The sequence below is a fragment of the Streptomyces sp. NPDC003393 genome (assembly GCF_053589015.1).
In genome coordinates this window covers 391,620-436,434 of the sequence record NZ_JBSFRB010000001.1, presented here as the reverse complement: position 1 = coordinate 436,434, position 44,815 = coordinate 391,620, and the positions used below count along the sequence as shown (strand labels likewise).

Annotated in this window: 39 protein-coding genes and 3 pseudogenes; 20 read left to right on the top strand and 22 right to left on the bottom strand. The window is 72.8% G+C overall.

Annotated elements, in window-relative coordinates; all coding sequences use genetic code 11:
* Both ACWDUZ_RS02015 and egtA read right to left on the bottom strand, forming a co-directional pair.
* Positions 1 to 192, bottom strand: a pseudogene (locus tag ACWDUZ_RS02015) (ergothioneine biosynthesis protein EgtB); the annotation flags it as partial.
* The gene (gene egtA, locus ACWDUZ_RS02010) at positions 189 to 1,505 is read right to left on the bottom strand and encodes an ergothioneine biosynthesis glutamate--cysteine ligase EgtA (RefSeq protein WP_451629797.1); all 1,317 of its coding nucleotides are present in this window, start codon (positions 1,503 to 1,505) and stop codon (positions 189 to 191) included. The gene egtA and the pseudogene ACWDUZ_RS02015, both read right to left, overlap by 4 nt.
* A gap of 296 nt (positions 1,506 to 1,801) precedes the next feature.
* Here egtA and ACWDUZ_RS02005 point away from each other — a divergent pair, with 296 nt between their 5' ends.
* Positions 1,802 to 2,611, top strand: a complete 810-nt coding sequence (locus ACWDUZ_RS02005; protein ID WP_451629796.1) for a TIGR02452 family protein — start codon at positions 1,802 to 1,804, stop codon at positions 2,609 to 2,611.
* An 80-nt stretch (positions 2,612 to 2,691) separates the two neighbouring features.
* Here ACWDUZ_RS02005 and ACWDUZ_RS02000 read toward each other — a convergent pair whose 3' ends face one another.
* Positions 2,692 to 3,180 carry a type II toxin-antitoxin system PemK/MazF family toxin gene (locus ACWDUZ_RS02000; protein ID WP_451629795.1) on the bottom strand — a complete coding sequence of 163 codons (489 nt, stop codon included), beginning with the start codon at positions 3,178 to 3,180 and terminating at the stop codon, positions 2,692 to 2,694.
* A gap of 349 nt (positions 3,181 to 3,529) precedes the next feature.
* On the opposite strand from ACWDUZ_RS02000, the gene ACWDUZ_RS01995 reads away from it, so the two are divergent.
* From ACWDUZ_RS01995 to ACWDUZ_RS01985, 3 genes are all read left to right on the top strand, one after another.
* Complete coding sequence (locus ACWDUZ_RS01995) at positions 3,530 to 4,198, top strand: helix-turn-helix transcriptional regulator (RefSeq protein WP_451629794.1); 669 nt, start codon at positions 3,530 to 3,532, stop codon at positions 4,196 to 4,198.
* Positions 4,199 to 4,316: 118 nt separating this feature from the next.
* Complete coding sequence (locus tag ACWDUZ_RS01990) at positions 4,317 to 4,748, top strand: hypothetical protein (RefSeq protein WP_451629793.1); 432 nt, start codon at positions 4,317 to 4,319, stop codon at positions 4,746 to 4,748.
* A 138-nt stretch (positions 4,749 to 4,886) separates the two neighbouring features.
* Entirely contained in the window at positions 4,887 to 5,321 is a 435-nt protein-coding gene (locus ACWDUZ_RS01985; protein ID WP_451629792.1) for a CU044_2847 family protein, read from the top strand.
* A 15-nt stretch (positions 5,322 to 5,336) separates the two neighbouring features.
* Here the strand turns inward: ACWDUZ_RS01985 and ACWDUZ_RS01980 are convergent, their stop codons facing one another.
* On the bottom strand, positions 5,337 to 6,803 hold the full coding sequence (locus ACWDUZ_RS01980) for a chloride channel protein (RefSeq protein ID WP_451629791.1): 1,467 nt from the start codon (positions 6,801 to 6,803) through the stop codon (positions 5,337 to 5,339).
* A 367-nt stretch (positions 6,804 to 7,170) separates the two neighbouring features.
* Between ACWDUZ_RS01980 and fxsA the strand changes: the two genes are divergently transcribed.
* Genes fxsA through ACWDUZ_RS01965 form a run of 3 tightly spaced genes read left to right on the top strand, consistent with a single transcriptional unit; the run spans position 7,171 to position 9,961 of the window.
* Positions 7,171 to 7,350 carry an FxSxx-COOH cyclophane-containing RiPP peptide gene (gene fxsA, locus ACWDUZ_RS01975; protein WP_451629790.1) on the top strand — a complete coding sequence of 60 codons (180 nt, stop codon included), beginning with the start codon at positions 7,171 to 7,173 and terminating at the stop codon, positions 7,348 to 7,350.
* A complete protein-coding gene (locus ACWDUZ_RS01970) occupies positions 7,347 to 8,612 on the top strand; it encodes an FxsB family cyclophane-forming radical SAM/SPASM peptide maturase (RefSeq protein ID WP_451629789.1) in 1,266 nt (421 codons plus the stop codon). The genes fxsA and ACWDUZ_RS01970 overlap by 4 nt, the downstream gene beginning before the upstream one ends.
* Entirely contained in the window at positions 8,609 to 9,961 is a 1,353-nt protein-coding gene (locus ACWDUZ_RS01965; RefSeq protein WP_451629788.1) for an aKG-HExxH-type peptide beta-hydroxylase, read from the top strand. Before ACWDUZ_RS01970 ends, ACWDUZ_RS01965 begins: the two co-directional genes overlap by 4 nt.
* A gap of 208 nt (positions 9,962 to 10,169) precedes the next feature.
* Here ACWDUZ_RS01965 and fxsT read toward each other — a convergent pair whose 3' ends face one another.
* The 6 genes and pseudogenes from fxsT to ACWDUZ_RS01935 all read right to left on the bottom strand — a co-directional run bounded on the left by fxsT (position 10,170) and on the right by ACWDUZ_RS01935 (position 20,066).
* The gene (gene fxsT, locus ACWDUZ_RS01960; protein ID WP_451629787.1) at positions 10,170 to 14,618 is read right to left on the bottom strand and encodes an FxSxx-COOH system tetratricopeptide repeat protein; all 4,449 of its coding nucleotides are present in this window, start codon (positions 14,616 to 14,618) and stop codon (positions 10,170 to 10,172) included.
* The gene (locus tag ACWDUZ_RS01955) at positions 14,615 to 15,691 is read right to left on the bottom strand and encodes an AAA family ATPase (protein WP_451629786.1); all 1,077 of its coding nucleotides are present in this window, start codon (positions 15,689 to 15,691) and stop codon (positions 14,615 to 14,617) included. Before ACWDUZ_RS01955 ends, fxsT begins: the two co-directional genes overlap by 4 nt.
* On the bottom strand, positions 15,688 to 17,187 hold the full coding sequence (locus ACWDUZ_RS01950; protein ID WP_451629785.1) for a VMAP-C domain-containing protein: 1,500 nt from the start codon (positions 17,185 to 17,187) through the stop codon (positions 15,688 to 15,690). Before ACWDUZ_RS01950 ends, ACWDUZ_RS01955 begins: the two co-directional genes overlap by 4 nt.
* Positions 17,184 to 18,086, bottom strand: a complete 903-nt coding sequence (locus tag ACWDUZ_RS01945; RefSeq protein WP_451629784.1) for an effector-associated domain 2-containing protein — start codon at positions 18,084 to 18,086, stop codon at positions 17,184 to 17,186. Before ACWDUZ_RS01945 ends, ACWDUZ_RS01950 begins: the two co-directional genes overlap by 4 nt.
* Positions 18,087 to 18,385: 299 nt before the next feature.
* Positions 18,386 to 19,173 (bottom strand): annotated as a pseudogene (locus ACWDUZ_RS01940) (alpha/beta hydrolase fold domain-containing protein).
* Between the two features lie 329 nt (positions 19,174 to 19,502).
* Positions 19,503 to 20,066 (bottom strand): NAD(P)H-dependent oxidoreductase, encoded by a 564-nt coding sequence (locus tag ACWDUZ_RS01935; protein WP_451629783.1) that lies wholly within the window; start codon positions 20,064 to 20,066, stop codon positions 19,503 to 19,505.
* Positions 20,067 to 20,186: 120 nt separating this feature from the next.
* Between ACWDUZ_RS01935 and ACWDUZ_RS01930 the strand changes: the two genes are divergently transcribed.
* The gene (locus ACWDUZ_RS01930) at positions 20,187 to 20,852 is read left to right on the top strand and encodes a TetR/AcrR family transcriptional regulator (RefSeq protein ID WP_451629782.1); all 666 of its coding nucleotides are present in this window, start codon (positions 20,187 to 20,189) and stop codon (positions 20,850 to 20,852) included.
* Between the two features lie 221 nt (positions 20,853 to 21,073).
* A complete protein-coding gene (locus ACWDUZ_RS01925) occupies positions 21,074 to 22,108 on the top strand; it encodes a LacI family DNA-binding transcriptional regulator (RefSeq protein WP_451629781.1) in 1,035 nt (344 codons plus the stop codon).
* Between the two features lie 95 nt (positions 22,109 to 22,203).
* Here ACWDUZ_RS01925 and trxA read toward each other — a convergent pair whose 3' ends face one another.
* The gene (gene trxA / locus ACWDUZ_RS01920) at positions 22,204 to 22,596 is read right to left on the bottom strand and encodes a thioredoxin (protein WP_451629780.1); all 393 of its coding nucleotides are present in this window, start codon (positions 22,594 to 22,596) and stop codon (positions 22,204 to 22,206) included.
* Positions 22,597 to 22,735: 139 nt separating this feature from the next.
* Between trxA and ACWDUZ_RS01915 the strand changes: the two genes are divergently transcribed.
* Positions 22,736 to 24,166, top strand: a complete 1,431-nt coding sequence (locus ACWDUZ_RS01915; RefSeq protein WP_451629779.1) for a dihydrolipoyl dehydrogenase family protein — start codon at positions 22,736 to 22,738, stop codon at positions 24,164 to 24,166.
* Positions 24,167 to 24,208: 42 nt separating this feature from the next.
* On the opposite strand, the gene ACWDUZ_RS01910 is transcribed toward ACWDUZ_RS01915, so the two are convergent.
* The 4 genes from ACWDUZ_RS01910 to ACWDUZ_RS01895 all read right to left on the bottom strand — a co-directional run bounded on the left by ACWDUZ_RS01910 (position 24,209) and on the right by ACWDUZ_RS01895 (position 26,303).
* A complete protein-coding gene (locus ACWDUZ_RS01910) occupies positions 24,209 to 24,853 on the bottom strand; it encodes a peptide deformylase (protein WP_451629778.1) in 645 nt (214 codons plus the stop codon).
* A gap of 53 nt (positions 24,854 to 24,906) precedes the next feature.
* On the bottom strand, positions 24,907 to 25,254 hold the full coding sequence (locus ACWDUZ_RS01905; RefSeq protein WP_451629777.1) for a tetratricopeptide repeat protein: 348 nt from the start codon (positions 25,252 to 25,254) through the stop codon (positions 24,907 to 24,909).
* A gap of 93 nt (positions 25,255 to 25,347) precedes the next feature.
* Complete coding sequence (locus tag ACWDUZ_RS01900; RefSeq protein ID WP_451629776.1) at positions 25,348 to 25,815, bottom strand: MarR family transcriptional regulator; 468 nt, start codon at positions 25,813 to 25,815, stop codon at positions 25,348 to 25,350.
* Positions 25,812 to 26,303: a MarR family winged helix-turn-helix transcriptional regulator gene (locus tag ACWDUZ_RS01895; protein WP_451629775.1), complete on the bottom strand. Its 492-nt coding sequence runs from the start codon at positions 26,301 to 26,303 to the stop codon at positions 25,812 to 25,814. The genes ACWDUZ_RS01900 and ACWDUZ_RS01895 overlap by 4 nt, the downstream gene beginning before the upstream one ends.
* Before the next feature lie 174 nt (positions 26,304 to 26,477).
* Here ACWDUZ_RS01895 and ACWDUZ_RS01890 point away from each other — a divergent pair, with 174 nt between their 5' ends.
* From ACWDUZ_RS01890 to ACWDUZ_RS01875, 4 genes are all read left to right on the top strand, one after another.
* Positions 26,478 to 27,443 carry a pirin family protein gene (locus ACWDUZ_RS01890; protein WP_451629774.1) on the top strand — a complete coding sequence of 322 codons (966 nt, stop codon included), beginning with the start codon at positions 26,478 to 26,480 and terminating at the stop codon, positions 27,441 to 27,443.
* A 556-nt stretch (positions 27,444 to 27,999) separates the two neighbouring features.
* A complete protein-coding gene (locus ACWDUZ_RS01885; RefSeq protein ID WP_451629773.1) occupies positions 28,000 to 28,683 on the top strand; it encodes a CBS domain-containing protein in 684 nt (227 codons plus the stop codon).
* A gap of 278 nt (positions 28,684 to 28,961) precedes the next feature.
* The gene (locus tag ACWDUZ_RS01880) at positions 28,962 to 29,402 is read left to right on the top strand and encodes a pyridoxamine 5'-phosphate oxidase family protein (protein WP_451629772.1); all 441 of its coding nucleotides are present in this window, start codon (positions 28,962 to 28,964) and stop codon (positions 29,400 to 29,402) included.
* A gap of 203 nt (positions 29,403 to 29,605) precedes the next feature.
* Positions 29,606 to 30,298, top strand: a complete 693-nt coding sequence (locus tag ACWDUZ_RS01875; RefSeq protein WP_451629771.1) for a response regulator — start codon at positions 29,606 to 29,608, stop codon at positions 30,296 to 30,298.
* A gap of 163 nt (positions 30,299 to 30,461) precedes the next feature.
* Here the strand turns inward: ACWDUZ_RS01875 and ACWDUZ_RS01870 are convergent, their stop codons facing one another.
* The 3 genes and pseudogenes from ACWDUZ_RS01870 to ACWDUZ_RS01860 form a co-directional block, all read right to left on the bottom strand.
* A complete protein-coding gene (locus ACWDUZ_RS01870; protein WP_451629770.1) occupies positions 30,462 to 31,463 on the bottom strand; it encodes a ferritin family protein in 1,002 nt (333 codons plus the stop codon).
* 438 nt (positions 31,464 to 31,901) lie between these two features.
* Positions 31,902 to 32,612: a PP2C family protein-serine/threonine phosphatase gene (locus tag ACWDUZ_RS01865; RefSeq protein WP_451629769.1), complete on the bottom strand. Its 711-nt coding sequence runs from the start codon at positions 32,610 to 32,612 to the stop codon at positions 31,902 to 31,904.
* A gap of 34 nt (positions 32,613 to 32,646) precedes the next feature.
* Positions 32,647 to 32,931 (bottom strand): annotated as a pseudogene (locus tag ACWDUZ_RS01860) (PAS domain S-box protein); the annotation flags it as partial.
* Between the two features lie 520 nt (positions 32,932 to 33,451).
* Here ACWDUZ_RS01860 and ACWDUZ_RS01855 point away from each other — a divergent pair.
* The 4 genes from ACWDUZ_RS01855 (at position 33,452) to ACWDUZ_RS01840 (ending at position 38,471) form a co-directional block, all read left to right on the top strand.
* Positions 33,452 to 34,354 carry a universal stress protein gene (locus ACWDUZ_RS01855; RefSeq protein WP_451629768.1) on the top strand — a complete coding sequence of 301 codons (903 nt, stop codon included), beginning with the start codon at positions 33,452 to 33,454 and terminating at the stop codon, positions 34,352 to 34,354.
* 14 nt (positions 34,355 to 34,368) lie between these two features.
* Positions 34,369 to 37,053 carry a pyruvate, phosphate dikinase gene (gene ppdK, locus ACWDUZ_RS01850; RefSeq protein ID WP_451629767.1) on the top strand — a complete coding sequence of 895 codons (2,685 nt, stop codon included), beginning with the start codon at positions 34,369 to 34,371 and terminating at the stop codon, positions 37,051 to 37,053.
* Positions 37,050 to 37,256 carry a hypothetical protein gene (locus tag ACWDUZ_RS01845; RefSeq protein ID WP_451629766.1) on the top strand — a complete coding sequence of 69 codons (207 nt, stop codon included), beginning with the start codon at positions 37,050 to 37,052 and terminating at the stop codon, positions 37,254 to 37,256. Before ppdK ends, ACWDUZ_RS01845 begins: the two co-directional genes overlap by 4 nt.
* A gap of 198 nt (positions 37,257 to 37,454) precedes the next feature.
* Positions 37,455 to 38,471, top strand: coding sequence for an Acg family FMN-binding oxidoreductase (locus ACWDUZ_RS01840; RefSeq protein WP_451629765.1), 1,017 nt, complete (start codon positions 37,455 to 37,457; stop codon positions 38,469 to 38,471).
* A gap of 109 nt (positions 38,472 to 38,580) precedes the next feature.
* On the opposite strand, the gene ACWDUZ_RS01835 is transcribed toward ACWDUZ_RS01840, so the two are convergent.
* Together ACWDUZ_RS01835 and ACWDUZ_RS01830 are read right to left on the bottom strand one after the other, a co-directional pair.
* The gene (locus tag ACWDUZ_RS01835) at positions 38,581 to 38,919 is read right to left on the bottom strand and encodes a cupin domain-containing protein (RefSeq protein ID WP_451629764.1); all 339 of its coding nucleotides are present in this window, start codon (positions 38,917 to 38,919) and stop codon (positions 38,581 to 38,583) included.
* Positions 38,920 to 39,564: 645 nt separating this feature from the next.
* Entirely contained in the window at positions 39,565 to 39,891 is a 327-nt protein-coding gene (locus ACWDUZ_RS01830; protein ID WP_451629763.1) for a hypothetical protein, read from the bottom strand.
* 373 nt (positions 39,892 to 40,264) lie between these two features.
* On the opposite strand from ACWDUZ_RS01830, the gene ACWDUZ_RS01825 reads away from it, so the two are divergent.
* Positions 40,265 to 41,023, top strand: a complete 759-nt coding sequence (locus ACWDUZ_RS01825; RefSeq protein ID WP_451629762.1) for a CBS domain-containing protein — start codon at positions 40,265 to 40,267, stop codon at positions 41,021 to 41,023.
* An 82-nt stretch (positions 41,024 to 41,105) separates the two neighbouring features.
* Here ACWDUZ_RS01825 and ACWDUZ_RS01820 read toward each other — a convergent pair whose 3' ends face one another.
* Both ACWDUZ_RS01820 and ACWDUZ_RS01815 read right to left on the bottom strand, forming a co-directional pair.
* Positions 41,106 to 42,158: a class I fructose-bisphosphate aldolase gene (locus ACWDUZ_RS01820; RefSeq protein ID WP_451629761.1), complete on the bottom strand. Its 1,053-nt coding sequence runs from the start codon at positions 42,156 to 42,158 to the stop codon at positions 41,106 to 41,108.
* A 334-nt stretch (positions 42,159 to 42,492) separates the two neighbouring features.
* On the bottom strand, positions 42,493 to 43,389 hold the full coding sequence (locus ACWDUZ_RS01815) for a universal stress protein (protein WP_451629760.1): 897 nt from the start codon (positions 43,387 to 43,389) through the stop codon (positions 42,493 to 42,495).
* Positions 43,390 to 44,007: 618 nt separating this feature from the next.
* On the opposite strand from ACWDUZ_RS01815, the gene ACWDUZ_RS01810 reads away from it, so the two are divergent.
* Entirely contained in the window at positions 44,008 to 44,682 is a 675-nt protein-coding gene (locus ACWDUZ_RS01810) for a CBS domain-containing protein (protein ID WP_451629759.1), read from the top strand.
* Positions 44,683 to 44,815: the final 133 nt, after the last annotated feature.

The window sequence follows — 44,815 nt, the reverse complement described above, 5'->3', positions numbered from 1 at the left end:
CGACATCAACGGCGAGTGCTGCGCGGTGAGATCGGGCTCCTCGACGCAACTGGTCAGCAGCGTCGTACGCTCCCGGGCGGTGATCAGCGAGGCGAGCACCCGCTCACGCAGCATCTCGGGGTCGGGCGACAGTGTCTCGGGGTCGGGCGCGGAGCCGGGGGTGACGTCGGACGCGGTGTCGGGGCCGGTCATGGGCGGATGTCCTTCCCGTGGGCGCGACGGCGGTCCGGGCCGCGCAGTCGGTCGAGCAGGTCGTCGGCGGGGCAGCGGCCCTTGAGGACGTAGCGGTCCAGGTAGGTTCCGACGGCGTCGGTGACCTCGGTGGTGGCGCCGATCCGGGGCAGGGCGTCCAGGGCGGCGACGAAGCAGGCGATCGCCGCCTCGTGCAGCTCCGGGTCGGCGAGCCCGATGCGGGCGGCGTCGGTCCACAGCGGATTGTGCGGCGCCGGCAGGGCGAGGGTCCGTTCGGCGAGCGGCTTCACCGCCCGGTACGCGGTCTCGGCCGCCTCCGGGTCGTCGAAGAGCGCCGTCGCCACCGCGAGCGGCACGATCCACCCGTCGTCGCCGGGCTGGGCGTCGATCATGCGCAGTTCCAGGTGGCCGCGCGGTCTGACCGGGGGGAACAGCGTGGTCATGTGGTACTCGAGGTCGTCTCTGGTGGGCGGTCTCGGCCGGCCCGAGCGGATCCACTCCCGGAACGTCAGCGCCTCGGGCACCTCCCACGGCCCGCTGTCGTCGCGTACGCACATCACCGGTGCGTCCAGCACATGCCGCCCCCAGGCGGTGCGCGGGGCGCCGTCCAGCGGGGGTGCGCCCGCCCGGCCCGGGCCGATCTCCGTCCACATCAGCTGCCGGGTGGAGAGCCAGCCGGTGGGCACGCGCCCGAGCAGCGGGGAGTTGGCGAACGCGGCCACCAGGACGGGGCCCAGCTGGTGCGCGAGCCACCATCGCCGCACGTGGCCCAGCGGTCCCGGCTCCTCGTGGCCGGCGTCCAGGCACACCTGCACGGACGCCGTGGTGCACATCATGTGCCGGCCGGCCGGGCCGCCGCGGTCCAGACAGGCCTCGAGGGCGTCGTAGCGTCTCTCGCGCAGGAACCTGCGAGGCGTGTGCCAGGGGTCGTGGCCGATGCCGACGAGGTGGAGGCCGTCCTCGGCCAGTACGGCACGGACGGCGTCGAGGTCGGCGGAGACGGTACCGATGCACTCCATCAGGGAGGCGGCGGGCGGCGAGCTCAGCTCCAGCTGACCGCCGGGTTCGACGGTGAGCGCCGACCTCAGGGGCACGGTCCGCAGTGCGGCGTAGGCCGCTTCCAGACGTTCGGGTGTCACGGGGGTGTGCGGAGTACGCAGCTCGTGGACGAGCCACTCCACCTCGACGCCGACGGTACGCGGTGGTCCGGTCTTGAAACAGATGCCGCTGACCAGTGCCTCGACCTCGGCCGCGCTGAGGGCCGTACGGCCCTGCACACGGCCGCTCGCCGAGGCGGCGGGCGAATCTGACATGTCGGGATCCTCCTGAGATTCCACCATGCCACCGGCCCGGGATCGGTGGGCCGGGACCAAGTCATACCGTCCCAGCCAAGACCCTGCGGCCGATTCGCACAAGGGTGCAGATCGTGACCATCCTGCCCTGAAATCTCCGTTTCCGCGATGTTTGCCGGTGCCTCATGGGGCCCGCCGGTGACTTCCGTCCCGGAAACCCGTTTGCACCGCGCGTCCAGCATCGCTCACGATGCGTGCATGGGCACGACGGGGGAGGCCGCGCGGCGCGCGGTCATGGCGCGCACGGGGGTCGCGCTATGAGCGCGCGTCTGCGCGGGATCGCGCAGCAGACGGAGCAGATCGTGATGGCGGGCGCCTACCGCGCCGCCGACGGACACGAGGTGCGGATCGCGGCGGCCGTCGAGGCCGCTCGGGACGGCACCCGTGTCCACGGGCCGGAGCCGGTGCCCGTACCGGGCTGGACCCCGGTCGAGACGCGCGTCGAGGTCACGGGCGAGAGCAGCCTGGCGGCGGCCCGACGGCTCGCCGGCCCCCCGGTGGCCGTCCTGAACTTCGCCTCGGCCCGCAACCCCGGCGGCGGCTACCTCAACGGCGCCCAGGCCCAGGAGGAGGCCCTGTGCCGCGCCTCCGCCCTGCACACCTGTCTGCTCGCGGGCAAAGAGTTCTACGACCACCACCGGGCCCACCGTGACCCGCTCTACTCCGATCGGGTGATCCACTCGCCGGCGGTGCCCGTCCTCCGTGACGACCGGCACCGGCTGCTGGACGAGCCGTACACCGCCGGCTTCCTGACCGCCGCCGCGCCGAACGCGGGCGTCGTGCTGCGCGACGCCCCGGAGCGCGCCGGGGAACTTCCGCGCGCTCTGGCCGTCCGCGCCGAGCGGGTGCTGGAGACGGCCGCCGCGCACGGCTACCGGCGACTGGTGCTGGGCGCGTGGGGCTGCGGGGTGTTCCGCAACGACCCGGTCCAGGTGGCGAACGCCTTCCGCGCGCTGCTCGCGCCCGGTGGGCGGTTCGGGGACGCCTTCGAGCACGTGGTGTTCGGGGTGCTGGACCGCAGCCGGGGCGGCGTGGTCCGCGCGGTGTTCGCACAGGCGTTCGCCTGACTGTTGCGCGCCTGCACCCCGGGCGCGTACCTCCGAGCCCGATCCCGACGTCGATCAGAGCCCGGACGTGAGCCCGACGCTCAGCTCCAGCCGTACCGCTCCCGCAGCCGGTGCACCACCGAGTTGAAGCGCATCCGGTCCAGCGCGCACGCCTCGCGCCGCATGCCGTCCTCGTGCAGCCGCAGCACCCGGTCGACGTCCACCCAGGAGTCGCGCCCCGACCGGTCCCAAGGCCCGTTCCCGATCGGCACCCACCGGGGCAAGCCCCGGCTCCGCTGGAGCGGCTGCACCGCGCCCCCTGCTGCGCCGTCGTGCGCCTTGCTCGAGAGCTGGACGGCGAGCAGGGTTCCCGCCGCCTCCCGGGCCACCACCAGCACCGGACGGTCCTTGCCCCGCCCGTCGTTCTCCTCGAAGGGCACCCAGGTCCAGACGATCTCCCCGGGGTCCGGGTCGCCGTCGTGCGCGGGCGCGTACTCGGTGCGCACCCGACCGACCGTGCGCGGGTCGGCCTCGGTGGTGGCGGTGGGGCCGTAGCGGCCCGGGACGGCGTCATCGGTGAAGGCAGTCACGGGGGCACCCTAGAGCGTGCCCGGATGCGCCGGATCACCGGGCCCTCGTCGCCGAGTGCCCGTCAGGAACCTTCGCCAGGCCGCCGGACGCGCATGCCGGGTGCTGCCGGTGCGCGGTCGGACGTCGGACGGACGGGGCCGTCCACGCCCGCGGTGAGGCCGCGGGCGGAGCCGTGCGGGAGCCGGACTGTGGGGCCATCGGCCGACGGCCGGGGCTCGTCCCCGGTACGCGCGCCGCGACGACGACGTCTTACCGCACCCCTCTCGCCGCCCGCTCCTTGGCGTGGCCTACGATTGTTCCAAGTAGGTTTCGTAGAAAATCCCCGCAGCTGAGAAGGGGTGAGCAGGCGTGGCCACCACACGGCGGAGTCCTCGGCGACGCGAGGTGCTGGATGTGCTGCGCGCGGCCACCGCGCCGCTGGGGGTCACGGAGACGGCCGAGCGGATCGGGGTGCACCCCAACACCGTGCGGTTCCATCTGGACGCCCTGGTGACCGAGGGGCTGGTGGAGCGGCGGCTCGAGGAGCCCTCGGGGCCCGGCCGTCCCCGGACCGTCTATGTCCCGCGGCCCGGCATGGACCGCGGGGGACCGCGCGGCTACCGCCTGCTGGCGCAGATCCTGCTCAGCCAGTTGGCGTCCCGGGGCCCCGAGGCCCGGTCGGCCGCGACGGAGGCGGGCCGTGCGTGGGGGCAGTACCTGGTCGATCCGCTGCCGCCCTTCCGGGAGCCGACGGCCGAGGAGGCGACGGGGCGTCTGGTCGCCCTGCTGGACGACCTGGGCTTCGACCCGGTGCCCGAGAGCAGCGGTGCCGGGGAGCCGCCGGAGCGGATCCGGCTGCGGCACTGCCCGTTCCTCGAACTGGCCGAGGAGTACGGCTCGTTGGTGTGCCCGGTCCATCTGGGCCTGATGCAGGGGGCGCTGGACGGACTCCGGGCCCCGCTGACCGCGACCGGGCTGGAACCCTTCGCCGAACCCGACTCATGTCTGGCCCACATGCAGCCTGTCGAGGTCCCTTGAGCCCTCGGAACCGCTGAACCCTTCCGAACCCCCGAGCTTCCGAGCCCCCACAACCTCCGGAAGTCCCCGTGAAACGAGCAGGCCGTGGACCCGCGCCCCGGCAGAGAGGCACACATCGATGAACACCACGTCGGCCGCCACGGCGAGCGCGGTCACCTTCGTCTGGCTCGGCATGGTGCTGGCCATCTCCTTCCTCGAGGCACCGCTGAAGTTCCGCGCACCCGGGGTGACCATCCCCATCGGCCTGGGCATCGGCCGACTGGTGTTCCGGGCGCTGAACCTGGTGGAAGCCGCCCTGGCCGTCGTCGTGATCGTCGCGACGGCCGTCGGCGACGCCCCGACACACGTCATCGCGCTGACCGCGGCGGTGGCCGTCCTGCTGCTGGTCCAGCTGGTCTTCGTCCGGCCCCGCCTCAACCGCCGGTCCGACCGCGTCCTGGCGGGCGAGGACCACGGCACCCGCTCCCGGGGCCACCTGGCCTATGTGGGCCTGGAGATCGCCAAGGTCGCCGTGCTGATCGCCCTGGGGATCGGCCTGCTGACGGCGTGAGCGACCCGCGAGCACGCCCGATCTTCGCGGACACCTACGTGCTCCCGGCATCAGGCAGGAGGGCGGAGGGTAGATGCTCGTACTGGTGCCCCCGGCCGACTCGGGGGCACCTGACACGGCGAAACGCGGGGGGAGTTCATGTCCGACGAGCTGGTGCGGTTCGAGTTGGGGGAGGGCTCGGCCGGGGTGTACGTCGAGGTGGCCGAGGACGACTCCGGAGTGGAGCGGGTGCGGCGGCGCGGCGGCGCCCCGCCTCAGGCGGTGGACGGATTCGAGCACGGCCTCGACCAGATTCGCGACGTGGCGGCGCGCACCCTGGGACGGATCACCTCGATGCCGTCGGCGCCGTCCACGGTGGAGCTGGAGTTCGGGGTCAAGTTCAGTGTGGAGGCGGGCGCGGTCATCGCGCGGACCGGCGTCGAAGGGCACCTGAAGGTGAAGGTGGTCTGGGAGAACGCCGCCGCGGACCGGCGGGTGAACCAGGACGAGGACGAGGACGAGGAGACGACGGACACGCCCGACGCGGCCGGAGACACCGCTCGTAACGCGTCCGGAGCCGCGGACGACGCCTGAGCTCCGGTGCCCGGATCACTTGGGCATCGCATCCGTCGACTTGATCACCACAGGGTCCGCGTCCGCCGGCTCCCGACGCATGGGCGCCACCCGCGTGGGCTGCGTCGGCGGCACGGCATCCTCCGGTGGTCCCGCGATCTTCACCAGGTTCGGCATGGCCCCGACCCGGTCCAACTGGCTCCGGTACAGCGTCGTCCGCCCGGTGACCGCCTGGGCGCACAACACGGCCAGGATGCCCGGCCCGAGGAGAGACGCGTCGCCCAGCATCTCCGCCACCATCACCAGCACCCCGAGCGGGGCGTGGGCCACGGACCCCAGACAGGCGGCCATCCCGACCGCCACCGGGACCAGCGGGCTGTGGGGAGCGATACCGAGCGGCTCCGCAAGTCGCCACAGCGCCGCGCCCACACCGGCGCCCACCACCATGCCCGGCCCGAAGATGCCGCCCGAACCGCCCGAGCCGACCGTCAGCGCCGTACCCACGATCTTCGCCAGCGGCAGGGCCAGGACCACGGCCAGCGGCAGGTCCAGCAGCAGCTGACGCTGGGTCACCGCCTCCATCAGGCCGTACCCGGTGCCCAGCACGCCCGGCACCAGCAACCCCAGCCCCCCGACGAGCAGCGCGGCGGACGTCGGCGCGGCGAGACGCGCAAGCGGCCCGCGCGCCCGCTCCTCCACCTGTGTGTGCACCGCGTAGAAACACCCCGTGTACAGTCGGCCCGCGCCGCCCGCGACCAGCCCGACGACGGCCACCAGGGCGAACTCGCCCACGCCGCTCACCGTCTGGCCGGGGTGCGCGCCCAGCACCGGTGTGAACCCGAAGCACGCGCCGAAGGCCAGCCAGCCCGCGACGGAGGCGATCAGGGCATGTGGCAGCACCCTGGCGTCCATGCCCCTGCGATACAGCATCTCCGCCCCGAGCAGTGCCCCGCCGAGCGGTGCCCGGAAGATCGCGCCCACTCCCGAGGCCAGCCCGATCACCAGGGCCGTACGTGCCTGCTCCCGTGTCATGCCGGTGCGCCGGGCGATGACCGAACCGAACGCCGCCGAGATCTGCGCGGCCGGTCCTTCCGTGCCCCCCGAGCCGCCGGACCCGAGCGTCAGGGCGGACGCCACCAGCTTCACCACCGTCACCCGGCCGCGCATGCCCGTCGGGTCCTGGTGCGCGGCGGCGATGGCGGCGTCCGTGCCGTGACCGCGCGCCTCCGGCGCCAGCCAGAGCGCGAACACCGTGGCCACCAATGCGCCGCCCGCCGCCACCAGCGGCACCAGCCACGGCCGATCGGAATCCGCGAGCGCACGGAATCCGCCCTCCGCCGACGTCCGGTAGGGCCGGTAACCGGCCACCGATTCAAGCAACCAGCCGGTGCACAGGTGCAGGAGACCGAACAGTGCCGCCGCGCCCAGCCCCGCCACGGCGCCGATCAGTACCGCCGGCACCACCCAGCGCGCCGGCGAGTCGCCCGCGCCGTCGGCAGGCATCAGCCGCGCGCCCCAGGACCGTAACGACTGGCGCCCCGGCCGCACTGCCGTACCACGCGCCCCCGTGTCCACTTGTGCTCTCCCGCCACCCGACTACTCCACCAAGTCAGCCTGACGGTTTCCCGGCGTCAAGGTCAACCTCGCACCCCCAGACGGAGGATGACGGTGGGTCAGAAGAGTGACACCGCATCGCACAACCGTCCAATCCACCACAGCGGAACCGGTGCCTCGCGCCCGAATCGCGGGCTGACCTGCCCACGTTCCTGTGGTTATCCTCAAAGTCGGTGCAAAGGACAGTCATGGTGTGGCGGCAACAGGTGGGGGGCGGAGACCGATGCCGAGCGGGGCCGGTGAGCGCACGGCGGACATGCCGGATCTGACAGGGTTGCCACTGGAGGAGATTCTGGAAGGCACCGACTCCGTGCTGTCCGAGGCGTTGCGCCGCGTGCTGCGGCAACTGGCCGGGGAGGAGGCGCCGGTGGCCGCCTACGACTCCGGCGGCGACACCTCCGAGGGCCCCCGCCGGGCCACCACCCCCGCTCCGTGAAGCCGACGGACCGCGCGGAGCCCGGCCGCTGGCCCGACGACCTCCTCGACGTCGCCGCCCTGCGGACGGCCGGCACGCGCCCGCTGCCCTTCCGGGAGTTCGTCCTCAAGGTGCACAGCCGCTGCAACCTCGCCTGCACCTACTGCTATGTCTATGAGGCCGCCGACCGGCTCTGGCGGACCCAGCCGCACACCATGACGGCGCACACGGCCGAACAGGTGTGCCGGCGCATCGCCGAACACGCCGAACGCCATCGGCCTGCCTCGGTGCGCGTCATCCTCCACGGCGGCGAACCACTGCTGGCAGGCGTCCCCCTGCTGCGCGGCCTGGCCCGCACCCTGCGCGCGTTCATGCCCGAGTCCACCACCGCGGAAGTGATCATCCAGACCAACGGCACCCTCCTCGACGAGGACGTACTGCGGCTGTGCCACGAGGAGGACATCCGGATCGCGGTCAGCATCGACGGCACCGCGGAGGTCCACGACCGCACCCGCCGCGACCACGCCGGACACGGCAGCCACATCCGGGTCGCGGGCGCGCTGCGGCGTCTGGCCGCGCCCGAGCACCGCGGCGTGTGGGCCGGCCTGCTGTGCACCGTGGACGTCACCGCCGACCCGATGGCCACCTACGAGCACCTGCTGTCGTACGACCCGCCGTCGATCCGCCTCCTGCTTCCCCTCGGCAACTGGACGCACCGGCCGCCGGGCCGCACCGACGACCCCTCCGAGACCCCCTATGGCCAGTGGCTGGCCACGGTCTTCGACCGCTGGTACGCCACTCCCGGACCGCCGGTGCGCATCGCGTTCTTCGAGTCGCTCCTCGACCTGCTGCTCGGCGGAGTCACCCGCACCGAGACCATCGGCGGTGCCCCCTCCCAGCTCGCCGTGGTCGACACTGACGGCGCGCTCACCCTCTCCGACCAGCTGAAGTCGGCGTACGAAGGAGCCGACCGCACCGGCCTGGACGTTCACCGCCATCCGTTCGACGCGCTGCTGGACCACCCCGGGGTCGCGGCCCGCCAACTTGCCTCCGGCGCCCTGGCCGCCCAGTGCCGCACCTGCCCGGTCGGCGCGGTCTGCGGCGGCGGTCACTACCCGCACCGCTACCGCGCCGACAACGGCTATCTCAACCCGTCCGTGTACTGCCCCGACCTGATGGCGCTGATCCGGCACGTGGCCGACGTCGTCCGCGCCGACCTCGCCCGGACCACCGGGGACGCCGCGATCACCGGGGTCACCCGAACCACCGGGGTCCGCCGTTGACGCACGAGCGCCCGGCCGCCGCGGCGGCCGCACCCCCGCTGACGCTGCCCCCCGACCTGTGGCGGCAGATCGCCCGCGGGACACCGGACGCCGGCACCCTGAGCGTGCTGCGCACCGCCCGCGCCGGCCGCAACCTCCTGCTGCTGCGCGCCGCGCACCAGGCGTCCCGGACCACGCCCGAAGACGGCGGCCGGGACTGCGGCACCGGCATCTCCGCCCCCAGCGCCCTGCTCGCCGCCGTGCGTCAGCGGGCACCCGCCGTCTTCGAGGCGCTCGTCACGGATCCCGCCGCAGGAGTCCTCCTCGCCGATGCCGTACGCGGCGGCCGCCGTGACCCGGTGGCCGTGCTCGCCGCAGTCGCCGCGCACCGGGCGGGCATGTCCTTCCGGCTGGAGCTGCCGGTGCGCCACGGCGCCGTAGACCTGCCCGGCCTGGGCCGCGCCACTCTGGAGCCGGCCGCGGCCACCGCGTACGTGACTCGTGACTCGCACGGCACCACCACGGTCACCGTCCCGGGCACACCCACCGCCGTCCGGATACCCGACTCACCGAACCTCTCGCACCCGCGGGACCCGCAGGACATGCAGGACGTGCTGCTCCCGTCGGACCCGGCGGCGGAGCCCGCGCCCGGTTGGGAGCCGGCGCCACACATCCTGCTCCCGGCGCGTCGCCCCGGCCCAACCCCCGTGATACGCCTGGACGCTCACGGCCCTCTGGACGTCGACACCCCGCGCCCCCTTCGCGCGCACGAAGTCGCGCGCTGGCGGGACCGGCTCGGCGCCGCCTGGGAACTGCTGGCCGCCCGCCATCCCGACCGCGCGGACGCCGTACGCGGCACCGTACGCGCCGTCGTCCCTCTCGGCCCGCTGCCGCCCGGCCCGCCCGGCGGCACCCGCGGGGCCTGGCTGAGCGCCTCCTTCAGCGACGCCTACGGGCTCGTGGCCCTCGCCCCGCTGGACGACCCGGCCGATCTCGCCGCCGCCCTCGTCCACGAGACCCAGCACTCCCTGCTGTACGCCCTCCAGGACCTCACCCGGCTGCTCGACGCCCCGCCCGGCGCTCGGGGGTACGCGCCCTGGAGTGACGGGCCCCGTCCGCCGTCGGCGCTGTTCCAGGGCGCGGCGGCCTTCCTGGCGACCGCCGGGTTCTGGCGCCGGGAGGCCGTCCTCGGTCACCCGGTAGCGCGGGCGCCGTACCAGCGGTGGCGGCGCACCGCCCGGGTGGCCTGCGACGAACTGGAGCGCGGCGGCTGGCTGACCGACACCGGCCACCGGCTCCTTCACGCCCTGCGGGACGTCCTCGCCGAGTGGGACGACGGCCCCGGAACGGGCATGTGGGACAACGCCTGAACGCCTGAGGCGGACGGGGGAACAGACGGCGTGCCAGGGATTGTGGTGAAAGTCCCGCCTGCCCCGCGACGCCCGGCACGCGCGCGCCGCGTTGTCGGGATCGCCCACGTACGCCCGGTACGAAGGCGACCCTCCGCCTTGCGATCGCACGCACCGGACGCCGGGGGGCCCGCCCTCCGGGCGGACGACGGGGCCTTCACAGCAAGCCCTAGATCGGCGGCGGCTCGATGTCGCACTCGATGCGCACACCGGCCGCGGCCGCCCGGCTCTCCGGATGGTCCGGGCCGAGTGTCGCGAGGTAGCGCCGACGCACCGAGGCCAGCAGCTCCTCACTGGCCTCCGCGTCGCCCGCAGCGGTCATGTCCAGGGCGGCGTTGGTCAGGGCGGCCAGCGTCGCCGGGTGCCGGTCGCCGTAGCGCGCCCGGAGTCTGCCGGCGCACTCCTCGCCCAGCGTCCGCGCCGCCTCCGGGTCGCCGGCCAGGGCCAGGTCGGTGGCCAGGTTGACTCGCGCGAGCAGCAGCCAGGGGTGGTCGTCGGACAGCGCCGCGGCGAGGGCGGCCACCGTCTCCTCGTCGACCCGGCGCGCCTCGGCGTGCTGCCCGGCGGCGCGCAGGGCCGCCCCGTGGTCGACGCCGGCCACGCCCGTCAACGGGTGCCGCGGGCCGAGCACCGCCCTGTAGCGGTGCAGGGCCTCGGCGCTGTGCTCGCGCGCCCCCTCCGGATCCCCGGTCACGCGAAGGTCGTTGGAGATGTTCGTCAGCGCCGCCAGGGTGTCGATGTGGTCCGGGCCGAAGTGCACCCGGTACAGCTCCAGCGCCTCCCGTGCCAGGGCCAGTCCCTGTTCCAGCTCGCCCGCCTTGCGGCAGGTCACCGACATGTTCTTGATGGCTCGCAGCGTGTGCGGGTGCTGGTCGCCGTACTGCTGGCGGTAGCGGGCCAGGGTGCTCGTCTGGAGGATCAGCGCGTCCGCGTAGCGGCCGCACTCGCGCATGTCACGGGCGACGTTGTTGATGGAGAACAGCGTCGAGCGGGCCGTCGGACCGAGGAGTTCCAGGCGGGCGTCGTGGATACGCTCGTCCAGCGCGAGCGCCTCCTCGTACAGGCCGTTGACGCGCAGACTCACGCTGTAGTTGTGGCCCACGGTCAGCACGTGCGGGTTACCCTCGCCGTGGCGCCCGACGCTGCGGTCGTAGGCGTCGCGGTCGAGGGCCAGCGCCTCACTGAAGCGGCCCGCCGCACGCAGGTCGGCGGCGGTGGCGCCGGCCACGGTCAGGGTGAACTCGTCGTCGTCGCCCAGCGTGGCACGCAGCCGCCGGAGCACGTCCTCGTTGATCCGCCGCGACTCGTCGAACTCGGCCAGCTGCCAGTGGGCGCTCGCCTGCTGACGGCGCGCCCACAGCGTCTGGACGTGGTCCGGGCCCAGCTCCGTGTGCCACACGTCGGCGACCTGGCGGGCCAGCTGGGCCGCGCCGCGGAAGTCGCCGCGGGCGATCACGTAGCCGAGGATGTTGAGCGCCGTGTCGCGGGTGTCGGCGTCCCCGCAGTGCAGCAGGCCGGACGGTTCCAGGTGGGGCAGGATGTCCGCGTAGTTGCGCCAGTTCTCCGGCCTTTGGGAGTCACCGGGATCGTGCGCACCGATGATCTGGTGGACCAGGTGGCGCAGCCGGGTGGCCTCGTCGGCGGACAGCTCGTCCCGCAGGACGCCGCCGAGCAGCCGGTGCACCTGGATCGTGCCGGTGGCCGGGTTGACCGTCAGCAGCGAGTACTGGTTGATGGCCCGGATCGCCCTGCCCCGGGCCAACTCGTCACGGGCGACGGGGGCGAGGTCGTCGGGCAGGTTCAGCAGCCGGGCGTCGCGCAGGAAGGACTGCGCGATGGGCTCGGGCCCGAAGAAGGCCAGCAACCGCAGCAGTTCCAGCGCCTGCGGGTGCTGCTCGCGCAGCAGGTCCACCGAGGTGCGCCAGGTCGCCGCGACGGGCCGGACGCCGGAGGCGGTGGGCTCCTCCAGCACCTCCCGGCGGCGGTTCTCCAGCAGGTCCAGATAGGTGCCGGTGTCGATCCCGGACTGGGTCAGGGCCGCGACCGAGTGCTCGAGCGCCAGCGGCAGGTCGCCCAGCGACTCGGCGAGCCGCTCCGCCTCCTGCGGACTGGTCCACGGAGTGCGTCGGCGCAGGAAGCCGATGCTCTCCTCCCGGGTGAACACATCCACCTGAAGGGCGTGGACCCGCTCCGCCCACCCGGAGTGCCGGGACGTCACCAGGACATGGCCCGCCCCGTCCGGAACGCCCAGCAGCGAGGGGATGTACGGCACGATGTCCTCGGGCGCCCCCGCGTTGTCCATCACCAGCAGCCAGCGTCGGAACGGGGTCCCGGTGGACATCGCCGCCAGCACCCGGTCCACGGGGTCGCCGGGACCGTCGGCCGCCGTGCCGAAGTCCGGGACCAGCGAGGCGAGTTGTTGCCGGATGACGGCCGGCTGCTCGGCGTCGATCCACCAGATCCGCTCGTACTCGGTGTGGTGGCGGTGCACGTACTCCACGGCCAGCCGGGTCTTGCCCACCCCGCCCATGCCGTACAGGGCGTACGGCAGGACGGCCGCCCGGTCGCCCGAGTTCAGCATGGCCCGCAGCCGGTCCAGCTCCTCCTCCCGGCCGGTGAAGTACGAGGCCTGGGGCAGCGGCATGGTCCGCGGCAGCCGGGCGGGCATCGGCGGCCGTGTGGCGCCGGCGCCGCCCTGCGGGTCCGGCCGATCGACGCCCGGAGCGGGGTGCGTCGTACGGGACGAGGCGGGATCCATCGACACGACCTCCATGCGCTGAGCCGGTTCCCTGGGGGGAGGAGTGGTGGGCGCTTCCTCTGCGCCGGGCGCGGCGGACCGACGCCCGCTGTCCTCCCCCTCGGCGGCCGTCCCCAAAGACGAGTGCGCCCGTGCGCGGGCCAGCGCGCCTCTGTAGGCCGGTCCGAGCGCCGCCAGGGCGGGCTCCGCCGCCGACAGCAGCTCGTGGTCGGCGTCGCCCAGCCCCGCCTCGTCCAGTTCGGCGGGCGCGGCCACCAGGGTGCCCAGGAGCCCGATGCGCGCGCCCATCACCCGCCCGGCGACCGCCGTCACCTCCTGGAGCGTGCGCAGGGTCTCGGTCCGTCCGAGGCCGCGCAGCAGCCGCTCGCGCACGCCGTCCAGAAACTCGTAGCGCGGCCCGTCGGCGCCCGTGCCGCCGTGCGCCGCCAGCAGCCCGCCGAGCAGGATCTCCGCGAACGGCAGCGGTCCGGTCGCCCGGCCCAGCAGCCGCTGCACCGCATCGACCACGTCCGGCCGCAGCGGGACCATCGCGAGCTGTGCGGCCAGCTTGCGCGCCTGCGGGGAGGCGTTGCGCAGGAAGCGGCGCACCGCCTGTTCGGCGGAGACGGGCCGCGGCCGGTGGTCCGGGGAGAGCGGCGGCAGGGACTCCGGCGCCAGGCCCTGCTCGTCCACGAGCAGGGCCGTCACATCGCTGTGCGCCGGCGCCTCGCCCGTCACCATGCGCGCCCAGCCCCCGAACCAGGCGCTCTCCAGTTCGAGCACCGGGACCGGCAGCGCGCGCGGGCGCACCCAGCGCCGGTTGCGGCGCAGCAGCAGGAGTGCGTTGGGCAGCCCGGCCGCCACGGCCCGCACCCGCAGATCGCGGGGGACCGCCTCGCACAGGTCCCACAGCCGGCTGGGCAGCGGCTGGAGCACCGCGACCGGCGCCTGCCGGGCCCACCGGTGCAGCAGCCGGGGCACGCTGCCCGAAGCCCAGGCGTCGCCCACGCAGTCGCTCATCAGCAGCACCAGCCGGCGCCCCTGCGGATGGAGCAGCTCCCCCGGGTCGCGCGCGGGGCCGCCCCGCTCCGAGCGCAACCGCGCCGACTTGCCGCCGCGGGTGTCCAGCCACCAGATCCGTACGTCGGCGAACGCGCCCTGACGGCGCAGGAGTTCGGCGAGCTCGTGCGCGACGCCGCGCCACAGGGCCATGGACACGCTCTGCTCGACGACGAGGGCGACCTCGAACCACCGGTCCGGCACGTCCACCAGCACCGGGGTCCACCGGCCCAGCTCGGCCGACCGCACCGCGGTCTGCTCGTCGTCCAGGGTGGAGCGGTGGCGGGAGGGGATCCGGCGGTTGAAGGGACGCAGGGTCCGGGCGAAGCGCAGGGGGTCGCGCAGGACGCCGGGGCGTGTGTCGATGTCGAACAGCAGCGGGGCACCGGCCGGGGAGCCGACCGGGGAACCCATGTCGTGCAGCGGGCCGCGGGCCAGTCGCCCCGAGGCCGTCCCGAGCAAGGGCACGGCGGCGGGCGTGTCCCCCGTGTCAACCGTGTCACGCCGGGGCCGCGCCGGCTCCGTGGCCGGCGCGCCGGAACCACCCGGACCGCCCGGCCGGGGTGCGCCGGGCAGGTCGAGCTCCGGGGCGGCCTCGGTCCCGGCGGTGAGCGGAGGCCGCGAGGCCGCCTCCGGCGGGGAGCCGTCGGCGCCCCGGGCGTTCGGGAGGTGCTCGGGGGTGTAGACGGCGCTCGTCGCCGGCGCGTCCGCCTGCGCGGCCCGTTCCGACAGTGCGCCGTCGGCCGCCCCGATGCGCTCGGTCAGCCAGAGCGCCTCCGCCCACTCGCGTGCCGTCGGCGCCGAACCCGCACGGCCGGTCATGGCGAGGAGTCCGTCGCCAGGCTGCGCCACAACGCGGCCCGCAACTGCGTCCAGGACGCCTCGTCGGCGTCGGCGGCGCCGTTCGTCAGCATGTGCACGGTGTTCAGGAGCTGGTCGGCGGCGAGCGAACCGTCGCCGCGCTCCTTCAGGAACGAACGGACCAGCTGCCGTGTGCGCGCATCCGTCTGGGGGCCGAAGTGCGCCTCCACCATCGCGGCCAGCCGCTCCTCGTCCGGGGCGGCGAGTTCGACCTCCAGACACCGGCGGCGGAAGGCGGGGGAGAAGGCTCGCTCCCCGTTGCTGGTGATCACTACGATCGGGAACTCCGAGCAGCGCACCCGGCCGTCGCGCACCACCACGGGTAATCCGTGGTCGGCGGTGCCCACGCTCGCCTCGCGGCGGGACTGACCGAGCCGCTCCAGTTCCCGGATCCGGTACTCGCCCTCCTCGAAGATGTGCAGCAGGTCATTGGGCAGGTCGATGTCGCTCTTGTCCAGCTCGTCGACGAGCAGCACCCGCGGGCGCTTCCACGGCAGCAGCGCGGTGCCGAGCGGACCGAGCGTCAGATAGCGTCCCACGTCGGGCAGCGGCCCGCGCTCCGCGCCGGGGGCCGCCGCCGTCGGCGTGTCCTGCACCCGGCCGATCGCGTCGTAGTCGTACAGCCCGTCACGCAGGGTGGTGCGGCTGACGACGGGCCACCACAGCACCCGGCCCAGGCCCAGTTCGGCGGCGATCTGGTGGGCGAGGCTGGACTTCCCGGTGCCCGGCTGCCCGGTGACCAGCAGCGGACGGCGCAGCAGGATCGCCGCGTTGACGACGTCGACGACGGCGTGGTCCAGGGTGCCGGGCCGGCGCGAGCCCAGCTTGCGTTCGACGTCCGTGTGGTCGCCCGGGTCGGGGATGTCGAGCGGTGGGCTGTCGGTGGCCGGCCTGAAGCGCCGCCACGGCGGCGGGACGGGCAGCGGAGGCAGCGGGTCGGACGGCGCGTGCTGCGCGCCGTTGTCCCGGAACACCCACCACGCGGGAGGACGGGGATGCCGCGCCTCCTGCTGGTCGGTCGACTCCCCGCTCATGGATGGCCACCCCCGGTCCGCGGATGCCCGAGCGCGGCCTCCGCCCCCTCCAGTCCGTCTTGGCTGTCCCACACTAGGGTGACGTGGCGATGCAGGTCCAGCTTCACCGCTGCGCCGCCGCCCGGACCGACGCCCCGCAGATGTCGTACCCGGTCGGGCAGCGCATCCAACCTCCCGGCCAGCACTTTCCACAACTGCGGCCGGGCCTCGGCGTGGTGGCCCTGGCGGCGCAGCGCGACGATGGCCGGGATGCCGACCTCCAGCAGAACGTACACCGGGTCCGCCGCCGGGTCGCCGTCCCACGGCGGGGGTTCCAGCAGCACGAAGCAGAACGGGGTCTCACCGTCTCGCAGCTCGGTGAGCAGCTCGTACGGGGCGGGGACACCGCCCGGCGCGACGTAGCGCACGGCGGGCGCCTCGAAACCGCCGTCCGGGTTCGAGTGCAGCCAGGCCAGGCGGCGGTGCAGGGCGGGCCACCAGTACCGCTTGTGGAACCGGTCTCTACTGCGCACCAGCACAGTGTGATCGGCTCCGATCGGCCGCGCCACCGAACCCGCCGGTCGCACCGGGAACTGGTCCACATCCAGCCACAGCAGCGGTCTGGGCAGCAGGAACTCCACCCGCAGCCCGGCGCTCAGCTCACCCAGCCGCTCCAGCACTGTCTGGTGCAGTGCGGCGACGGTCTCCTCCAGCGCGCCGCGCGAGGTCACCCGGCAGTCGGCGAGCAGCGAGGCCGGCCCCTCCCGCGTGGCCAGCAGCCAGCCCCGTACGTGGTACTCCTCGGGGGCGGCCGGATGCGCCACGATCTCCACCAGCAGACGGGACGGGTCGAAGGGCCGCCCCACGCGTGCCGCCTCCCGGGCCCGGGCCCACTGGAGGACCTCCTGAGGGCAGCCGATGCGGTGCGCGACCTTGTCGCTCCAGTCCCGCAACTCCGCATCGAGCGGCGGCGGCTGGCTGACCGCCACGGCCTCGACGAACGACAGCAGCGGGTGCGCCTCGTCCTCCAGTACGAGCGTGTCCTCCAGCGCGTCGAGCAGCGCCCCCGGCGCCTCCGACCCGCCGGCGTCGCCGTCGCCCGGCGGCAGGAACGGCAGGAACCGCAGGGCGGCCGGCCCGAGCCGCGTACCCGGCGCGCACGTCGCCAGCAGGGCGCACAGCTCCTCGCGCTCGGTGTGCGTGAGCAGCCGCTCCGGGTACAGCCGCAGGTACATCTGCTCCACCGCCGCCCACGCCAGGGTGCCGGTACGCCCGCTGCCCAGCGTGTCGAGGTAGAAACGCAGCCCGTCGGGGTAGCCGTCGCACTCCCGCAGCGTCGCGTAGAGGTCCTCCCGGAGGATTCCCGACGGCTCCCCGCCCTCCAGCGGTCCGAAGTGCTCGGCGAACGCCTCCGCGGCCCGCCGCAGCGGACGCTGGTGGCCGAGCCCCGGGATCCGCGCGATCAGACCCGCCAGCTCCCAGAACAGGTCCGTGCGCGGCGTGGCGGCACCCGTCATGACGCCGGCCCCGGCACGCCGCGCAGCCGCAGGACGACCCGTTCGAACTCGCGCATCGGCAGCGAGCCCCGTTCGTACCAGCGCAGCGCGGCGGCGAGCCGGTCGATGCCGTCCGCGTACTGGAGGCACAGTTCGACGACCCCGCGCACGTCCTCGATCAGCACCGGCGACCGCTCGGCGAGGCCGAAGATCTCCTCGCCGGTGTCGCGCAGCACGCTCTCCCGGCGCCGCGGGTCGCGCATGCTCGGCACCTTCACCAGAGCGGTCGTCAGTTCACGGTCGGCGCCCGGCGGCCAGGCGGGCGCGGGCACGGGGGCCTGCGCGCCGTCCAGCGCGTCGCCCAGCAGCGGGCAGTAGCGCACGACGGCCTCGACCGGGATCATCCAGGCGACGCGCGAGCCGGCGGGGCGCCGGGCGGCCACGACGATGCCGATGACGTCCCCGCTGTCGTCGACGACACCGGCCCCGCTGTATCCGCCCCGCACCCGCTCGTCGGCCGGGTCCGGGCTGTCCAACTGCACCCAGTCCGGGCTCAGCCCGCCCGCTCCCCGCAGCCGGGCCGTCACCCAGACGCCGGGACCGGCCGCCGAGGCCTGCCCGAACACCCGTACCTCGCGACGTCGTACGGGGCCGCAGGGGCGCAGCCGCGCCGGGACGCAGTCGGACGGCGCCGGGCCGCTCAGCGTGAGCACCGCGACGTCCGCGCGTTCCCGGTCGGGCGGGGCCCAGCCCTGCGGCAGTACCCAGCCGTGCGACGGGTCAGCGGTCACGGACCCCGGATGGTCCAGGGCGACACGTCGTTCCCCGGGACTTTCTCCCTCGCCCAACTCCAGTGCGGCCTGCACGACATGAGCACATGTCAGCACCCGCCCCCCGTCCACCAGAACACCCGATCCCACCGGTGTGTTGTCCGCGCCGAGAATCCGAACACGCCATGAGTCCTCGATCGACTGCGACACCCCGCGCCCCGTTCGCTCCGCCTTTGCACGATGTTGTCAGACAACCGCTCCTGGTAACAGTTGTGCGCCGGAATCCGGTTTCCGACCCCGGGCACGCCCGGGAGGCGCCGTCGCGTGCGACGTGCACCGTTCCGCCCCCGGTGTCGTGCCCGGTGACGGGGTGATCCACGCGCGCCGGCGGGGTGTTCGTCCGGCCGTTCCCCTGACGCCGCCGGCAGCGGCCGGCGGCGCCGGTGTCGTCAGAGGGCCGGCAGCCTGCGCAGCCAGTCCGCGCGGGCGGCCCGCGCGGCCCGGGACAGGGCGGCCTGCGGGGCGATGCCGTCGAAGCCGTGGAAACCGCCGGGCCAGACGTGGAGTTCGGCGACGCCCCCGGCCCGCCAGATGCGGGAGGCGTAGGTCACCACCTCGTCGCGGAAGGTCTCGGCGGAGCCGACGTCGAGGAAGGCCGGGGGCAGGCCGGAGAGGTCCTCGGCGCGGGCCGGCGCGGCGTACGGCGACACGTTCGGTCCGCCGCGGCGGTCGCCGAGCAGCGCCGTCCACGCGGTCTCGTTGGCCGTGCGGTCCCAGACGCCGGCGCCCGCCATCTGGTGCGCCGACGGCGTGTCGTTGCGGTCGTCGAGCATCGGGGACATCAGCATCTGGTCCATCGGCCGCGGTCCTCCGGTGTCCCTCAGCAGCAGCGCCAGCGCGGCGGCGAGTCCGCCGCCGGCGCTCCCGCCGACGAGCACGATGCGGTCCGGGTCGCAGCCGAGTTCCCGCGCGTGTTCCGCTGCCCACAGCAGGCCCGCGTGCACGTCGCGGACCGGCGCGGGGTGCGGGTGCTCCGGCGCCAGCCGGTACTCCACCGACACCACGGCCGCGCCCACCTCCTGCGCCCACTCCAAAGCAGCTCGTCCAGGAGTTCCACGGCGGCACTCCGCCGGGCGGTCGCGGTGTCCTCCGGCGCGAACCCGGGCCCCACCAGGCCATCGGTCTCCTCAAGGGCGGCGGCGAGTTCGTGGTCGAACGGGGGCGGGACCGGCGGCATGGCGCCTCCTCGGGCGGATCGCGGTGCGCGGCGGCTCGTACGGCCGTCGGGTGGGCGCACACGCGCCGTCGGCTCCACGGACGTACACGTGCCGTCGCGCGGCGGACGTGCCTTGTCCCTGTACCCGCCCACGAGGCGCGGACGCCGCCGCGCGGCGGACATGTCCCGCCGACCGGCGGGCGGCCACCGGCCCTTCCGGATGGTCCTGCCGGCCGCTTCGCCCGCCGGGCCGTCCGGCGTGTCGTGATGCGGGGCCGAGAGCGTGCTTGAACGCGGTGAGGGGCCTGAGCGTTCGGCTCAGGCCCCTCACCGCGTTCGTCTCCGTCGGGTCAGGCGGCGACGGTCTCGCCGGCGTGGCCGTGCAGGCGGGCGACGACCTCGGTCAGCTGGGCGGCGACCTCGGCGTCGTCGACCGGGTGGGTCTCGGCGAAGCGGGTCACGGAGCCGGGGATGGACAGCTTGATGTCCTCGATGACCTTGCCGCCGGCGATGCCCACGGCCTTGCGGGCCTCGTCCTGGGCCCAGACGCCGCCGTACTGGCCGAAGGCGGTGCCCACCACGGCGACGGGCTTGCCGCCGAAGGCGCCGGCGCCGTGCGGGCGGGACAGCCAGTCGATGGCGTTCTTCAGCACGGCCGGGATGGTGCCGTTGTACTCGGGGGAGAAGAGCAGGAAGGCGTCGGCGGCCTGCGCCGCGGCGCGCAGCCTGGCGGCGGGGGCCGGCACGTTGCCCTCGACGTCGATGTCCTCGTTGTAGAACGGGATCTCGGCCAGGCCCTCGAACAGCTCGACCTCGGCGCCCGTGGGGGCGAGCTTGACCGCCGCCTCGGCGAGCTGGCGGTTGTGCGAACCGGCACGAAGGCTACCGACGAGCGCGAGGATGCGAACAGACATGCGAACTCCAAATGGGGGCTGAAACACTGCCGTGACGATCCGGACCGGGGTCCGTTTAATTTTCTACCAGACTAACCGGACCACGGTCCAGTTTCATTCCCGATGCTTTACCCTGACTCCATGTCCAGCGCCCTCCCGCCCTTCCCCACGCCTCCGGAGCCCGTGGAGAACACACCGGTACTGCTGGAGCTCGGCACCGGTATGGCCGAGCCCTGCCTGCGCGCCGACGCCGCGCGCAACCGTGCCCGGCTGCTGGACGCGGCCGCCCGCCTGGTCGCGGAGCACGGCGCGGGCGGCGTCACGATGGAGGCGGTCGCCGCGGCCGCACAGGTGGGCAAGGGTACGGTCTTCCGCCGCTTCGGCGACCGAAACGGCCTGCTCACGGCGCTGCTGGACCACTCCGAGCGGAAGTTCCAGGCGTCCTTCCTCAGCGGCCCGGCCCCGCTGGGTCCCGGCGCGCCGCCGGTGGAGCGGCTGCGCGCGTTCGGCTGCGCCGCGCTGCGCCGCGCCGCCGACGACCTGGAGCTGCAACTGGCGGCCGAGCCCGGCCCCGGCCGCCGCTTCCTCCTCCCGCCCCGCCAGGTGCGCTACGGCCACGTGCTCATGCTGCTGCGGCAGGTGGTCCCGGAGGCGGACTGCGAACTGCTCGCGCAGACGCTGATGGGCTACCTCGAACCCGCCCTGATCCATCACCTGACCCGGCAGTGCCAGATGCCGATGGACCGGTTGCAGGCGGGCTGGTTCGACCTCGTCGAACGCGTGACCGGCAGCGGGGGCGCCCGCTGAGAGCGTGGGGTCCACCGGGAGCCTGAGAGCGCTCGCCGGCGCCGCGACCATGCGCCGTCGGCGCCGGCCGGCGCAGCCGTGGTGAGCACGGAACCGTCCGCGAGACTCATCTCGTGCCGGCCCCGCCCAGCGGCCCCGCGCCCCTGCCCGGCCCTCTTCCAGCGGCCGCGCGCCCCCTGCCCGGGCCGCGCTCCGTGCCTTCTGCCAAGATGCGGTACGTCATGGTGCAGATACCAGAACCCGCCGCGTCCTCGTCACCCGCACCGCACTCCGTCCCCACGAGTGCCGATGTGGCCCGCCTGGCGGGCGTCTCGCGCGCGACCGTCTCCTACGTCCTGAACAACACCGGCGCCGTACGCATCAGCGAACCCACCCGCCGCCGGGTCCACGAGGCCGCCAGGGAACTCGGGTACGTCCCCCACGCCGCCGCGCGCAGCCTGCGCGCCGGGCACACCCGGATCGTGCTGATGCCCGCCCCCGCCTTCGCGCCCGGCCCGCTCTACAGCAGGTACCTCAACGAACTCCAGTGGGCGCTCGGCCGCCTGGACTACACCGTGGTGCAGCACGGGCGCGTCGGCCTGGACGGCGACGAGGCCGTTCGCGCCTGGGCCGAGTTACGGCCGGTCGCCGTCCTGGTCCCCGGGGCCGGGATAGGCCCGGTCGGCGTCGCCGTGCTCAAGCGCTCCGGTGCCCGCGCCGTCGTCACCCTCGGACCCGAACCCGTGGACGGCGCCCACGCCCTGCTGATGGACAACGAGAGCGTCGGTCACCGCGCGGGCGCCCACCTCCACGCCCGCGGCCGACGCCGGATCGGTGTGGTCGTGCCCGAGGAAAGCGGCCTCGACATCTTCTCCCGACCCCGGCTGGCCGGCGTACGGCACGCCCTGCGCGGCACCGACGGGACCGTGACCGAACTGCCCCTCGGCTACGACGAGGAGTCCGCGGCCCGCCTCGCCACCCGCTGGCCCGGGCTGGGTCTGGACGCGGTGTTCGCCTACAACGACGAGTACGCGATGCTGCTGATGCGCGCTCTGCAGGACCACGGCGTGCGCATCCCCGAGGACACGGCCGTGCTCGGCGCCGACGACCTGATGCTCGGCCGGCTGCTGCGGCCCCGCCTGAGCACCGTGCACATAGACCTGCCCTCCGGCCGCTACGTCGCCGACCTCGTCGACCGGGCCGTACACCACCCGGGCGCGGGACTCGAACGGCGGACGGTGCTCGGCGCGACGGTGGTGCAGCGCGAGTCCACCTGACCCCCGGCGCCGGGGGACGGACCCGCCGACGGGCAACCGGTCAGGTCATGAAAGACGGGCCCGTCACGAGGACGGGCCCGTCACGAGGAAAGGCTCTACTTCCCGTCAGAGCCGGTCTGCTCCTGCCCCTGCTGCTCGGCGACGGCCTTGCGGACCTCGTCCATGTCCAGCTTGCGGGCCTGGCCGATCACGTCCGCCAGGGCGGCCTCGGGCAGCGCTCCCGGCTGCGCGAACACGGCCACCTGGTCGCGGACGATCATCAGCGTGGGGATGGACTGGATACCGAAGGCTGCCGCCAGCTCCGGCTGCGCCTCGGTGTCGACCTTGCCGAACACCAGGTCCGGGTTGTCCTCGGCCGCCTTCTCGTAGACCGGGGCGAACGAACGGCACGGCCCGCACCAGGACGCCCAGAAGTCGATGAGAACGAACTCGTTCTCGGTGACCGTCTGGTCGAAGTTCTCCTTGGTCAGCTCCACGGTGCTGCTCATGGCGTATTCCCTCTTCCTGGTGTGGGGACGTACTCCCTGGTTCGAAGACCAGGGCGTCGGCACAACACGGCCGACCCTACGGGTATTCCGCGCGCGTACCCGTGTGGCCACGGCGCACACCACCCACCAGACTGACGTCATGACGGAAACGGAAACCATCGCGTACGACGTCGTGGTGCTGGGCGGCGGACCCGTGGGGGAGAACGTGGCCGACCGCACCCGCGCGGCCGGCCTGTCCACCGCGGTCGTGGAGAGCGAGCTGGTCGGCGGCGAGTGCTCCTACTGGGCGTGCATGCCCAGCAAGGCCCTGCTGCGCCCGGTCATCGCACGTGCCGACGCCCGCCGCCTGCCCGGTCTGAGCCAGGCGGTGCAAGGCCCCCTCGACGTGGCCGCGGTCCTCGCCCGCCGCGACGAATACACCTCCCATTGGCACGACGACGGCCAGGTGAGGTGGCTGGAGGGCGTCGGCGCCGACCTGTACCGCGGCCACGGCCGCCTCGCCGGCCCGCGCACGGTCACGGTGACCGGCCCGGACGGCGGGCAGGTGACGCTGACCGCCCGGCACGCCGTCGCCGTGTGCACCGGCACCGGCGCCAAACTGCCCGACCTGCCCGGTCTCGCCGAGGTCCGGCCGTGGACCAGCCGCGAGGCCACCTCCGCCAAGGAGGTGCCCGAGCGGCTGATCGTGGTCGGCGGAGGCGTGGTCGCCACCGAGATGGCCACCGTGTACCAGGCGCTGGGCTCCCAGGTCACCGTCCTGGTCCGCGGCAAGGGGCTGCTGCCCCGGATGGAGCCCTTCGCCGGTGAGCTGGTCGCCGAGGCGCTCGCGGAGGCGGGTGCCGACATCCGCACCGGCACCTCGGTGGAGTCGGTGACCCGGGAGAACGGCACCGTCGTGGCCGTCACCGGTGCGGGCGACCGGATCGAGGCCGACGAGATCCTCTTCGGCACCGGACGGGCCCCGCGCACCGAGGACATAGGGCTGAAGACCATCGGCCTCCAGCCGGGATCCTGGCTCACGGTCGACGACACGCTGCGGGTCGAGGGCAGCGACTGGCTCTACGCCTGCGGCGACGTCAACCACCGTGCCCTCCTCACCCACCAGGGCAAGTACCAGGCCCGGATCGCCGGCGACGCCATCGGCGCCCGAGCCGCCGGTAAGGCGCTGAGCGAGCCCGCCCCGTGGGGCCCGCACGCGGCCACGGCGGACCACCACGCCGTACCGCAGGTCGTCTTCACCGACCCGGAGGCCGCCGCCGTGGGCCTGTCGCTGGCGGAGGCCGAACAGGCCGGCCACCGGGTCCGCGCCGTCGACGTGGACCTCTCCTCGGTCGCCGGGGCCGGGCTCTACGGGGAGGGCTACCGTGGCCGCGCGCGCATGGTGGTCGACCTGGACGAGGGAATCCTGCTTGGCGTCACCTTCGTCGGCGCCGGCATCGGTGAGCTGCTCCACTCGGCGACCGTCGTCGTCGCCGGACAGGTCCCGGTCGACCGGCTCTGGCACGCGGTCCCGTCCTATCCGACGATCAGCGAGGTGTGGCTGCGCCTGCTGGAGGCGTACCGGGGCTGACGGCAGCGGCGGCGAGGCCCGTCACCGCGGCTCGAGCCTCCCTCACGGCAGCTCGAACCCGAGGGCCCGCGCCGCCTTATCGGGGGTCGGCTGCGCCCAGCGCGCGCCCAGCGTCTCGTTCGAGGACAGGGAGCGCAGCTCGGCGCGGTCGAGGTAGAGGATGCCGTCGAGATGATCGGTCTCGTGCTGCACGATACGGGCGGGCCAGCCGGTGAACACCTCGTCCACCGGCCGGCCCTGCTCGTCCTGCGCGCGCAGCCGCACCTCGGCGTGGCGGGCCACCACCGCCTGCCAGCCCGGCACGCTGAGGCAGCCCTCGTAGAACGCGGCCCGTGCCGCGCCGACCGGCTCGTACGACGGGTTGACCAGCACGCGGAACGGTTGGGGCACCCGCCGCCGGGCCCGTCGCACCTCCTCTTCAACCGGCGCCGGATCCTCCAGGACGGCGATCCGCAGCGGAACACCCACCTGGGGTGCGGCCAGTCCCACGCCGGGCGCCGCGTGCATGGTGACGCGCAGCGCCTCGACGAACCTGGCCAGCAGCGCCGGCTCCAGTTGGCCGTCGAACGGCTCGGCGCCGCGCCGCAGCACCGGATGACCGGCCGTCACCACGGGCAACGGCCCGCCCGCCGCGAGAAGTTCCTCGACCCGCTCGGCGACGGGCGCGGGCGCATGGGGACGTTCCATCGCGCCAGCATGCCACGGCCCCTACCGGACCCGTCGCACCGTCACCTTCCTGCTCACACGTCCGTGAACTCACCCGCGAATGCCGAGGCGATGCGCAGGTGCGGCGCGGCCTCCTCGTGGCGTCCCTGCCGTTGGAGGGTGCGCCCGAGCATCAGCCGTGCGTAGTGCTCCACCGGGTCACGCTCCACGATGACCCGCAGCTCGGTCTCGGCGCGGCGCAACTGGGCCGAGTGGTAGTAGGCGCGAGCCAGCAGCAGCCGCGGTCCGGTCTGCTCCGGCACCTCCTCGACCAGTCCGTCCAGGACGCGGGCCGCTCCGGCGTAGTCCCTGGCGTCGAAGAACAGCTGCGCGCGCTCCCAGCGCTCGGCCGGTGTTCCGTGGTCGTAGTACGTCGTGTTCACGCATGACCTCCTTCGGTGTACCGGAACCGAGGCGGGTAGTTGAATATTCCACCATGCGGGAAGGGGGGCTGTCCGGAGGACCGGAGCCGGAGGTCAGGCGGTGAGTGCGGCGAGCTCCGCGTCGGCCCGCTCGGTGACCGTGGTCAGGACGCGGGCAGCGGCCGCCAGGTCCTCGGCGGGGATGCCGGTGTAGATGCGGGCGGAGATCTCGGCCGTCTCGGCGCTCGCCCCGGCGTAGAACGTCCGCCCGGCGTCGGTGATCCGCAGCCGCGGACCCTCGGCCGCCAGCAGCCCCTTGGCGATCAGCCGCCCGACGACCTCGCGCACTTCGGCCTCGTCGGCCTTGAGGGCGGCGGCGGTACGGCCCACCAGTCGGTCGTGCTCGACGGGGCCGTCGGCGACGGCGACCGGCCGCAGGGTCACCATCTCCTGGAAGGTGACCTGGTGGCGGGAGAGCACCTTCTCCAGCACAGCTCGCGCGGCGTAGTGGGCCACGCCGATGAGGCGGCTGTCCATGGCCGGGGAGGCGGCGGGTGTGGAGGCGGGGGAGGTGGTGGTCATGACTGCTCCTTCTCGGGCTCGTTGTTCTGGCCGAACGGGTCAAGAGGTGCGTCGAGCAGGGTCGCCAGCTCGCGGGAGAACGCCTGTGCGCGTGGGCTGCCGGGGCCGCCGAGGGGCGCCAGCAGCTGCCGCAGGAGCCCCTGGACGACCTCGATCGCCCGACCGGTGACATCCCGGCCGCGCTCGGTGAGTGCGAGCTGGACGGCGCGCGGGTCCTTCGGGTCCCGGGTGCGCTCGATCAGCCCCGCGGACTCCAGGCCGCGCGCCAGCTTGGACACGTAGAGGGGCTCCAGCCCGGTGTGGTCCGCCAGGCGCCGCTGGCTGGGGCGCAGCCCGGAGCGCTGCATGCCGTACAGCGATGCCACCAGCGAGTACTGGGCGTGGGTCAGCCCCAGTGGGGCGACGGCGCGGTCGACCGCCACGCGCCACTTCATGGACAGACGCCAGACCAGAAATCCGGGCGTCGCGCTCTCGGATGTCGTACCCATGGAAGATACCGTACATGGCTACTATGTACATGGCTACTATCTGTCTCGGTCGCTGTCTCTTCCGGGGGCGCGCGGGCGCGGTGGCGGCTCGCCGAGGGCGGAGACCGGCCCGCGCCTCACGGGGCCCCGCGTGACGGCCTGACGGAACCGCTGCGCCGGGACTAGGTTGTGGCCATGAGCAATCTCGACCGCGAAGCGGTCCCCGCCGTGTGCGGCGGCCGTGGTTTCGTGGTGGCGGAGCCGGTGCGCGAACTTCTCAGCCCGCGCCATGTCACGCTCGGCGAGTCCACGGAGGTCCGACGGCTGCTGCCCAACCTGGGCCGTCGCATGGTCGGCGCCTGGTGCTTCGTCGATCACTACGGCCCGGACGACATCGCCGACGAGCCCGGCATGCAGGTGCCCCCGCACCCGCACATGGGCCTGCAGACGGTGAGTTGGCTGCACGAGGGAGAGGTGCTGCACCGCGACTCGACCGGCAGCCTCCAGCTGATCCGCCCCGGCGAACTGGGTCTGATGACCTCCGGCCGGGCCATCAGCCACTCGGAGGAGAGCCCCCGGTCGCACGCCCGCTTCCTGTACGGCGCACAACTCTGGGTCGCGCTCCCGGACGCCCACCGCCGGACCGACCCGCACTTCGAGCACCACGCCGACCTGCCCACCGTCACGGCACCCGGCCTGGCCGCCCGGCTGATCCTCGGCGACCTCGACGGCGCCACCTCACCCGGCACCACCTACACCCCGATCATCGGCGCCGACCTGGCCCTCACCCGCGGTGCGGACGTACGCCTCCCGCTGGAGCCCGACTTCGAGTACGCCGTGCTGTCCATGTCCGGCGAGGCCCACGTCGACGAGGTGCCACTGCTGCCCGGCTCGATGCTCTACCTGGGCTGCGGCCGCGGCGAACTCCCTCTGCGCGCCGAGTCCGACGCGGGCCTCATGCTCCTGGGCGGCGAGCCCTTCGAGGAGGAGCTGATCATGTTCTGGAACTGGATCGGACGGTCGCAGGAGGAGATCGTAGAGGCCCGCAGGGACTGGATGGACGGGACGCGGTTCGGGGAGGTGAAGGGGTACGACGGGGATCCGCTGCGTGCACCTGAACTGCCGGCGACGACGCTGAAGCCGCGGGGAAGGGTGCGCTGACCTGCGGAAACCGCTGAAGGACAGGTGAGCGCAGTCGATCTGCCGTCGTGCGTCGTCTCCCGTGGTCCCCTCGTGTGCGCGAGGGTGGCTGGGTATGCGGCACACTCGATGCCGGTGCCGCGCCATACCACGGTGTGTCCGTCCGTGGGGGCAGTGGCGGGACTCCCGCCGACCCTTCGCTCACTCCACTGACAGGACATCAGATCGAGGTGAGTGGTTCGTCTCCCACCTCCGCGGCGGTGGGGATGGTCTCGCAGGCCGGGTGGCCACCGGACGGATTCCGGCCCGGCGGGCGACCGAGTCCACTCCGGCAGGGCGATTCGGCACTCAACCTGTCGATTGCCGGAGTTCCACACGATGTGACGGGCCAACCGGCGCGCATGGCAGCCGTGGTCCTACGCGGCCGACCTCCGGTCGCCCATGTCACGGGACCGCAGGCCCGTCCGCCAGGTTGCGGGACGCCGGATTGTGGCGAAGGTGGAGTCATACGGCCGAGGAGAGCTGAAGGACGCGCGGCTCGTCCGTCGCCCGCACGGCCGGGGAGGAGACGCTGGGCATGCCTGACACTCCGCACATCGTGAGCGATGTGATGACTCAGGCGGTGGTGGCCGTCGGGCGCGACGCGTCCTTCAAGGAGATCGTCCAGACCATGGAGCAGTGGAAGGTCAGCGCGCTGCCGGTCCTGGAGGGTGACGGCCGCGTCATCGGTGTGGTGTCCGAAGCCGACCTGCTGCCCAAGGAGGAGTTCCGTGAAGGCGTCACAAGCCTCTTCGAGCAGCGTCAGCGCCTGTCCGACCTCGCCAAAGCAGGAGCTGTGACCGCCGGGGAACTCATGAGCACGCCCGCCGTCACGGTGCACCACGACGCCACCCTGGCCCAGGCGGCCAGGACCATGGCCGTCAGGCGCGTCAAACGGCTCCCGGTGGTCGACGGCGAGGGCATGCTGCGGGGCATCGTCAGCCGCGCCGATCTGCTGAAGGTGTTCCTGCGGTCCGACGAGGACATCGAGGAGGAGGTGCGCCGCACCGTTGTCTCCTGCCTGTTCCCTGCCCTCAGCCACACCATCCATGTCACGGTGCACGAGGGAGTCGTCACCCTCCGCGGGCAGGTCCGCGACACCTCGCTCGTCTCGGTCGCGGCGCGCCTCGCCCGCGCCGTGGAGGGTGTGGTGGACGTCGAGCCCCGGCTCACGGGCGGGCCCCGGTCCGACGCGCCGGCCGCACCGGAAGGCGGGGCCTGACCGGTCCGTCGTGGAGGGGCCGGGTCGCAGTTCGACGGCGGCGGCTGCGCCGATGGCACGTTCGGTGTGAGAGGGCGCGAACCCGATGAGGGTGTCCGCCATGGTCGAAGGGGAGCCGGGACGATGGGCGCGGCGGAAGGGCCGGTCGGCCCGCATCGGCTGCCACGCTGCCTCGGCCGGTCTCCGGTGAGGGTGGGACCGGTGGTCCCTCACGCCCGGCCGACGCCGTGCTCACCATGGAACGCAGATCCTCCACCGGGCGAAAGACGGGTTGACTCATGTACCCCAACGATGGTTTCCGGGAACTCGGCCGCCAGGAGTGCCTGGGCCTGCTGGCCACGGTCCCTGTGGGCCGAATCGTCTACACGTGCCGGGCCCTGCCCGCGGTCGTGCCGGTCAACTTCGTAGTGGACGGTGACGGGGCGGTGCTGCTGCGCACCTCAGCGAGCTCGCGGCTGGCCCGTGCGGTCGACGGCGCTGTCGTCGCCTTCGAGGCGGACGTGGTGGACGCGGTCGCCTGCTCGGGCTGGAGCGTCGTCGTCACCGGTCGGGCCGTGATCCCGACCGATACGGCCGAGCTGGAGCGACTGGAACGGATCGGTCCGCGTTCCTGGGTTCCCTCACCCCAGGAGGTCTTCGTACGTATCGAGCCGGAACTGGTCACCGGGCGGGAACTCGTCCGCGGTCGCACGATGTACGGCTTGCACCTCTCCGCCTGAGCGCCGGTGCCAGGTCGGGTACCCGCCAAAGGGCCTCTGCCGCCGACGACCATCAGGATGCGCGACCCTCGACTGCGGATCTCCGGGGAAACAGGGCCGACCGGCCCTCGCCCTTCGGCCGGGATCCGACCAGGATCTCCCTACGAACACCGATACGGTTGACAAGTGGACACCGACGAGACTCGCGGAACCAGGGAGCAGTGATGGCGGACAGCAAGCAGCCCGGCCCCGACAACCCGATCCGGGTCTTCCTGCTGGACGACCACGAGGTGGTACGGCGTGGAGTGCGCGACCTGCTCAACGACGAGTCGGACATCGAGGTGATCGGCGAGGCCGGCACGGTGGAGCGGGCCCTGGTGCGTGTCCCCGCGTTGCGCCCGCAGGTGGCGGTGCTGGACGTCCGCCTGCCCGACGGCGACGGTGTGACCGTGTGCCGGGAACTGCGCTCGAAGATGCCCGAGCTCGCCTGTCTGATGCTGACCTCCTTCGATGATGAGGAGGCTCTGCTGGACTCGATCATGGCGGGCGCCTCCGGGTACGTCCTCAAGCAGATCCAGGGCTCGGACCTGGTGTCCGCCGTACGCACCGTCGCCGCCGGCCAGTCCCTGCTGGACCCCAGCGCCACCACCAAGCTGATGGCCCGGCTGCGTGGCGGCCGGCAGCACGAAGAGGAGCCGGACGGGCTGGGTGGTCTGACCGAGCGGGAGAGGGAGATCCTCGCGCTGATCGGCGAGGGCCTCACCAACCGCCAGATCGGCCAGCGGCTGTACCTCGCCGAGAAGACGGTGAAGAACCACATCTCCCGCCTGCTCGCCAAGCTCGGTGTGGAGCGCCGTATCCAGGCCGCGGTCATCGCCACGCAGGTCCAGGACCGGCAGAGGCAGGAAGGGCACTGAGGTCCCGGACCGGCGATGAACTCCCACGCCGGCTGCCCGCATCGCCTGGCCCGTCCTCGTTCCGGAGGCAATGCGGCAGGCAGTGCCACGTCGGCTCGTGGGGAGCACCGACCGGCCGGACGTCCTTGCCGACTGTCCGGCCGGTCTCGCGGCTCAGCCGGCGTCACTTCAGCTGGTCGAGCGCCCGCTGGAACGCGGCCGCGTGTTTGGCCTCGTCGGCGGCCGTGTCGCGGAAGAAGCGGGCGGCGGCGGTGTCGCCGACGGCGTCGGCCTGCTTGGCGAACCCCGGATACAGGGTGGTCGCTTCGGTGCGCTCCCCGGTGATAGCCGTGCGCAGGTTCGTCCTGGTCGGGTGGACCAGGCCGGCCTGGACCGCCTCCTCGGCGAAGTGCTCGTGCAGCTCGACCCCGGCGGTGCCCTGGAACAGCCGGGCCAGCGCGGCGTTGCCGGTCTGCCTGGCCTTGGCGGCGTAGAGCATGTACTTGGCGTGGGCGAGTGCCTCGCCGTGCAGGGCGGTGTCGAGGTTGGCCTTGGTGCGGGCGGCTTTCACCTTCGGCATACCGGCGGGCACCGACACCGTGGAGGCTGTCTGCGGTGCCGGGATGGTGCCGCGGCCGGTGGTCACGACCGTCAGCGCGGTGCGGTAGGCGTCGCGGTGGCGGCCCTCGTCCGAGGCGATCTCGCTGAACAGATCGGCGGCCTCGAGGTCTCCGTCCTTGCGGGCCTGCTCGGCGAAGCCCCGGTACATGACCTGGTGCTCGTAGGTCTCGCCGTTGATGGCCTGGCGCAGGTTGGCCGCGTTCGTGCCGACGACATCGGCCAGGGCGGCCGCTTCGTGCAGGTGCTCGTTCAGCTCGGTCTGCGCCGTGGTGCTGAACAGCTGGCCGACAGCCGTCTGAGCCTGGCGGGCGAGCTTGCCGTCGGCCGGCCCGTTCTGGGCGTCGGCTTGGGCCGCGTAGAGGCTGTAGGAGGCGTACGCGTACGCCTCACCCTTCATCGCGGTGGTCAGATCGGCAAGAGTCTGAGCGTGGGGAGCCCGCGCGGCGGCGCGGGACGTCGGGAGTTGATCGGCCGGAACGGCAAGAGCCACGGCTGTGGCCGCCTGGGACGCGGCGGTCAGTGCGCACAGGCTGACCAGGATCGTGCGCATCGAGTGGCGGAACATGTGTCCTCCTTTCGGGGCACCCGTGCGTACGAGCGCCCCTCCCCATGCCACCCGCCCACCTGCGCTCCTGCCGCTTCACGTAAACCGGTCGAGTGAATTCGGACAGTGACGAGACCGCGCTACAACTGTCCACGACGACTGGCGTGAGGTGGCACTTTCCACGCATGCGGGACCTCAGAAGCGCGCAGAACGGCCCGAGAAGATCCGGAGATGTGCCGCCACCGCGCCCGGAGACCGGAGAAGCCGGACACAGTGCGGTCGGTGACGGAACTCGCCGCACCGCCAACGGCCTGGCCGGGCCTGTGCTCACCCTGAGACGGCCGAGCCGCCCGGCACTCGAGCGCGCGACGTCGCTCGGGGTGCGTGGGCGCCGCCGCGTGTGCGTGCCTCGCTCACGCCGGTCGGCCGGCCGGCCGGCTTCGTTCGGCCGACGGGTGCCTATACGGACGGCGAGGACGGCGATGTCGTCCTGGGCAGGATGGGGGCGAGGTCGGCGAGGAGCAGATCGCACAGTCCGTTGAGAGAGTGCCGGCTGCCGGAGAGGAGGTGGGTGAGTCGGGCCAGGCGCTGGTCCAGGTCGCAGCCGCGGGCTTCGATCAGCCCGTCGGTGTAGAGGACGAGAATGCTGCCGGGGGCGAGCGCGTACTCGCTGGTGGTGTAGGTGATGCCGCCGATCCCCAGCGGTGCGCCGGAGGGCATCTCGAGCAGCCGACTGGTGCCGTCGGGGGTGATGACGGCGGGCGGAGGGTGACCGGCACGGGCGAAGGAGCAGGTGCCGGTGGTGGCGTCGCACACGCCATACAGGCAGGTGGCCAGGACCGGGTCGTCGAGTTCCTGCAGGGCGTGGTCGAGGTGGTGCAGGAGCTGAGCGGGGGGCGGGTCCAGGCGGGTGAGGGCACGCACGGTGGTGCGCCTCTGTCCCATGACGGCGGCGGCCGTGATGCCGTGGCCCATGACGTCGCCGATGACCAGGGCCGGCGCCGGGTTGATCTGCTGAAACCGCAGGTGGGTGTCGAAGACGGCCAGGCCCACCGGGGAGCGGACGAAGAGACCGTCCAGCAAGGCGCCGGTCCCCCGGGCCCGCCGGGCAGCGCGGGCGTCGGCGGCCAGACTCAGCATCCCCCAGGCCTCGCCCGGACGACTGGTCACCGGGCAGCCCCACACCTCCAGTTCGACGGCGGGATCCGTTCTTGTGCCGGAAGGGCAGCGCCCCCGTCACGCTCCGGCCCTCCGCCACCGCCCTGCGCAGCAGACGGGCCGCCGGGCGGCTGTCGGCCACGACAAGGTCGATCGCGTCACGGCCCAGGACGTCCTCGGCGCTGTACCCGAGCAGCTCCGAGGCGGCCATCGCCCACGGCACGATCCGCCCCGTGCCGTCGGAGACGATCAGCGCCACGGGGAGAACGTCCCACCAGGTCCCTGGCCGTTCGTCCCCGCCTGCGCCTGCCTTCGTCTGAACATCGGGCATCATGACCGCTTCGCACGTCACACTGAAGTACTTGCAGCTCTTGTCCTAGTATGGGCCGATTACGGGCATCCGGCACATACGTCCCAAGGCCGTGCGATGGAGAGCCTTCCCTGGGCGAAACCGACGGCCGCGTTCGCTGGACGATGTGCGTCCACGCCGAGCAGGACCCAGGGGAACGCGGCGCATGGGCTGCGGCGCGTGCGGGATCGGCGGGTACGGGTACCCCGGGGCAGGCAGAGGTGGCGGCGAGGGCGGGCACGGTCGACGTCGTGCGGCCGATGGCTTCGTCGCCCATCGAGGGCACGCCGGGCACACCCGTCGCCGTACGAATGAATGACACGGTCCACGGCGATCCGCCTTCGCTGACCAGCAGGAACCACCCCTGCACCACCGTGTCGGCCGCCCGCCCGGGCGCTGGGGCCGAATGGGCCTGGGGGAGACCGTGCGGCCCATATCCACCACGTGTCTGCGGTAAGACGCTGGCAGTGACGAGCAGACCGAAGCGCAGGAGGTGCGCACCATGCTTTCGCCCGTCATCGCCGGAGTGGACGGATCGGCCGAGAGTCTTGCCGCTGTCGAGTGGGCAGCCCGCGAGGCCGTGCGTCGTGACCGTCCGTTGCGACTGGTGCACGCCTGGAACTGGCATCCCCGTCAGACGGACGGCCAGCCGACGAACGCCGGGCAGAGGCATCTGGCGCGGCGGGTCCTGCGGGAGGCGGAGGAGCACATCCGCGCCACCGCCCCCGGGGTGCGCCTCACCGACGAGCAGGTCGAGGGTCCGGCGGCCGCGGCTTTGCTGAAGGCCGCCGAGGGGGCGGAGTTGCTGGTGCTGGGTTCGCGTGGCCTGAGTGGCATCACCGGACTTCTGGTCGGTTCGGTCGCTCTGGAAGTGGCAGCGAGGGCGACGCGTCCCGTCGTTCTCGTACGCACGGGGGAGGAGGCCGAGGACGAACACTTCCCGGCGGACGACGAGAGCCCGTCCACCCGGACCGGCTATCGCGATGTCGTCCTTGGAATCGACGTCGCCGATGCCTGCGACGAGGTGATCGAGTCCGCGTTCGAGGCGGCCCGGCTACGGCAGGCCCGGCTGCGTGTCGTGCACGCCTGGCAGTCACCGTCCGCGATCGGCCTCGGCCCCGGCGAGATCGGTCTGGTCAGCGATCCCGAGCGGGCCGAGGAGTGGCAGCAGTTCCTGTCCGCCGTACTGAAGGCGTGGCGCGAGAAATACCCCGAGACCGAGGTGCTGGAGACCGTCGTGGAGGGCAAGGCCTCCACCGCTCTGGTCCGCGCCGCCTCCGCCGCGAGCCTGCTCGTCGTGGGCCGCCGCCTGTCCGAGCGACCGACACTCCCACGCATCGGTCCCGTCACCCGTGCCGCCATCCACCACGTCGGCTGCCCGCTGGCCGTCGTCCCCCACGAATGAGAGGCCCGAGTGCGATGAGCACACCGACGAAGTACGTGTACGAATTCGCCGAAGGCAGCCGGGAGATGGCCGACCTGCTCGGTGGCAAGGGAGCCGGCCTGGCCGAGATGACCGGGCTCGGCCTGCCCGTGCCGCCGGGCTTCACCATCACCACCGAGGCGTGCAAGGTCTACCTCGCGACGGGGCAGGAGCCACCGGAACTCGGCATCGAACAGGCCCGTGCCCTCGCCGGGCTCGAACGCACCATGGGCCGCACCCTCGGCGCGGCCGACGACCCCCTGCTGGTGTCCGTACGATCCGGCGCGCGGTTCTCCATGCCCGGCATGATGGAGACCATTCTCGACATCGGCCTCAACGACGAGTCGGTCGCCGGCCTCGCCAAGACGTCCGGGCAGGAGAGGTTCGCCTGGGACTCCTACCGGCGGCTCGTGCACATGTTCGGTCGCACGGTGATGGGCGTCGACGGCGACCTGTTCGAACAGTCCGTCGCAGCGCACAAGGCACAGCGCGGAACGCGCGACGACCACGATCTGGACGCCGGGGAACTGGCGCAGCTCACCGAGGAGTTCAAGTCGATCATCCACCGGGAGACGGGTGAGGACTTCCCCCAGGAACCGGTCGAGCAACTCCAGCGCGCCATCTGCGCGGTCTTCGACTCCTGGAACGGTGAACGCGCCCGCGTCTACCGCCGTCGCGAGCACATCCCCGACGACCTCGGCACCGCCGTCACCGTCCAGGCGATGGTGTTCGGCAACCTCGGCCGCGACTCCGGAACCGGCGTCGCCTTCACCCGCGACCCGGCCACCGGCGCCCGCGGCACGTACGGCGACTACCTGCCCGACGCCCAGGGCGAGGACGTCGTCGCCGGCGTGCGCGACGCGGTACCCCTGGACGAGTTGAAGATCCTCGATCCCCGCTCCTACATCGAACTCGGCGACCATCTGCGCAGGCTCGAGAACCACTACCGCGACCTGTGCGACGTCGAGTTCACCGTCGAACGCGGCCGGCTGTGGATCCTCCAGACACGGGTCGGCAAGCGCACTGCGGAGGCCGCCTTCCGCATCGCCCATGACCTGTGCGAGGAGAAGACGATCACGTCCGACGAGGCGCTGGCCCGCGTCGACGGGGCCGAGCTGACCCGGCTGATGTTCCCCCGCTTCGCCACCACCCCCACCGACGTGCCCCTCGCCCACGGTGTCCCCGCCTCACCCGGCGCGGCGGTCGGGGCCGTCGTCTTCGACTCCGCCGAGGCACGGCGCCGAGCCGCCGCCGGACAGCAGGTCGTCCTCGTACGCCGCGAGACGACCCCCGACGACCTGCCGGGGATGATCGCCGCTCAGGCCGTCCTCACCAGCCGCGGCGGCAAGACCAGCCACGCCGCCGTCGTCGCACGCGGCATGGGCAAGGTGTGCGTGTGCGGGGCCGAGTCGCTCACCGTCGATCCGGTGGCCCGCCGGCTCACGACGGACACCGGAGTCGTCGTTCGCGAGGGCGACATCGTGTCCGTCGACGGCTCCGCCGGCACCGTGCATCTCGGCGCGCTCCCGCTGACCGCCTCCGACGTCGGCCGCGCGCTGGAGACCGGTGAGAGCACCGGCCCGCTGACCGGGGCGGTGCTCGTAGCCCTCGCCCACGCGGACTCCGTCCGCCGCCTGGAGGTACGGGCCAACGCCGACACACCCGAGGACGCCGCACATGCCCGCCGGCTCGGCGCCCAAGGCATCGGCCTGTGCCGCACCGAGCACATGTTCCTCGGCGACCGTCGGGCGCTGGTCGAGGCGATGATCCTCGCCCGCGAGGAGACCGTACGCGAGGAAGCGCTGGCGGCCCTGCTGCCGCTGCAGCGGGCGGACTTCATCGGCATCCTGGAAGCGATGGACGGGCTGCCGGTGACCATCCGTCTCATCGACCCGCCGCTGCACGAGTTCCTCCCCGACCGCACGGAGCTGGCCGTCCGCCTGGCGAGCGCCACTCATCCGGACGTCCACGACCGCGAACTGCTCGACGCCGTCGAGCACATGCACGAGCAGAACCCGATGCTGGGCCTGCGCGGCGTACGGCTCGGGCTGGCCGTTCCGGGCCTCATGGCGATGCAGGTCAGGGCGATCGCGGAGGCCGTCGCCCGCCGTCGGGCTGAAGGCGGCCGACCGTGCGCCGAGATCATGGTCCCGCTCGTCGGAACGGCCGAGGAACTGCGGCTGGCCCGGACCGATGCCGAGCGCGTGCTCGCGGAGGTCGCGGCCGAGACGGGCGAGTCCCTGGACCTCCCGATCGGCACAATGATCGAACTGCCCCGTGCGGCCCTCACCGCCGCCCGCATCGCCGAAGCCGCCGACTTCTTCTCCTTCGGCACCAACGACCTCACCCAGACGACCTGGGGGTTGTCCCGCGACGACGCCGAGGCGTCCTTCTTCCCGTTGTACCTGGAAAAAGGCGTTTTCAGCGTGTCCCCCTTCGAGACGATCGACCAGGAAGGCGTCGGCAGGCTCGTGCGGCTTGCCGCCGAAGCGGGCCGTCGCGCACACCCGGGGCTGGAGACCGGGGTGTGCGGAGAGCACGGCGGCGACCCGGAGTCCATCCACTTCTTCCACCGGGCCGGCCTCGACTACGTCTCCTGCTCGCCCTTCCGCATCCCGGCAGCCCGCCTGGAGGCGGGGCGAGCGGCCCTCACAGACGCGGAGACCAGCGACAGCCGGTGACGGTCCTGCTCAGGGCCGTACGGCGTCAACGGCACGGACCTTGGACGCCGAGGTCCTGCGCTCGCTTCGCCGAGGGCGGCACCCGGCTGATCGCCCAGCGGTCCACCGGCTGCGACACCGCCGAACGGGCCGCTGCCGTCGAACGGGCCGCTGCCAAGGACATCGGGCCGACGGTGGGCCGCACGCCGCACTGCTTGCCGTGACCGGTCGCCGAGTTCGCCCGGACCCGTCGTCCTGCCCGACGTCTCAGGGCGTGCATCGGCAACCGGCTCACCGAGGTGAACCGGCTCGAGCCGGGGCATGAGAACGGCCGACTTCGAAGCCGATCCCGAAACGTGCGAGTGCCCTCCGGGGGTACTCGCCGGGTGAGCCGGGGCTGCGTGGTGTGTGAGGAGGGCGCGATGGACACACGGCCGTTGGACGCGAAGACGGTGGCCGAGCTGGTCGCCGAGGCCGTGACCGCTCCTTCCATGCACAACGCGCAGCCGTGGCGCTTCCGCTTCCTGGCGAGCGAGCGTGTCCTGCTGCTGATGGCCGATCTCGACCGGGCCATGCCTCGCTCGGACCCCGGCAACCGAGCGTTGTACATCGGTTGCGGAGCGGCGCTGTTCAATCTGCGCGTAGCCGCCGCGCACTCCGGGTTCACCCCGGCCGTCCGGCTGCTGCCCGATCCCACGGAGCCGCTCCTGCTCGCCACCGTCCAGCTGCACGAGGCGCGCGGCGCGGCACCGGACGAGGACGATCTGTCGCGGCTGCACCCCGCGATCCGCCGGCGGCACACCAGCCGTCACCCCTTCGACGAGAAGGACATCCCAGAGGACGTGCGAGCCGCATTGCGGCGGGCAGCCGGCCAAGAGGGCGCCCAACTGCTGTTCCCCGGGCCCTGGCACGTGGAGACCGTGCTCGACCTGGTCCACGACGCGGAGAGCCGTGACGCCCTGAGTCCCGAACGCATGGAGGACCTGCACCACTGGACCCGACTGGGCCCGGAGGCGGGCATCGCGACCGACGGCGTCCCCGAGTACGCGTTCGGGCCCCGGATGCGGGACGGCAGGGCTCCGCTGCGCGACTTCGCCGGCCGCCGTCCCGTGGCCGACCGCGGCGCCACCGCCTTCGAGAAGAACCCGCACCTGGCGCTGCTGAGCACACCGGGCGACACCCCCGCCGACTGGCTGCGCGCGGGGCAGGCACTGGAGAGTGTCCTGCTGGAGGCGACCTGCGCAGGGCTTGCCACCTCGCTGACCTCTCACGCCCTGGAGAGCTCGGACCTGCGCCTGCTGGCCCGTGATCCGGTGGCGGGCACAGGCCACGTACAGATGGTGCTGCGCCTGGGCTACGGACCGCAGGGACCCCCCACGCCCCGTCGCCCTGTGCGGGATGTCCTCGAGGTGGTCCAGCAGGGGTGGCACGGCGACTGATCGGTGTGGTGGGTGTGGCTCTGGCGCGGCGCCCGGCCTGGGTCCGTCGGCGCATGATCAGGGACATCCGAGGACTGCTCGGCCTGACGCTGCCCCTTCGGATGGACGATCATGTGTCCGCGGAGCCGCCGGCCGCGGCGGGCAGCATGGTGAGCAGCATGATCGTGGGCTCGAGGGCTCGGACGGTGTGCGGCAGCCGGGCGGGCAGGTGGACCCAGGTGCCAGGCGTCGCCTCGGTCTTCTCGTCGCCCAGTACGAGGGCGAGACGGCCCTGGATGACCTGGATGACCACGGGCAGGGCCGAGGTGTGTTCCGTCAGTTCCTGGCCGGTGGCGAAGGCGAAGCCGACCACACGGAGCCGGTCGTCGCGGTACAGGACGCGGCTGAGGGTGCCGTCCTCGGGCAGGGGCAGCTCGGCGGCCAGGTCCTGGATCACGGTCGTGGGCATGGAAGGGGATCTCCTCACTGTGCTGGCGCGGTCGGCACGGCAAGCAGGCCGATGGCGCCCAGGTGGTCCCGGTGACGGCGGAAGACGCTGCGCATGTGCAGCACGCGCCGCAGGGCCGACGGGTCGCGCAGGGCGCGGCCGGCGATACCGAGGGCCCGGAACAGTCCTTCGTCGGCGACGAGGCGGCGCGGTTCGGACCGCGCGGATCTCGGTCGGCCCGGGCGCGGTGAGGGCCTCCAGCCGGGCCACCGCGGCGGGATCGCGGTCGACGGCGGTGTAGGCGGCCGGCGTGCGCGCGAGGATCAACGGGGCGGTGGCTCCCAGTCCGGCGGCGAGCTCCACCACCCGGTCGTCGGGGCCGACGGCGAGGGTGTCGAGCATCCAGCGGGTCAGCTCCAGGCCGCCGGGGCGCAGGACACGCTTGCCGAGGCGGGCCAGGAGCCAGTGGCCGGGCATGCGGGACACTTCCAGTCCGGCACCGGGGGTCGGTGCGTTCCTGGAGAGTGGCTGGTCACGGTCTGTCGTCGCCATGCGTGTGCCCTCACTCTCCACCTGCCTCTTCAGAGCTACTCAGGCAAGCCTAATTTTTTGCCTCCCGGGTGCGGATGGGCCGAAGGTCCCGATGCGCGGGGCCTGGCGGCCCGGTCACAGCAGGCTGCTCCAGTACGGCGAGAAGCGCGTCAGGACGGGGACGGCGATCACGTCGTACCAGGCGGCCACGAGCATCCGGTGCGTCTCCGGTGCGAGCGCGAGCCTGCTCCGGCCGGCCGCCGGGACGGGATGATGCCGTGCTTGAGGTTGCGCAACGTGACGTACCGGAACAGGGCGATGGTGACCGCCCGGACCAAGGTTCTTCAGCAGTCGCCAGTCGTCGACGGTGAGCTCGAAGGACGCGAGCCGGCCGATGACGCCGGTCAGGGCCAACAGCCGGCCGACACGCCGACCCGGCTGTGCCGGGCGGAGCGGTCTCATACGATCCCACCTGGCCGGATCGCCTGATAGAGACCCTCCGTCTGCTGCGTGATCACATCCTCATTCACGTCGGCAGCGTTGTGGGGGCCGATGAGCACGAACAGCGTGTAGGTGGCGCAGTCCCGCCCCTCGAGCACGACGACCAGCCGTGGCCCGGTCGACCGCATCCACTCCCGCGGCTTCCCGAGTCCCGTCCGCAGACGGGACGGTCCAGACCTTGCCGGCCGGAGGAGATTAGGGCCGACCGGCCCCAGGGCCACCCCCGGAGAGCCCATGGCTGAAGGCCCGCGCCGCTGGATGCTCGAACTGTCCGGGGCAGAAGCCGGTTCCGGAGGCTGTCCTCTGTGCCGACCGGGCTGAGGAGGAGACGGACATGAAGCACAACAAGATCGGTTCGGTGATGACGGACGATGTCGTCCGGGCCGAGTACGGCACCCCGTTCAAGGAGGTCGCCCGCATGCTCGCCGACCACGAGATCAGCGGCCTTCCGGTGGTGGACGAGGACGAGCACGTCATCGGGGTGATCTCGGAAACGGACCTGATGACGCGCCAGGCACTTGCGCCGGGCCGTGGTGACCTGGGCCGTCACTTCCGCGCACTGCTGACGATGACTGCCCGGCGCCAGGCGGTCAAGGCGAAGGCTCGCACCGCCGGTCAGCTGATGACGGAGCCGCCCGTCACCGTGCACGCCGACGACTCCATAGTGGAGGCCGCCCGGACGATGGCCGAGCGACAGGTGGAGCGGCTGCTGGTGATCGACGAGGAGGACAGGCTCGTCGGCATTGTCACCCGGCGTGACCTGTTGCGGGTCTTTCTGCGGCCCGACACCGAGATCCGCGAGGAGGTCGTCCGAGAGGTGCTGGTGGGTGCCCTGGGGCTGGCCCCGCGCAGCATCGGAGTCTGGGTGACCGAGGGTGTCGTCACCCTGGAAGGCCGCATGGAACGCAGGAGCGAGACCGAGATCGCCGTGTCGATGGCCCGGCAGATCGACGGCGTGGTCGACGTCGTCGACAGACTCACACACCGGCTCGACGATTCACGGATGAGGCTCGACGGCGGCGCGACGCAAGGCGGCGGGTTCGACGACGGTGCCACGCAGGAGAGGGCCGGCGACTGGCTGCGCGGAGCCTGAGAGGGCTCGTACGGCGGAGGGCGCGGACCTGTGGGAGCACGCGCGGGGCGCGACCTCACCTCGGTGACGGGTGCCGCCCTGGTCAGGCGACGGTGACGCTGTCGTCGAGGTAGACGTCCTGAACGGCGTGCAGGAGCTCCACGCCCTCCTCGGTGGGCCGCTGGAAGGCTTTGCGACCGGTGATGAGTCCGGTGCCGCCGGCCCGTTTGTTGATCACCGCGGTCCGTACGGCCTGTGCGAGGTCCCCTTGGCCGGCCGATGCGCCACCGCTGTTGATCAGGCAGACCCGGCCCATGTAGCAGGTGGCCACCTGCCAGCGAGTGAGATCGATCGGGTGATCGGTGGTGAGCCTGTCGTACAGGCGCGGGTCGGTCCTGCCGAAGTCCAGAGCCGGATAGCCGCCGTTGTTCTCCGGCTGCTTCTGCTTGACGATGTCGGCCTCGATGGTCACACCGAGGTGATTGGCCTGTCCGGTGAGGTCGGCCGACACCGCGTAGTCCACTGTGTCCTTCTTGAACGCGGGGTTGCGCAGATAGCACCACAGCACGGTGAACATGCCCAGCGCGTGGGCGTGCGCGAAGACCGCGCTGACCTCCTGCAACTGTCGGTCGGACTCCTGCGAGCCGAAGTAGACCGTCGCGCCGACGCCGGCCGCGCCCAGGTCGAAGCACTGCTCGACGGTGCCGAACATGATCTGGTCGTAGTGGTTGGGGTAGGTCAGCAACTCGTTGTGGTTGAGTTTGACGATGAAAGGGATCTTGTGGGCGTACCGCCGTGACACGGCCCCGAGCACGCCGAGCGTGCTGGCGACGGCGTTGCAGCCGCCCTCGATGGCGAGCTCGACGATGTTCTTGGGATCGAGACAGCGGGGGTTCGCGGCGAATGCGGAGGCCGCGGAGTGCTCGATGCCCTGGTCGACCGGCAGGATCGACACATGCCCCGTACCGGCCAGACGGCCGTGGTCGAAGAGGGATTGCAGGTTGCGCAGGACCCGGGGTGAGCGGTCGGTCGCGGCCACGCTCCGGTCGACGAAGTCCCGCCCCGGGAGCACCAGGTCTTCCTTGGGGATCCCTCGGGCGGTGTACGCCAGCAGGTCTGCGGCCTCGTCGCCCAGCAAGCCCTGGATGTCGGTCATCGGCTCGCCTCTCCGGTAGTTCGGAACGCCGAAGGCGTCACCCGGGTTCCCCCGAACCGCTGGGTTCATGTGAGTCCACCAGGTGTCGACAGGCCGGCGGCAGAGGACCGTCCGGCACTCATTGCACGGGGCAGCAGGCGGGCTGTGTCGTACAAGGCGCGGGTCAGAATCAGCAGTTGGATCAGGACGACTGCAATGATCATGGCACTGGCCTGTGGGTCGGCGGTGGACGGCTGCTCTTCGGGTCGGAGATGACCTCGCAAGGCCCGATCGCCCGGGACCCCGCGCGGGCCCCCGGCGCGGCTGCGGCCGACCCGATCACCGGTGCAGGCGGTCAGCCGTGCGGGACCACCGCGACCGGCGCCGTGGCGTGGTGCAGCACGGCATGGGCGACGGGCCCGATCCGGGCGCCGAGCGAGGCGTGCCGGATGCGGCGTCCGACGACGACCAGCGAGGCATCGGCCGCGGCGTCCACCAGGTGGGCGCCGGCGCTGCCGACCGCGGTCTGCTCGAGGACCTCCACGCCGGGGAACTTCTCGCGCCAGGGCGCCAGGAGCTCCTCGACGGCACCCGCCTCCTGGCGGGCCAGCTCGTCGTTCAGTGCAGGATCGACCAGAAGGCCGTGGGCGACGTAGGGTTGCGGACTCCAGCCGTGCACGACGCGCAGCCGGGCCGCACGCCGGGCGGCGGCCTCGAACGCGAACGTGACGACCGCCTCGTCGGGGCGCCCGTGGCCCAGGCCCAGGACGACGTCCCGGTACGGCGTGACGGTCGAGGGACGACCGTCCGCGTCCGACTGGTGCTCGTCCTCGGCGCGCGCGCAGGAGCGGACGAGGACGACGGGCCGGCCCGCCTGTGCCGCGAGGGCCAGCCCGACGGAACCGACCAGGAATCCGGCGACACCGCTCAGTCTCCTGGACCCGATGACCAGCGGGTCGGCATCGGAGGACGCAGCGAGCAACGCCGTCACGGGAGGCTGCGCCACCCGCTCCGAAGTGATCTCCAGATCGGGGTGGCTCTCGCGCAGCTGCTCGGCAGCCTCACGCAGGACGCGCCCACCCCAGTGCCGGTGCGTCGCATCGTCGGGTACCGGCTGGGCGTACGGCTGCCAGTCCCAGGCGTGCACCAGATGCAGCGGCAGGTTCCGCCGCCGGGCTTCGCGGGCGGCCCACTCGGCTGCGGCCATGCTTTCGGGCGAGCCGTCCACTCCGACGGTCACGGTACGGGGCATGACCAGGACCTCCTTGCGGTCGATGAGGGGCGCGGAGCGGCCCGCTACCACGGTGTCACCGGAGCGGACACGGCGGCAGGGGCCGAGTGGCCCGCGGTCGCAGGTGGCGTACGGCCCCACGGCGGACCTGATCGGCCTCCGAGAAGCGGTCCTGGGGTTGATCGGGGCGTCGTTGGGCTTCGGTCCCCCACTGCCCTGCGGCGGTGCCGCGGCGTCGTTACCTGCCCTTCACCCGTTCGGCAGCACGACGCCCCGGCTCCTCGTACCGTCCTGCGACGGGGACCTGATCACGAGGAGGTCGAGGACCGGTCCGGCGGCTGGGATCCCTGACGGTTTGCGCATCCGTTTCGATGTGGTTCCGGAGGAAGGACGCGGAGCCGCGCGAGCACGATGAGATCGCCTGAGGACCGGCAATCCCTGACAATGTGGCTGTGTTCGACGTGCCACAGGCGCGACACACCGACGCGAGGGGTGCCGCAGCGGATGCGCGGTTCACCGGCGGCCCGGTCTTCGGGACCGCCGGCGGACCGCAACGGACCTGAGCGGGTCTCTCGTGCGCCTGACACCGCGGACACCTGAGCGCGAGCGATGGTCACCACCCGGAAGGGGAGTGCGCACATGCACCACCGAACGGTCGGAGAGCTCATGACCCGGGACGTCGTCCGGGCCCGGCGTGACATGCCCTTCAAGGAGATCGTCAGGCTGCTGGCGGAGAAGGATGTCACCGCGGTGCCGGTGGTGGACCAGTTGGACCGCCCGATGGGTGTGGTGTCCGAGGCAGACCTCTTGCGCAAGTGCGCGGACCAGGCCGACCCGTCCGGCCGGACACCTGTTCCGCACCTCGAGGCCTGGGAGCGGGCCAAGGCCGAGGGAGCCAGGGCCGAGGAACTGATGTCGGCCCCCGCGGTGTGCGCACGCCCGGAGTGGAGTGTGGTCGAGGCAGCCCGTCTGATGGAGGTCCACAACGTCAAGCGGCTGCCCGTGGTGGACGAGACGGACACGTTGCAGGGCATCCTCAGTCGCGGCGACCTGCTGCGGATCTTCCTGCGCCGCGACGACGCCATTCACGACGAGATCACTCGGGACGTGCTCCAGGGGACGTTGGGCCTCGCCCCCGAACAGGTGACGGTCGAGGTACGTGAGGGACAGGTCACCCTCGGCGGATCTGTCGAGTTCAAGACCCTGATCCCCGTCATCGAGCGGTTGTGCCGGAGCGTGGACGGCGTCGTCTCGGTCTCCGCGCACATCGCCTACCGGACCGATGACGCCCGACGTCACCCGACCGCCCCATGAGCCCGGACCGATCGACCGCCCCGGCCGGCCGTGTCCGAACGGCCCCGACCGGCCCTGCGCTCCGCACCCCGGCGGCACGGCGACGGGGGAGCGCCCCGATGGCACTGTGGACGACGGACCGGGCGTGGAAGGG

Excerpts from the sequence above, each read along its gene's own strand:
- egtA (WP_451629797.1), bottom strand. The coding sequence starts at position 1,505 with ATGTCAGATTCGCCCGCCGCCTCGGCGAGCGGCCGTGTGCAGGGCCGT.
- ACWDUZ_RS02005 (WP_451629796.1), top strand. The coding sequence starts at position 1,802 with ATGAGCGCGCGTCTGCGCGGGATCGCGCAGCAGACGGAGCAGATCGTG.
- ACWDUZ_RS01990 (WP_451629793.1), top strand. The coding sequence starts at position 4,317 with ATGAACACCACGTCGGCCGCCACGGCGAGCGCGGTCACCTTCGTCTGG.
- ACWDUZ_RS01985 (WP_451629792.1), top strand. The coding sequence starts at position 4,887 with ATGTCCGACGAGCTGGTGCGGTTCGAGTTGGGGGAGGGCTCGGCCGGG.
- ACWDUZ_RS01980 (WP_451629791.1), bottom strand. The coding sequence starts at position 6,803 with ATGCCTGCCGACGGCGCGGGCGACTCGCCGGCGCGCTGGGTGGTGCCG.
- fxsA (WP_451629790.1), top strand. The coding sequence starts at position 7,171 with ATGCCGGATCTGACAGGGTTGCCACTGGAGGAGATTCTGGAAGGCACC.
- fxsT (WP_451629787.1), bottom strand. The coding sequence starts at position 14,618 with ATGACCGGCCGTGCGGGTTCGGCGCCGACGGCACGCGAGTGGGCGGAG.
- ACWDUZ_RS01955 (WP_451629786.1), bottom strand. The coding sequence starts at position 15,691 with ATGAGCGGGGAGTCGACCGACCAGCAGGAGGCGCGGCATCCCCGTCCT.
- ACWDUZ_RS01950 (WP_451629785.1), bottom strand. The coding sequence starts at position 17,187 with ATGACGGGTGCCGCCACGCCGCGCACGGACCTGTTCTGGGAGCTGGCG.
- ACWDUZ_RS01935 (WP_451629783.1), bottom strand. The coding sequence starts at position 20,066 with ATGTCTGTTCGCATCCTCGCGCTCGTCGGTAGCCTTCGTGCCGGTTCG.
- ACWDUZ_RS01930 (WP_451629782.1), top strand. The coding sequence starts at position 20,187 with ATGTCCAGCGCCCTCCCGCCCTTCCCCACGCCTCCGGAGCCCGTGGAG.
- ACWDUZ_RS01925 (WP_451629781.1), top strand. The coding sequence starts at position 21,074 with ATGGTGCAGATACCAGAACCCGCCGCGTCCTCGTCACCCGCACCGCAC.
- trxA (WP_451629780.1), bottom strand. The coding sequence starts at position 22,596 with ATGAGCAGCACCGTGGAGCTGACCAAGGAGAACTTCGACCAGACGGTC.
- ACWDUZ_RS01915 (WP_451629779.1), top strand. The coding sequence starts at position 22,736 with ATGACGGAAACGGAAACCATCGCGTACGACGTCGTGGTGCTGGGCGGC.
- ACWDUZ_RS01910 (WP_451629778.1), bottom strand. The coding sequence starts at position 24,853 with ATGGAACGTCCCCATGCGCCCGCGCCCGTCGCCGAGCGGGTCGAGGAA.
- ACWDUZ_RS01900 (WP_451629776.1), bottom strand. The coding sequence starts at position 25,815 with ATGACCACCACCTCCCCCGCCTCCACACCCGCCGCCTCCCCGGCCATG.
- ACWDUZ_RS01895 (WP_451629775.1), bottom strand. The coding sequence starts at position 26,303 with ATGGGTACGACATCCGAGAGCGCGACGCCCGGATTTCTGGTCTGGCGT.
- ACWDUZ_RS01890 (WP_451629774.1), top strand. The coding sequence starts at position 26,478 with ATGAGCAATCTCGACCGCGAAGCGGTCCCCGCCGTGTGCGGCGGCCGT.
- ACWDUZ_RS01885 (WP_451629773.1), top strand. The coding sequence starts at position 28,000 with ATGCCTGACACTCCGCACATCGTGAGCGATGTGATGACTCAGGCGGTG.
- ACWDUZ_RS01880 (WP_451629772.1), top strand. The coding sequence starts at position 28,962 with ATGTACCCCAACGATGGTTTCCGGGAACTCGGCCGCCAGGAGTGCCTG.
- ACWDUZ_RS01875 (WP_451629771.1), top strand. The coding sequence starts at position 29,606 with ATGGCGGACAGCAAGCAGCCCGGCCCCGACAACCCGATCCGGGTCTTC.
- ACWDUZ_RS01870 (WP_451629770.1), bottom strand. The coding sequence starts at position 31,463 with ATGTTCCGCCACTCGATGCGCACGATCCTGGTCAGCCTGTGCGCACTG.
- ACWDUZ_RS01855 (WP_451629768.1), top strand. The coding sequence starts at position 33,452 with ATGCTTTCGCCCGTCATCGCCGGAGTGGACGGATCGGCCGAGAGTCTT.
- ppdK (WP_451629767.1), top strand. The coding sequence starts at position 34,369 with ATGAGCACACCGACGAAGTACGTGTACGAATTCGCCGAAGGCAGCCGG.
- ACWDUZ_RS01840 (WP_451629765.1), top strand. The coding sequence starts at position 37,455 with ATGGACACACGGCCGTTGGACGCGAAGACGGTGGCCGAGCTGGTCGCC.
- ACWDUZ_RS01835 (WP_451629764.1), bottom strand. The coding sequence starts at position 38,919 with ATGCCCACGACCGTGATCCAGGACCTGGCCGCCGAGCTGCCCCTGCCC.
- ACWDUZ_RS01830 (WP_451629763.1), bottom strand. The coding sequence starts at position 39,891 with ATGAGACCGCTCCGCCCGGCACAGCCGGGTCGGCGTGTCGGCCGGCTG.
- ACWDUZ_RS01825 (WP_451629762.1), top strand. The coding sequence starts at position 40,265 with ATGAAGCACAACAAGATCGGTTCGGTGATGACGGACGATGTCGTCCGG.
- ACWDUZ_RS01820 (WP_451629761.1), bottom strand. The coding sequence starts at position 42,158 with ATGACCGACATCCAGGGCTTGCTGGGCGACGAGGCCGCAGACCTGCTG.
- ACWDUZ_RS01815 (WP_451629760.1), bottom strand. The coding sequence starts at position 43,389 with ATGCCCCGTACCGTGACCGTCGGAGTGGACGGCTCGCCCGAAAGCATG.
- ACWDUZ_RS01810 (WP_451629759.1), top strand. The coding sequence starts at position 44,008 with ATGCACCACCGAACGGTCGGAGAGCTCATGACCCGGGACGTCGTCCGG.